The organism is Kribbella sp. NPDC051770, assembly GCF_040681455.1.
Lineage (GTDB): Bacteria > Actinomycetota > Actinomycetes > Propionibacteriales > Kribbellaceae > Kribbella.
The window spans coordinates 1-57,299 of record NZ_JBFAYT010000021.1 but is presented as its reverse complement, the minus strand read 5'-3'; the positions used below and the strand labels follow the sequence as shown (position 1 = coordinate 57,299).

Annotated in this window: 48 protein-coding genes and 1 pseudogene (1 of these 49 running past the window's edge); 25 read left to right on the top strand and 24 right to left on the bottom strand. The window is 69.9% G+C overall.

Going from position 1 to position 57,299, the window contains the following annotated elements; translation table 11 throughout:
• Positions 1-334, top strand: the 3' end of a protein-coding gene (locus AB0M01_RS38265) for a tyrosine-type recombinase/integrase (RefSeq protein WP_363677600.1). 623 nt of this gene lie to the left of the window's left edge; only the last 334 of its 957 coding nucleotides appear in the window; its start codon lies beyond the left edge, outside the window; the stop codon is at positions 332-334.
• Between the two features lie 41 nt (positions 335-375).
• Here the strand turns inward: AB0M01_RS38265 and AB0M01_RS38260 are convergent, their stop codons facing one another.
• Both AB0M01_RS38260 and AB0M01_RS38255 read right to left on the bottom strand, forming a co-directional pair.
• Positions 376-1,182, bottom strand: a complete 807-nt coding sequence (locus AB0M01_RS38260) for an aminoglycoside phosphotransferase family protein (protein WP_363677598.1) — start codon at positions 1,180-1,182, stop codon at positions 376-378.
• Positions 1,175-1,822: a class I SAM-dependent methyltransferase gene (locus AB0M01_RS38255; RefSeq protein ID WP_363677597.1), complete on the bottom strand. Its 648-nt coding sequence runs from the start codon at positions 1,820-1,822 to the stop codon at positions 1,175-1,177. Before AB0M01_RS38255 ends, AB0M01_RS38260 begins: the two co-directional genes overlap by 8 nt.
• 170 nt (positions 1,823-1,992) lie before the next feature.
• Between AB0M01_RS38255 and AB0M01_RS38250 the strand changes: the two genes are divergently transcribed.
• Positions 1,993-3,990 carry a translation factor GTPase family protein gene (locus AB0M01_RS38250; RefSeq protein ID WP_363677595.1) on the top strand — a complete coding sequence of 666 codons (1,998 nt, stop codon included), beginning with the start codon at positions 1,993-1,995 and terminating at the stop codon, positions 3,988-3,990.
• On the opposite strand, the gene AB0M01_RS38245 is transcribed toward AB0M01_RS38250, so the two are convergent.
• Both AB0M01_RS38245 and AB0M01_RS38240 read right to left on the bottom strand, forming a co-directional pair.
• Entirely contained in the window at positions 3,987-4,391 is a 405-nt protein-coding gene (locus tag AB0M01_RS38245) for a VOC family protein (RefSeq protein WP_363677594.1), read from the bottom strand. The genes AB0M01_RS38250 and AB0M01_RS38245 overlap by 4 nt on opposite strands.
• An 87-nt stretch (positions 4,392-4,478) precedes the next feature.
• Positions 4,479-5,135: a TetR/AcrR family transcriptional regulator gene (locus AB0M01_RS38240; RefSeq protein ID WP_363677592.1), complete on the bottom strand. Its 657-nt coding sequence runs from the start codon at positions 5,133-5,135 to the stop codon at positions 4,479-4,481.
• A 304-nt stretch (positions 5,136-5,439) separates the two neighbouring features.
• Between AB0M01_RS38240 and AB0M01_RS38235 the strand changes: the two genes are divergently transcribed.
• The 6 genes from AB0M01_RS38235 (at position 5,440) to AB0M01_RS38210 (ending at position 16,568) form a co-directional block, all read left to right on the top strand.
• Entirely contained in the window at positions 5,440-7,914 is a 2,475-nt protein-coding gene (locus AB0M01_RS38235; RefSeq protein WP_363677591.1) for a glycoside hydrolase family 3 C-terminal domain-containing protein, read from the top strand.
• Between the two features lie 33 nt (positions 7,915-7,947).
• Positions 7,948-9,189: a sugar ABC transporter substrate-binding protein gene (locus tag AB0M01_RS38230; protein ID WP_363677590.1), complete on the top strand. Its 1,242-nt coding sequence runs from the start codon at positions 7,948-7,950 to the stop codon at positions 9,187-9,189.
• On the top strand, positions 9,186-10,118 hold the full coding sequence (locus AB0M01_RS38225; RefSeq protein WP_363677589.1) for a sugar ABC transporter permease: 933 nt from the start codon (positions 9,186-9,188) through the stop codon (positions 10,116-10,118). The genes AB0M01_RS38230 and AB0M01_RS38225 overlap by 4 nt, the downstream gene beginning before the upstream one ends.
• Positions 10,115-10,936, top strand: coding sequence for a carbohydrate ABC transporter permease (locus AB0M01_RS38220; protein ID WP_363677587.1), 822 nt, complete (start codon positions 10,115-10,117; stop codon positions 10,934-10,936). Before AB0M01_RS38225 ends, AB0M01_RS38220 begins: the two co-directional genes overlap by 4 nt.
• Positions 10,933-12,747, top strand: a complete 1,815-nt coding sequence (locus AB0M01_RS38215; RefSeq protein WP_363677585.1) for a beta-galactosidase — start codon at positions 10,933-10,935, stop codon at positions 12,745-12,747. Before AB0M01_RS38220 ends, AB0M01_RS38215 begins: the two co-directional genes overlap by 4 nt.
• Before the next feature lie 140 nt (positions 12,748-12,887).
• Positions 12,888-16,568, top strand: coding sequence for a carbohydrate-binding protein (locus AB0M01_RS38210; RefSeq protein ID WP_363677584.1), 3,681 nt, complete (start codon positions 12,888-12,890; stop codon positions 16,566-16,568).
• A gap of 279 nt (positions 16,569-16,847) precedes the next feature.
• On the opposite strand, the gene AB0M01_RS38205 is transcribed toward AB0M01_RS38210, so the two are convergent.
• The 3 genes from AB0M01_RS38205 to AB0M01_RS38195 are packed head-to-tail and all read right to left on the bottom strand — an operon-like array spanning position 16,848 to position 18,958.
• Complete coding sequence (locus AB0M01_RS38205; protein WP_363677583.1) at positions 16,848-17,309, bottom strand: GNAT family N-acetyltransferase; 462 nt, start codon at positions 17,307-17,309, stop codon at positions 16,848-16,850.
• Positions 17,306-18,052, bottom strand: a complete 747-nt coding sequence (locus AB0M01_RS38200; protein WP_363677628.1) for a putative protein N(5)-glutamine methyltransferase — start codon at positions 18,050-18,052, stop codon at positions 17,306-17,308. The genes AB0M01_RS38205 and AB0M01_RS38200 overlap by 4 nt, the downstream gene beginning before the upstream one ends.
• Positions 18,053-18,067: 15 nt before the next feature.
• Complete coding sequence (locus AB0M01_RS38195) at positions 18,068-18,958, bottom strand: LysR substrate-binding domain-containing protein (protein ID WP_363677582.1); 891 nt, start codon at positions 18,956-18,958, stop codon at positions 18,068-18,070.
• 92 nt (positions 18,959-19,050) lie between these two features.
• Between AB0M01_RS38195 and AB0M01_RS38190 the strand changes: the two genes are divergently transcribed.
• The 7 genes from AB0M01_RS38190 (at position 19,051) to AB0M01_RS38160 (ending at position 25,488) form a co-directional block, all read left to right on the top strand.
• Positions 19,051-20,034, top strand: a complete 984-nt coding sequence (locus AB0M01_RS38190) for a hydroxyacid dehydrogenase (protein WP_363677580.1) — start codon at positions 19,051-19,053, stop codon at positions 20,032-20,034.
• Positions 20,035-20,045: 11 nt separating this feature from the next.
• Complete coding sequence (locus AB0M01_RS38185; RefSeq protein ID WP_363677578.1) at positions 20,046-21,188, top strand: enolase C-terminal domain-like protein; 1,143 nt, start codon at positions 20,046-20,048, stop codon at positions 21,186-21,188.
• Positions 21,189-21,199: 11 nt separating this feature from the next.
• Positions 21,200-22,504 (top strand): sugar ABC transporter substrate-binding protein, encoded by a 1,305-nt coding sequence (locus tag AB0M01_RS38180; RefSeq protein ID WP_363677576.1) that lies wholly within the window; start codon positions 21,200-21,202, stop codon positions 22,502-22,504.
• A 5-nt stretch (positions 22,505-22,509) separates the two neighbouring features.
• Entirely contained in the window at positions 22,510-23,448 is a 939-nt protein-coding gene (locus tag AB0M01_RS38175) for a sugar ABC transporter permease (protein WP_363677574.1), read from the top strand.
• Positions 23,438-24,292: a carbohydrate ABC transporter permease gene (locus AB0M01_RS38170; protein WP_363677572.1), complete on the top strand. Its 855-nt coding sequence runs from the start codon at positions 23,438-23,440 to the stop codon at positions 24,290-24,292. Before AB0M01_RS38175 ends, AB0M01_RS38170 begins: the two co-directional genes overlap by 11 nt.
• Before the next feature lie 4 nt (positions 24,293-24,296).
• Entirely contained in the window at positions 24,297-25,079 is a 783-nt protein-coding gene (locus AB0M01_RS38165) for a TIM barrel protein (RefSeq protein ID WP_363677570.1), read from the top strand.
• A gap of 67 nt (positions 25,080-25,146) precedes the next feature.
• The gene (locus AB0M01_RS38160; RefSeq protein WP_363677626.1) at positions 25,147-25,488 is read left to right on the top strand and encodes a YciI family protein; all 342 of its coding nucleotides are present in this window, start codon (positions 25,147-25,149) and stop codon (positions 25,486-25,488) included.
• A 76-nt stretch (positions 25,489-25,564) separates the two neighbouring features.
• On the opposite strand, the gene AB0M01_RS38155 is transcribed toward AB0M01_RS38160, so the two are convergent.
• From AB0M01_RS38155 to AB0M01_RS38135, 5 genes are all read right to left on the bottom strand, one after another.
• The gene (locus AB0M01_RS38155; protein WP_363677568.1) at positions 25,565-25,867 is read right to left on the bottom strand and encodes a hypothetical protein; all 303 of its coding nucleotides are present in this window, start codon (positions 25,865-25,867) and stop codon (positions 25,565-25,567) included.
• Between the two features lie 140 nt (positions 25,868-26,007).
• Entirely contained in the window at positions 26,008-26,874 is an 867-nt protein-coding gene (locus tag AB0M01_RS38150; protein ID WP_363677567.1) for a carbohydrate ABC transporter permease, read from the bottom strand.
• The gene (locus tag AB0M01_RS38145; protein ID WP_363677565.1) at positions 26,871-27,812 is read right to left on the bottom strand and encodes a sugar ABC transporter permease; all 942 of its coding nucleotides are present in this window, start codon (positions 27,810-27,812) and stop codon (positions 26,871-26,873) included. The genes AB0M01_RS38150 and AB0M01_RS38145 overlap by 4 nt, the downstream gene beginning before the upstream one ends.
• 19 nt (positions 27,813-27,831) lie before the next feature.
• Positions 27,832-29,133, bottom strand: a complete 1,302-nt coding sequence (locus AB0M01_RS38140) for an extracellular solute-binding protein (RefSeq protein ID WP_363677563.1) — start codon at positions 29,131-29,133, stop codon at positions 27,832-27,834.
• Positions 29,134-29,227: 94 nt separating this feature from the next.
• The gene (locus tag AB0M01_RS38135; RefSeq protein WP_363677562.1) at positions 29,228-30,256 is read right to left on the bottom strand and encodes a LacI family DNA-binding transcriptional regulator; all 1,029 of its coding nucleotides are present in this window, start codon (positions 30,254-30,256) and stop codon (positions 29,228-29,230) included.
• A 56-nt stretch (positions 30,257-30,312) separates the two neighbouring features.
• On the opposite strand from AB0M01_RS38135, the gene AB0M01_RS38130 reads away from it, so the two are divergent.
• Entirely contained in the window at positions 30,313-32,613 is a 2,301-nt protein-coding gene (locus AB0M01_RS38130) for an excinuclease ABC subunit UvrA (RefSeq protein ID WP_363677561.1), read from the top strand.
• Here the strand turns inward: AB0M01_RS38130 and AB0M01_RS38125 are convergent.
• From AB0M01_RS38125 to AB0M01_RS38100, 6 genes are all read right to left on the bottom strand, one after another.
• Positions 32,556-33,284 (bottom strand): SRPBCC family protein, encoded by a 729-nt coding sequence (locus AB0M01_RS38125; protein WP_363677559.1) that lies wholly within the window; start codon positions 33,282-33,284, stop codon positions 32,556-32,558. The two genes, AB0M01_RS38130 and AB0M01_RS38125, sit on opposite strands and share 58 nt — an antisense overlap.
• 82 nt (positions 33,285-33,366) lie before the next feature.
• Positions 33,367-35,676 (bottom strand): M4 family metallopeptidase, encoded by a 2,310-nt coding sequence (locus AB0M01_RS38120; RefSeq protein ID WP_363677557.1) that lies wholly within the window; start codon positions 35,674-35,676, stop codon positions 33,367-33,369.
• Positions 35,677-36,054: 378 nt separating this feature from the next.
• Positions 36,055-36,840: an SGNH/GDSL hydrolase family protein gene (locus tag AB0M01_RS38115; protein ID WP_363677555.1), complete on the bottom strand. Its 786-nt coding sequence runs from the start codon at positions 36,838-36,840 to the stop codon at positions 36,055-36,057.
• A 46-nt stretch (positions 36,841-36,886) separates the two neighbouring features.
• The gene (gene thrS / locus AB0M01_RS38110; protein ID WP_363677554.1) at positions 36,887-38,176 is read right to left on the bottom strand and encodes a threonine--tRNA ligase; all 1,290 of its coding nucleotides are present in this window, start codon (positions 38,174-38,176) and stop codon (positions 36,887-36,889) included.
• Positions 38,177-38,287: 111 nt separating this feature from the next.
• Positions 38,288-41,911 (bottom strand): S8 family serine peptidase, encoded by a 3,624-nt coding sequence (locus tag AB0M01_RS38105; protein ID WP_363677552.1) that lies wholly within the window; start codon positions 41,909-41,911, stop codon positions 38,288-38,290.
• Between the two features lie 94 nt (positions 41,912-42,005).
• The gene (locus AB0M01_RS38100) at positions 42,006-42,848 is read right to left on the bottom strand and encodes an acyl-CoA thioesterase II (protein WP_363677551.1); all 843 of its coding nucleotides are present in this window, start codon (positions 42,846-42,848) and stop codon (positions 42,006-42,008) included.
• A 143-nt stretch (positions 42,849-42,991) separates the two neighbouring features.
• On the opposite strand from AB0M01_RS38100, the gene AB0M01_RS38095 reads away from it, so the two are divergent.
• Positions 42,992-43,444 (top strand): DoxX family protein, encoded by a 453-nt coding sequence (locus tag AB0M01_RS38095; protein ID WP_363677549.1) that lies wholly within the window; start codon positions 42,992-42,994, stop codon positions 43,442-43,444.
• A 51-nt stretch (positions 43,445-43,495) separates the two neighbouring features.
• On the opposite strand, the gene AB0M01_RS38090 is transcribed toward AB0M01_RS38095, so the two are convergent.
• The gene (locus AB0M01_RS38090; protein ID WP_363677547.1) at positions 43,496-44,410 is read right to left on the bottom strand and encodes a PAC2 family protein; all 915 of its coding nucleotides are present in this window, start codon (positions 44,408-44,410) and stop codon (positions 43,496-43,498) included.
• A gap of 171 nt (positions 44,411-44,581) precedes the next feature.
• On the opposite strand from AB0M01_RS38090, the gene AB0M01_RS38085 reads away from it, so the two are divergent.
• Genes AB0M01_RS38085 through AB0M01_RS38070 form a run of 4 tightly spaced genes read left to right on the top strand, consistent with a single transcriptional unit; the run spans position 44,582 to position 48,564 of the window.
• Entirely contained in the window at positions 44,582-45,652 is a 1,071-nt protein-coding gene (locus tag AB0M01_RS38085) for a hydroxyacid dehydrogenase (RefSeq protein WP_363677546.1), read from the top strand.
• Positions 45,649-47,550, top strand: coding sequence for a DUF2264 domain-containing protein (locus tag AB0M01_RS38080; RefSeq protein WP_363677544.1), 1,902 nt, complete (start codon positions 45,649-45,651; stop codon positions 47,548-47,550). The genes AB0M01_RS38085 and AB0M01_RS38080 overlap by 4 nt, the downstream gene beginning before the upstream one ends.
• Before the next feature lie 17 nt (positions 47,551-47,567).
• The gene (locus tag AB0M01_RS38075; RefSeq protein WP_363677543.1) at positions 47,568-47,984 is read left to right on the top strand and encodes a hypothetical protein; all 417 of its coding nucleotides are present in this window, start codon (positions 47,568-47,570) and stop codon (positions 47,982-47,984) included.
• A gap of 52 nt (positions 47,985-48,036) precedes the next feature.
• The gene (locus AB0M01_RS38070; RefSeq protein ID WP_363677542.1) at positions 48,037-48,564 is read left to right on the top strand and encodes a ferritin; all 528 of its coding nucleotides are present in this window, start codon (positions 48,037-48,039) and stop codon (positions 48,562-48,564) included.
• A 78-nt stretch (positions 48,565-48,642) separates the two neighbouring features.
• On the opposite strand, the gene AB0M01_RS38065 is transcribed toward AB0M01_RS38070, so the two are convergent.
• On the bottom strand, positions 48,643-50,541 hold the full coding sequence (locus tag AB0M01_RS38065; RefSeq protein WP_363677541.1) for a DUF2207 domain-containing protein: 1,899 nt from the start codon (positions 50,539-50,541) through the stop codon (positions 48,643-48,645).
• 58 nt (positions 50,542-50,599) lie between these two features.
• Positions 50,600-51,436 (bottom strand): helix-turn-helix transcriptional regulator, encoded by an 837-nt coding sequence (locus AB0M01_RS38060; RefSeq protein ID WP_363677540.1) that lies wholly within the window; start codon positions 51,434-51,436, stop codon positions 50,600-50,602.
• Positions 51,437-51,574: 138 nt separating this feature from the next.
• Here AB0M01_RS38060 and AB0M01_RS38055 point away from each other — a divergent pair, with 138 nt between their 5' ends.
• Positions 51,575-52,420, top strand: coding sequence for an SDR family NAD(P)-dependent oxidoreductase (locus AB0M01_RS38055; RefSeq protein ID WP_363677538.1), 846 nt, complete (start codon positions 51,575-51,577; stop codon positions 52,418-52,420).
• Here the strand turns inward: AB0M01_RS38055 and AB0M01_RS38050 are convergent, their stop codons facing one another.
• Positions 52,421-53,668, bottom strand: a complete 1,248-nt coding sequence (locus tag AB0M01_RS38050) for a tyrosine-type recombinase/integrase (RefSeq protein WP_363677536.1) — start codon at positions 53,666-53,668, stop codon at positions 52,421-52,423.
• 290 nt (positions 53,669-53,958) lie between these two features.
• Here AB0M01_RS38050 and AB0M01_RS38045 point away from each other — a divergent pair, with 290 nt between their 5' ends.
• Positions 53,959-54,912, top strand: a complete 954-nt coding sequence (locus AB0M01_RS38045) for a hypothetical protein (protein WP_363677534.1) — start codon at positions 53,959-53,961, stop codon at positions 54,910-54,912.
• A gap of 451 nt (positions 54,913-55,363) precedes the next feature.
• Positions 55,364-56,326 (top strand): alpha/beta hydrolase, encoded by a 963-nt coding sequence (locus AB0M01_RS38040; RefSeq protein WP_363677532.1) that lies wholly within the window; start codon positions 55,364-55,366, stop codon positions 56,324-56,326.
• Positions 56,327-56,444: 118 nt separating this feature from the next.
• On the opposite strand, the gene AB0M01_RS38035 is transcribed toward AB0M01_RS38040, so the two are convergent.
• On the bottom strand, positions 56,445-56,894 hold the full coding sequence (locus AB0M01_RS38035) for a hypothetical protein (protein WP_363677625.1): 450 nt from the start codon (positions 56,892-56,894) through the stop codon (positions 56,445-56,447).
• Positions 56,871-56,987: pseudogene (locus tag AB0M01_RS38030) on the bottom strand (TetR family transcriptional regulator); the annotation flags it as partial. The gene AB0M01_RS38035 and the pseudogene AB0M01_RS38030, both read right to left, overlap by 24 nt.
• Positions 56,988-57,067: 80 nt before the next feature.
• On the opposite strand from AB0M01_RS38030, the gene AB0M01_RS38025 reads away from it, so the two are divergent.
• A complete protein-coding gene (locus AB0M01_RS38025; RefSeq protein ID WP_363677530.1) occupies positions 57,068-57,292 on the top strand; it encodes a hypothetical protein in 225 nt (74 codons plus the stop codon).
• Positions 57,293-57,299: the final 7 nt, after the last annotated feature.

The following is a 57,299-nucleotide window of genomic DNA, read 5'->3' as shown; positions in this document are numbered from 1 at the left end:
GAGCCGGCGTACTACGCGCTCGACCAAGCTCTTGCTGGATCGCAACGGCGATCCGATCGGGCGGGGTGGGCTCGAGTACTTGGTGAAGTCCTGCTATCGCTGGGCTGGGCTCCATGATCGGGTCCCGGTCGGCGCGAATCTGCACGCGCTCCGGCATACGTTCGCGACCCGTCTTGCGGAGGATGGTGCCACGGCGTCGGAGATCATGGCGCTGCTTGGGCACGCGAGTCTTGCGACGAGTCAGAACTACATCGAAGCCACCGGACGAGAGCGCCGGGCTGCCACGGCCAGCAACCGCACGTACCAGACCCTCGACAAAGTGCTCGACTCGTAGGGCCTGATGGCTGGTCACCGCCTTCCCGCCGGGCACGTTGGTCAGCTGAGGTAGGTGAGGTCTTCGGCGATCCGTTGCAGGTGGGCGTCGAACCAGTCGCCGTTGGCTTCTAGTTCGGCTCGGCAGACGATGGCTGACCAGATGGCTCGGTAGAGGGCGAAGGTTCTCTGCAGGGTTGGGGTGAGGGTGAGGTTGTAGCCCGCGAGTACGGCGTGGGTGGCGGTCGGGCCGGCGATGGAGAAGCGGGCCAGGTCGTAGAGGGGGTCGCCGTAGAGGGCGTCGCCCCAGTCGATGAAGGCGGTGAGGGTGCCGTTGGTTGTGTAGATGTGGCGGGGGTGGAGGTCGCCGTGGAGGAGGGCTGGGTGGTGGGGGTCCAGGTCGGTGGCGTGGGTGTGGACCAGGTCGATGAGCTGGGTGCGGTGAGCTTCTGGGAGCAGGCCGGCGGTGACCAGGCCGCCGAGTGCGTTCACCTCGGCGAGAAGGAAGTTGGACCAGGTGGTGTGGAGGGGGCCGGCGAGCGGGCCGTAGCCGTCGCCGGGTGATTGGTGGAGGGTGGCCAGGAGCTGGCCGGCCGCGGTGAGGACCTGTACGTCGGACGGGTCGACGGCGGTGCCGGGGACCTCGCGCAGGAGGAGCTGGTCGGTGTCGACGGCAACGACCTCGGGGACCGGGACGCCGGCGTCGGTGGCCTGGCGGCAGGCTTGGGCCTCGGCGGCTACAGCGGGGCCGGACTTCAGGTAGTAGGTCTCCCCCGTGGTGCGGACGCGGAAGGTTTCGTTGCCTACGAAGCCCTGGATGGGGTCGAGGGCGGTGATGGTTTCGGGGATGTGCTGGGACAGGTCAAGCATTGGTTCTCCGGGCCAGCAGGTACGCGTGCTCCTGCGGGATTTCCTCGTCGGCGGGGCGGGTGGCCTGGAAGAGGATGGTGAAGCCGGCGGTGGTGAGGTGGTGCTGCATCTCGGCGGTGGAGAGCCAGTAGCCGTCGTACGTCGCGTTGAGGTCGGGGGCGCCGCCGCGGCGGCGTTGGCCGTCGCCGGGTTTGTAGGCGGTGACGAGGTGGCCGCCGGGGGCGATCACCCGGGCCAGGGAAGTGAAGGCCGGGGTGCGGTCCTCGGGGGCCAGGTAGATGAGGGAGAACCAGCAGACGGCGCCGGCCATCGACGCGTCCGCGAACGGGAGGTCGCGGAGGTCGGCGACCTCGAAAGAGAAAGCTGGATAGTCGCGGCGGGCGACCTCGATCATGCCGGGTGACAGGTCGACGCCGTACGGCGTGAGGCCGCGCTCCGCCAGGTACGGCGCGAGGCGGCCGGTGCCCGAGCCGATGTCGGCGACATCGGTCCCCAGGTCGGCGCTGAGGACGTAGTCGCTGAAGAGGTCGAGCATCGCGCGCTCGGTCGGCATCCGGTCGAGGGCGCCGCGGACGGCCTCGACGTACACCTCCGCGAGAATGTCGTGGGCGGCGCGTAGTTCGTCGGTCTTCGAGTTCACCGGGCGAACCCTAGCGGCGGGCGCCGACAGCCGAAAACCGTTTGCCGAGCTCGCCGAGCGGCTGGTGTACTCGACGGACTGTCCCGCAGCGAAGGAGTGCCGAGAGATGCGACCTCAGTTCATGTCCACCTCGTTCCGCACCCCCACCTGCACAAGGGACATGAAGCTGCGTGAAAGCACTGAACCTCGGGATTCTGGCGCATGTCGACGCCGGTAAGACCAGCCTGACCGAGCGGCTGCTGTACGCCGCCGGGGTCATCGACGCGGTCGGTAGCGTCGACGACGGCAGTACCCAGACCGACTCGCTCGCGCTCGAGCGGCAGCGTGGGATCACGATCAAGTCGGCCGTGGTCTCGTTCGCGCTCGGTGACCTGACCGTCAACCTGATCGACACCCCGGGCCACCCGGACTTCATCGCCGAGGTGGAGCGGGTGCTCGGTGTGCTCGACGGCGCCGTGCTGGTGGTGTCGGCGGTCGAGGGGGTGCAGGCGCAGACGCGGATCCTGATGCGGACGCTGCAGCGGTTGCGGATCCCGACGCTGATCTTCGTGAACAAGATCGACCGGGCGGGGGCTCGGTACGAGTCGCTCGTCCAGGAGCTCAGGGCGAAGCTTTCGCCGGAGGTCGTGGCGATGGGGGCGACCAGCAACCTCGGGACCGCAACGGCGAGCTTCACGCCGCATCAAGCACCTGAGGGACTCGTCGAGTTGCTCGCCGAGCACGACGAGCGGTTGCTGGCGGCGTACGTGGAGGACGAGAACGCGCTCTCCGACGACGCTCTGCGGGCCGGGCTCGCGGAGCAGACGCGGCGCGCGGTGGTGCATCCGGTGTACTTCGGGTCGGCGATCAGCGGCGCCGGGGTTGAGGCGTTGATCGGCGGGATCCGGGAGTTGCTGCCTGCGCCGGAAGGTGATCCGCGGGCGCCGGTGGCCGGGTCGGTGTTCAAGGTCGAGCGGGGCGCGGCGGGCGAGAAAGTCGCGTACGTGCGGATGTTCAGCGGCGAGGTGCGGACGCGGGACCGGTTGCGGTTCCGTGGTGATCAGGAGGCGAAGGTCACGGCGATCAGCGTCTTCGACGGCGGTACGACGAGGACGCGGGCGAGCGTCGCGGCCGGGCAGATCGGGAAGCTGTGGGGGCTGGCGGAGGTCCGGATCGGGGACCGGATCGCCGGTGGATGTGTCGACGAGTCGGGCCGGAAAGCTTCGGCCGGAGGTCGGGAGGCGTTCTTCGCTCCCCCGACGCTCGAGACCGTCGTCCTGCCGGCGAAAGCGTCCGATCGTGGGAACCTCCAGAGCGCGCTCTCCCAGCTCGCCGAGCAGGATCCGCTGATCAACCTGCGCCAGGACGACGTCCGGCAGGAGACCTCCGTCTCCCTCTACGGCGAGGTGCAGAAGGAGGTCATCCAGACCACCCTCGCCACCGAGTACGGGCTCGACGTCGACTTCCGCGAGACCACGACGATCCACATCGAACGGATCGACGGAGAAGGCGCCGCGGTCGAGTTCAACAAGGTAGACCCGAACCCGTTCCTGGCGACCGTAGGCCTCCGCGTCGAGCCGGCGTCACCAGGCCAGGGAGTCGACTTCGCCCTCGAGGTCGAGCTCGGATCGATGCCGTACGCGTTCATCAAGGCAGTCGAGGAGACCGTCAGAGAGACGCTGCAGCAGGGATTGCGCGGCTGGGAGATCCCCGACGCGCGCGTCGTGATGACCCACTCGGGCTACTCGGCCCGCCAGAGCCACGCGCACGCGGTCTTCGACAAGAGCATGTCGAGCACCGCCGGCGACTTCCGGCTGCTGACCCCGCTCGTCCTGACGACCGCGCTCCGCCAAGCCGGTACGACGGTGCACGAGCCGATGCACCGGTTCCAGCTGGAGCTCCCGACCGACACCGTACGCGGCGTGCTGAGCGCTTTGGCCAAGCTGCGCGCGATTCCGCGGGTGCCCGCGCTCGACACCAGCACCTCGGTGCTGGAGGGCGAGATCCCGGCCGCCGCGGTCTACCAACTGGAGCAACAGCTCCCTGCTCTGACAAGAGGCGAGGGAGTGCTGGAGTCGGCGTTCAAGAGGTACCAGCCGGTGACCGGTGCGGTCCCGCGCAGGGAGCGCACCGATCACGATCCGCTGAACCGCAGGGAGTATCTGCTGCACGTGCTCCGGAGGGTCTAGACGAACAGGCAGAACGGGTGCCCGGCCGGGTCGAGCAGGACCCGGACGGTCTCCTGCGGCTGGTACTCCGCGAGAACGGCGCCCTGGGCAACGGCGTGCTGCGTGGCCACGTCCAGGTCGTCGACCGCGATGTCCAGGTGCTGCGTCGCGTTCTGCGCGCCGGCGTCGGCCGGCCAGCGGGGCCGCTTCCACTGTTCCTCGTACTCGAAGTTCAGGGTGACCTCGCCGGATCCCTCGGCGGCGCGGATCTGGGCCCAGCCGTCGGCGGCCGGGTGTCCGTCGCGGGGTCCCTCGCTGGTCGTCACCGGCCGGCCGAGGAGCCGTGCGTAGAACACCGCGAGCGCCCGCGGGTCGGGGGCCATGATGGTCACCGAGGTGACCTGAAGACTCAGTCCGCTCATTGCCCAGACGCTACCAACGCCCACGGACAGTCCCCGCCGCCTCTCAACCGCTGGAACAGCCGTCCACCAAGCGGGCGACCGGTTGCGTCAGGCAATCACGTCGGCCGGCTTGGTCAGCTCCCGGACCAGCGCCCGGATGGTCAGGTCGACGACGGCCCGCATGTCCACCGCGTCCTTGTCGAGCAGCCACTGCGTCTGCAGCCCGTCCATCGTCGCGATCACCGCCGACGCCGCCCCGATCACCTCGGGATCGTCCATCGACCGATCCGTCGCGTCCGCGACCGCACTGGTGATCATGTCCCGCAGCCCGGCGAACCGCCCGGCGAAGAAGTTCCGCGCCGGGTGCTTGTCGGTCACCGACTCCCCCAGCAGAACCGTGTAGGTCTGCACGATCCCGGGCCGCTTGCTGTTCTCCTCCGCGGTGTCCACCAGGTGCTCGAGCAGCGGCGCGCCGCGCGGCGCGTGGTGTCCTTCGAGCTCGGCGACGTCGGCGTCGTCGCGGTACTCCAGCAGCGCGATCAGCAGCTGCTCCTTGGAGCCGAAGTGGTGCAGGACGCCGGCGTGCGTCATCCCGACCCGGTCCGCGATGTCCTGCAGCGAGCCGTTCGCGTAGCCGCGTTCGCCGAAGACCGTCATCGCCGCGTCGAGGATCTCCGCGCGGCGGCGGCCGGACCGTTTCTGCGGTCGTTGCGCCCGTCCGGCGCCCGACGCGGGCGGTGCCGGCCAGGTCTGCTCGTCGCTCATTCAAGACCTCCCGACCAGTCAGTAACCCTCGACCCGAGCTTACGGCTCCGGCCCGATCGTCGCGCGCTCCCCCAGCACAGCCCGTGTCGGACGACACTGTCCACGCCGCCTCCCAAATCACGCTCCGCGACCGAAATCCCGCCTCGGAAGCCGTTTTCCTGACCGCATGCAATCAGATCAACTTTCTGAGCGGTAAGTAACGTTACGAAACGGTGATCTTTCAAGAACTTGCAAACCAGTAAGTAAGTCCTGCTTACTGTGCAGGACACGGCCCGGAACCACGCGGGCCGCAGGAGGAGAACCGATGACCGTTCAGACCGATCTCCACGGCACCGCCGGGAGCCACGGTGGTCCGTACCGCAGCCGCGTCACCCTGCTGACCGGCGCCACGTCCTGGACCCTGCACGCGCTCCCCGAGCGGATGCTGCGCCCGATCGTCGTCTCGGACGGCCCGATCGGCGTCCGCGGTGTCGACGAGGACACCCGTCCGTCGGCGCAGCTGCCGAGCCCGACCGCGCTGGCCGCCACCTGGGACCCGGCGCTGATCGCGCGGCTCGGCACGCTGATCGCCGGCGAGGCCCGCCGCAAGCGCGTCGACGTGGTCCTCTCCCCCGTCGTGAACCTCCAGCGCACCCCGTACGGCGGCCGCCACTTCGAGGCGTTCTCCGAGGACCCCCTGCTGACCGGCACGATCGCCGCGGAGTTCATCCGCGCGGTGCAGGAGCGCGGCGTCGCGGTCTGCGTGAAGCACTTCCTCGGCAACGAGTCCGAGACCGAGCGCACGTCGTACCTCGCGAAGATCGGTGAGCGCGCGCTGCGCGAGGTGTACCTGGCGCCGTTCGAGAAGGCGGTCCGCGAGGCCGGCGTGTGGAGCGTGATGGCCGCCTACAACGGCATCGACGACGGCTACGAGGCGTCGCCGGCGACCGAGCACTCGCGGCTGCTCAACGACGTCCTCAAGGGCGAGTGGGGTTTCGACGGTGTCGTGATCAGCGACTGGCTGGCGACCTCGTCGACGGTCGAGTCGGCGCTCGGCGGCCTCGACCTGGTGATGCCCGGTCCGGGCGGACCGTGGGCCGAGGGGCTGGAGAAGGCGGTCGAGGAGGGACTCGTCCCGGAGTCCCTCCTCGACGACAAGGTCGACCGGATCGTCCGCCTCGGCGCCCGCGTCGGAGCCGTCCCCGGTACGCCGGTCACCGTCGACGCCGTCCAGCGGAACCTCCCGGTCATGCAGTCCACCCGCGAGCTGCTCCGCGAGACCGTCGCCCGCTCGATGGTTGTTCTGGGCAACAACGGGCTGCTCCCGCTGCCGGTCTCCACCGTCGGCACGGTCGCGCTGATCGGCCCGAACGCGCTCGACCCGTTCGTCCAGGGCGGCGGCAGCGCCTTCGTGACCGCGCCGTACCTGGCCTCGGCGCAGCAGGCGCTCCAGGACGTCCTCCCGTACGCCGTGGTCAAGGCGGACCGCGGCACCTCGGCGTACGCCCACGCCCGGCCGATCGACCCGAGCCTGGTGACCACGCCGGACGGCGAACCGGGCTACTCGCTCACCTTCGTCGACGAGCACGACGTGCCGGTCGGCGAGGAACGGATCGTCCCGGCCAGCGAGAGCTGGAATCGCGAGGCTCCGCTCGGCGCGATCCGGGCCCGGATCCGCGCTGTCGTCACGCTCGACCAGCCGGGCGACCACCGGATCGGGGTCGGCGTCTCCGGCGCGCACACGATCCGCTTCGACGGCGAGGTCGCCTCGACCTCGACCACCTGGGCCGACCACGACGTCATCCTCGACTCGTCGGCCAACCACCCGAACGGCCCGGCGGCCGTCCTGTCGTCCGACGGCGGCCGCCGGGTGACCATCGAGTCCAACCAGCAGGTCGTCGACGCCGGTGCGTACGGCCGGTTCGTCCGGTTCCTGCTCCGGCACGATCTGCCCGGGCTGCCGCCCGACGAGGAGATCGAGCGCGCCGTCGCGGTCGCGGCAGCTGCCGACACCGCGATCGTTGTCGTCGGCACCAACGAGGAGACCGAGTCCGAAGGCTGGGACCGCCGTGACCTCCAGCTGCCCGGCCGTCAGAACGAGCTGGTCGAGCGCGTGATCGCGGCCAACCCGCGCACAGTGGTCGTCGTCAACGCCGGTGCTCCCGTGATCCTGCCCTGGCTCGAGAGCGCCGCCGCGGTCCTGTGGTGGTGGCTGCCCGGTCAGGAGGCCGGCAACGGTCTGGCCGACGCGCTGCTCGGGGTGACTGAGCCGAGCGGCCGGCTGCCGTGGACGCTGCCTGCGGCCGAGGCCGACGTACCGGTGAAGGAGACGACGCCGGTCGACGGCGTGCTCGACTACACCGAGGGCATCGACATCGGCTACCGCGGCTGGGAACGCCTCGACCGTACGCCGGCGCGCGAGTTCGGCTTCGGCCTGGGCTACGGCACCTGGCAGTACGACGGTATCGAGCTCCACGGCGGACCGGACGACCTCGTCGTCCAGGTCGCCCTCACGAACACCGGCTCCCGTCAGGCGCGGGAAGTCGTGCAGGTCTACCTCGAGGCACCGGACTCGCCGGTCGAGCGCCCGGTGCGCTGGCTGGCCGGTTTCGCGGCCGCCGAGCTCGCCGCGGGCGAGTCGGCGACGCTGCGGGTCCCGGTCGGGCGCCGTGCTCTCGAGACCTGGAACGTCGCACAGCACCGCTGGGAGATCCCCGAGGGGCGCTACGTGTTCCGCGCGGGCAGGTCCAGCCGTGATCTGCGGCTGTCCGCGACCGCATCCCTCAAGGACGCAGGCTGAGCGGCCGGTCCCAACCCAAGGAGGTACCAGGAAATGAACCGAACCGGAAAGCGGCTGACGGCGCTGGCCGCCGTGCCGCTGCTGCTCGCGGCGTTCGCCGCCTGCGGGTCGTCGGACGACTCGTCCGGCGGCAAGGCCGGCGAGAAGGTGGAGATCACCTTCCAGGAGCAGTTCAGCGACGCCGAGACGGCCCAGTTCGAGAAGCAACTGGCGAGCTTCTCGCAGGCCAACCCGAACATCACGGTGAAGCTGGTCCGTGACAACGACAAGAGCTACTACGACAAGCTGACCACGCAGATCGCCGGTGGCAAGGGGCCGGACGTGGTCCGGGTCGAGCCGCCGCGCGCGACGCAGTTCATCGCGTCGGGCTGGGCGCTGCCGCTGGACGACACCGTGCAGGCCAAGGAGTACTTCCCGGCCAGCCTCGAGCCGATCACCAAGGACGGCAAGCTGTACGGCGTACCGGCGGACCTGTCGGCGCTGGCGCTGTTCTACCGCACCGATCTGCTCAGCGCGGCCGGCATCAGCACGCCGCCGGCGACCTGGGACGAGTTCACCACCGCGGCGAAGAAGCTCACCAACGGCAAGGTGAAGGGCGCCGGTCTGTTCGGCGGCTGGGGCGGCTTCGAGTTCTACCCCTGGCTGTGGCAGTCGGGCGCGGATGTCCTGGACAAGGACCAGAAGACGGCCGTGTTCAACTCCCCGGAGGCGGTGAAGGCGCTGCAGCTGTGGGTCGACCTGCAGAAGGACGCGATGCCGGCCGGGATGGCGAGCGCGACCGAGGACGACCTGAAGGGCCCGTTCGTGTCCGGCACGCTGGGCATGATGACGTCGGGGCCGTGGATGATCCCGTCGCTGAAGACGGCCGGGATCGACGGCAAGTGGGCGGTCGCGCCGCTGCCGAAGGACCAGCAGGAGGCGACGGTTCTCGGTGGGCTCGATCTGCTGGTGCTGAAGAACAGCAAGCACGCCGACGCGGCGAAGACGTTCGTGAAGTGGCTGATGGACGACGCGGTGCAGAAGGAGTGGGCGAGCGCGCTCGGCTACATCCCGGTCAAGACCGCCCTGTACGACGACCCGGTGTTCAAGGACGACAAGTACGTGAGCGCGTTCTCCGCGGTCCTGCAGCAGGCGCGGTCGCGCCCGTCGGTCCCGCAGGCCGGTGACATCGACACCGCCCTCGGGAACGCCGTGCAGGCGGCGCTGTCGGGCAAGAAGTCGCCGAAGGACGCGCTCGACGAGGCTGTCGAGGCGTCGAACAAGGCGCTGCAATGACCTCTGTGACACCAGCTCTCGCGGGTGGGGCCCACCGGTCCCACCCGCGGAGGCGGCGCCGCCGGGAGGCGCTCGCGCCGTACCTGTTCCTGGCCCCGGCCCTGCTCGCGGTCGCCGCGTTCGTCGTGTACCCGATCGGCACGGTCGCCGTGCAGAGCCTGTTCGACGTGAACCCGGTCAAGCACGAGGGCTGGGAGTTCGTCGGGGTCGACAACTACACCCAGGCCTTCGGTGACCACCAGGTCTGGTCGGTCTTCGGCAACAGCGTGATCTGGACGGTGGGGTCGGTGGCCCTGCAGCTCGTGGTCGCGATGGCCGGAGCGCTGCTCCTGCAGCAGCTGGCCGGGGCCCGGATCCTGCGCGCGATCTTCGTGCTGCCGTGGGCGACGCCCGTGGTCGTCGGTGCGCTGGCCTGGAAGTTGCTGTACCAACCGGACTACGGGCTGATCAACCAGCTGCTCGGCGTGTTCGGTCTGTCGGGTCTGCAGGAGGCCTGGCTGTCCAACCCGAACACCGCGCTGGCCGCGGTGGTCGTGGCGAACGTCTGGCGGGGTTTCCCGTTCATCATGGTCCTGCTGATCGCCGGGATGGCCTCCATCCCCGGTGAGGTCTACGAGGCCGCGGGGGTGGACGGGGCGTCCTGGACGCAGACCTTCCTCCGGATCACCGTGCCGCTGCTGAAGCCGATGCTGATGACCAGCACGCTGCTGGCGCTGATCTGGACCTTCAACAACTTCAGCTCGATCTACGTGATGACCGGCGGTGGGCCGGCCGGCTCGACCGACATCCTCACCACGTTCGTCTACAAGAGCGCGTTCTCCAGCTTCGACTTCGGCTACGCCTCGGCGCTGTCGATGATCCTGTTCGCGATCGTCGGCGCCGGCTCGGCCGTCTACATCCGTGCGTTCGGCAAGGAGGCGCTGTCGTGAGGCCGAAGCGCCTGCTGCTCTGGCTGGGGGCCGTGATCCTGGCGGTCTTCGCGCTGCTGCCGATGCTGGGGATCGTCGCGGACGCGTTCAAGACCCGTGAGGAGCTGTACCAGAGTCCGCACGCGCTGCTGCCGTCGCACCCGACGTTCGAGAACTTCACGTACGTCGTGAGCCGCGGCAACTTCGTCGCCTGGCTGGGCAACTCGCTGCTGGTCAGCGTGTGCACGGTCGCGATCGGGATCCTGATCGGCGTGATGGCGGGCTACGCGCTGTCGCGGTACCAGTTCCGGGGCCGGCTGGCGATCGTGGTCGGGCTGCTGTCCACCCAGATGTTCCCGTCGGTGCTGCTGATCATCCCGTTGTTCAGCATCGTGTCGAAGCTGAACCTGATCGACACGCCCTGGGCGCTGGTGCTGGCCCAGGTGAGCGCGTCCGCGCCGCTCGGGGCGTGGCTGATGAAGACCGCGTTCGACCAGGTCCCGAAGGAGATCGACGAGGCGGCCCGGATCGACGGCGCCGGCCAGTTCGGGGCGATGTGGTACGCCGCGCTGCCCGCGGCCCGGCCCGGTGTGGTCGCCGCCGGCATCTTCATCTTCATCGGGTCGTGGGAGGAGTTCACGTTCGCGCTGACGTTCACCAACAGCGACGAGCACCGGACCCTGCCGGTCGGGCTGTCGCAGCTGTCCAGCGCGTACGAGGTGTCGTGGAACCAGCTCGCGGCGATGTCGATCCTGGTCGCCATCCCGAGCATCGTCCTGTTCAGCATCATTCAGAAGTGGCTGGTCGCGGGCAACGCGGCGGGAGGGGTGAAGGGATGAGCGCGGTCACCGTGGCCGGCGGTCTGCTCCGGGTCGGCCGGGACGAGCTCCCGCTGATCGCTGGGGAGATCCAGTTCTGGCGGATGGAGCCGGAGACCTGGGAGCCCGCTGTGCGGGCCGCCCGGGCGGCCGGCGTGACGCTGATCAGCAGCTACCTGTCCTGGCGCCGGCACGAGCCGGAGCAGGGCCGGTTGGACTTCACCGGGCGCGACGACCCGCGGCTCGACGTACGACGGTTCCTGCGGATCTGCGCCGACGCCGGTGCGCTGGTGCAGCTCAAGCCCGGGCCGTGGATCTGTGCCGAGGAGCCCGGCGGCGGTTATCCCGACTGGTTGCTGGAGCGGACCGAGTTGCTGGTTCGCGACGACCAGGGCGAGATCGTGCTCGGGTACAACCCGCCGTTCCAGCACCCGATGCCGAGCTACGCCGATGAGCGGTACCTGTCGGTGGTCGAGGACTGGTTCGCCGCGGTCTGGGCGGCGATCGGCGACCAGGTGCACCCGCACGGTCCGGTCGTCGCGCTGCAGCTCGACAACGAGCCGAGCCTCTGCTTCCAGGACTCGCTCTACGGCTCCGACTACAGCGAGGCCTCGGTCACGGCGTACCGGGAGTGGATGCGGGATCGCTACGGCGACACCAGCACCGTCTGGCCACCGCGGCGGCCGAGTCTCGACGGACCACCGTCGGCGCAGAGCCTCGAGGACTGGATCGCGTTCAAGACCGCCTCGACCACGCGCTACCTGGCGACCTTGAAGCAGATGCACGAGAAGCTCGGCGGCCAGGACCTGCTCTACACGGTGAACCTGGTGACGCATCCCGTGCACGACGTCCCGGTCGCGCACTCCGCCGTACGCCGTGATGTCGGCGCCGCGACCGGCGAGGACCACTACTACATCCCGCCGCTGGACACCGCCGACATCCACCGCCTCGCGCGGTCGGCCGCGACGGCCCGGGCGGCCGGGGAACCGCTCCCCTGGATCCCCGAGCTGCAGGCCGGGATCTGGCGCTCCCCCGGCGAGCTCGTCGAGTACCCCGACCCGACGCCGCTGGAGCAGGAGGTCTGGTGGGGTGCCGCGGTCGCGCTCGGCTTCGCCGGGTTCAACCTGTACATGCTCGGCAACCGGGAGAACTGGGAGCTCGCGCCGCTGGAGAACGACGGCCGGCGGTCGGACTTCTTCGCGCCGATCGACCAGCTCGTGGGTCTCGCGCACCGGCGGCCCGACGCGCTGACCGCGCCGGTCGTTCCGAGCGTGGTGGTCGCGTGGCACAGGCCCGACGCGCACGCGGCGTACTCGGTGACCGGTACGTCGCGGCTGCCCGACGTCGACTGGTACGACGAGGAGACGGCGGCGCCGTACCGGCTCTGGGAGCGGACGCTGCTGGAGCTCACCGAGCGCGGGATGCCGTACGACCTGTGGGACACGGCGACGGAGCTGGTGTCGCCGGTCGAGGTCCCGGTCGTGATCCCGCCGCGCTGCGGTGTCGACCCCGACCAGGTGGCGTGGCTGCGGGCCGAAGGCCGCACCGTCATCGAGGTCACCGATCAGCTGCCGGCCCTCCCCTCGCCGGCGCTGATCGGTCCGGGCGGGCGGATCCCGAACACCCTGATCGGGATCCGCCCGCTGCCCGGGGAGCTGATCGTCCACGTCGTGCACTGGGGTGACGGCTTCGACGACTCCCTGCTCTACCTGCCCGGCGTACCGAACGGGACGCTGACCGACCTCACGTCTCCGCAGTCCACCCTGTTCCGTTTCGAGCACGCACCGCTGAAGCTCGTCCCCGGCCACCGCGTGTACGCCGTCACGGCCTGACCCCGCAGCACCCCGTCCGCCAGCGCGCCGAAGCGCTCCGGCTGCTCCGCTCTGCCCTGTTTCGCAGTCACCCACGTTGATAGTCAGCCTCACTGACTATAGTCACAGCCCGCTCCGGCGGGCCCGCCACTGGGAGGACCATGAAGTCACGATGGGTGGTCGCCGCCTCGGCAACCATCGCAGTCTCCGCAGCTCCACTGATCGCCCCCACGTCCCCAGCTCCGGCCTACGCCGCCCCGACCGGTACGCCGGTCGCGGTCACGGCGACCTCACTGGCCGGCGACCAGCTCACCCCGAAGCCCGGCCTGACCTTCAGCGCACTGGCGACCGTGCCCGACGTCCGGGTCGACGCGACCCGGCAGTTCCAGCCGATCGAGGGCTACGGCGCGACCTTCAACGAGGCCGGCTGGGACACGCTGAACAAGCCGAACGTCAGCTCGGCCCAGCGCACCCAGGTGATGTCGAAGCTGTTCAACCCGACGTCCGGCGCCGGGTTCACGATCGCCCGCACCCCGATCGGGTCCAGCGACTTCGCGCTGACCCACTACTCCTACGACGAGACCGCCGGGAACGTCGACGACTTCGCGCTGAGCAACTTCTCGGTCGCCCACGACGACGCCAACCTGGTGCCCTACATCCAGGCCGCCAAGGCCCAGGGCGCCTTCCGCCTGATGGCCTCGCCGTGGACGGCGCCCGGCTGGATGAAGGACAACAAGTCGCTGCTCGGCCAGAACCCGCTGATGCCCGGCGTGCTGCCGTACCTGGTCAAGCCCTCGGTCAACCCGCAGTACTACACGGCCTACGCCAACTACTTCCAGAAGTACGTCGCGGCCTACGCGGCCCGGGGCATCACCATCGACGACGTGTCGGTGCAGAACGAGCCGGAGAACCCGGCGGCGTTCGAGGCGACCAAGTGGGACTTCGACCAGATGTCCGACTTCGTCGGCAACTACCTCGGCCCGACGTTCGCCGCGACCTCGACCAACACCAAGATCCGGATCTACGAGCACAACCAGGACCACTGGTACTACCCGGCCAACATCCTCAACGACACGGCCGCGCGTGAGTACACCGGCGGGGTCGACTTCCACCCCTACGAGTGCGACTTCGGCCCGGCCGGGAACCGCCCGTACTGCGTCAACGGCAACGTGAACTTCCTCGAGCAGGTGAAACCCGGCTACTCGACCTGGATGAGCGAGCACACCGACCTTGGTCAGGCCGAGCCGGACAACTACATCCGCGACGAGAAGTGGGGCCGCGAACTGGTGGCCCAGACCAACGGCGGCCGGAACGCCTACATCTACTGGAACATGGTGCTGGACCAGAACGGTGGCCCGGTGACGCCGCTCAGCGCGCCGCAGGAACCGCTGGTCGAGGTCGACACCAGCACGAACCCGGCGACGATCTCGTACCTGCCGAAGTACTACCAGCTCGGCCAGTTCTCGAAGTTCGTCAAGCCCGGTGCGCACCGGATCGCCGCCGAGGGCGGCAAGACCGGCTCGACCGTCGTCCAGACCGCGTTCGAGAACCCCGACGGGCAGCGGGTGCTGGTCGCGGTGAACAGCGGGCCGCAGCAGAACCTCACGGTCGGCGAGGACGCGGCCGGTTTCACCGCGACGCTCGCGGAGCACTCGACCACGACCTTCACCTGGAGCGGCGCGCGGACGTCGTACGCGATCGACGCCGGTGCGACCATCGGGTCGACCGACCACTCCGGCACCAAGTTCGATGCTGACGGCAACTTCACCGGCGGCTCGATCGCCAGTACGTCGGCCGCGATCGCGAACACGCCGGACGACGCGCTCTACCAGAAGACCCGCGACGGGAACTTCAGCTACGCGCTGGCCGTGCCCACCGGGCGCTACCGCGTGACGCTGCAGCTGAGTGACAACACCTCGACCGCGAACGGCCAACGTGTCTTCAATGTCGTGGCCGAAGGCGCGACCCAGCTGAGCGTCGATGCGTTCCAGGCGGCAGGCGGCGGTAAGAAGGCGACCAGCAAGACGTTCGACCTGGCCGTCACCGACGGCACGCTCAACCTGTCGACCGTCGCGACCACCGGGACGGCGACCGTCGCGGGGATCATGGTGAATCCGCTGCCGGCCGTCGGCCAGCCGTACAAGTCGATCGCGGTCGGCACGGCCGGTTTCGCTCCGCTGAACACCGGGGTGCTCCCGGGCACGCTGTTCGGCGGTGACTACAACGTCGGCGGGCAGGGCGCGGGCTACCAGATCGCGACCCGGGTCGCCTCGACGAGTCCTCGCCAGGACGGCGTCAACCTGGTGACCTCGACCGGCGACGGTGAGTTCCCGACCGCTCCGGGCATCAACAACCTCGCGACCGGCGACCGGGTCAACTACACCGCCAACGTGCTCAGCGGCGGCAACTTCGACGTGCACGCGCGGGTCTCGTCGACCGTGAGCGCGCAGTACCGGGTCGAGCTCGACGGGGTGTCGCTCGGGTCGGTTCCGTTCTCCAGCACCGGCGGCGGGTGGAGCACCATGTCGCTGTACGGCAAGCAGATCCCGGCCGGCGTGCACACGCTGACCTTCGTGGTCGAGTCCGGGACCGTCGCGCTGCACTACCTGGAAGGTTCCCGGGTCAACGAGATCGCCGGGGGCGCGGTGATCGAGGCCGAGGACTACGGGCCGGGCGGTCAGGGCAACGGGTACAGCGACTCCAGCGGGAACAACGGCAACGCGACCTACCAGAGCAACCCGCTCTACGGGTACTACCGCGGCGGTGACGTCGACCTCGAGCCGAGCTCGTCCGACGGCACCAAGCTGGAGAACTACGACGTCGGCAGCACCGCCGACGGCGAGTGGCTGCGCTACGACTTCTACACGCCGAACGCCGCGTCGTACACGATCAGTGCGCGGGTGGCCAGCGAGTTCACCTCCGGACGGATCCGGTACGCCGTCGACAGCCCGACCAACGTCGCGAACGTGGTCAGCCCGGCGCAGCTGACGGTGCCGAACACCGGCGGCTGGCAGACCTGGATCGACATCGCCCAGCCGGTGAACCTGCCGGCCGGCGCGCACGCGCTCTACGTCCGGATCGAGACCGGCGGGTTCAACCTCGACCGGCTGACGATCACCCCGACCGGTCAGGGCTGGGCCAAGACGGTCAACCTCGGCGACAACTTCTCCGCGGGACCGGGCGTGACGCAGTCGTCGTCGCCGAACTCGCGCGGCTACGTGAAGTCGGGGACGACGGTCACGATCAAGTGCGAGCGGGCGCGCTGGAACCAGGTCCAGTACCTGGCCGACACGCTCGGCCGGCGGGACACGACGTACGACGCGTCCTGCCCGGGTGACAAGAGCGAGAGCATCGCCAACGCGACCAACCCGACCGGGACGACCAGCACCGACGGCGACGAGATCGCCGAGGCAGCCGACGGCTACTCCGGCGGCGCTCCCGGCACCGGCGCCCTTGGTTCCGGGACCGACACGGTCACGGTGACGATCGGTGCCAACGACACCTACACGTCGACCGACACGCTGTGGTCCGGCACGATCCTCGGCCAGATGACGGCCTGCATCGCGACCACGACCTGCGTGGACTCCGGTGGCAACCCGACCAACCACGGCCCGCGGGCCGTGGTTGGTCGGCGACCGACACCACGCGCAACCTGCGCGCGGTCGTCGACCGGATCCGCGCCTACGCGCCGTCGGCGAAGATCCGGTTCGTCAGCTACCCGTCGGTCTTCGGCACCGGTTCGAGCGTCTCCTGCTCGGGCGGTACGGCGGCCTCCGGCAGCAAGCCGGACACGCGGTACAACCTGCAGACCAACGAGACGCAGTACCTGCAGGGCCTGCTGACCGCGCTCACCACGGCGCAGCAGACCGCGCTCGGCAACATCCGTACGGCGCTCGGCCTGAGCACGACGCAGCTCAGCCTGGTCGACATCCGCACCGACTCCCAGAGCCACGGAGTCTGTGCACCGCTCAACCAGCGCTGGGTCGCGATCGGCGACGACACCTCGGCGGCCGTGCTGACGCCGAACCTGTCGATGTTCGCCCTGGAGGCGAGGAAGGTGAAGGCGACGCTGTGAGTTGACCGCGCTCGGCCGGGGTGGCGTTGCCCCGGCCGGGCGCTTCTCAGTCGGTGGTGAGCTGGATCGAGTGCGGGCGGAAGCCGTGCCGCTCGTACACCCGCAGTGCCCGCTCGTTGGAGGCGTAGGCGTCGACCTCCAGGCGGGCCGCGCCGCGTTGCCGGGCCCAGTCCGCGAACGCCTCGATCAGCTGGCCGGCGCCTCCGCCGCCGCGGACCTCCGGGCGGACGTACATGCTGATCAGCTCCGCGCGGGGCGCGATCCACATCTCGCTCGCGGGAAGGAACTTGCCGATCAGGTGGCCGACGACCGCGTCGTCGGTCGTTGCCACCAGCACCAAGGACTCGGGGTCGGCGAGCAGGCCGCTCGCCCAGCCGCCGGCGTACGTCGCGGGCCAGGACTGGTTGCGGAGCGGGTCACGCTGGGCGGCGTCCTCGGCGAAGAGCGCGGTGCAGGACGCGACGACGCCGTCCAGATCGGCGGCGGTGGCGGTGCGGACGGTGATCATGGTCTCCTGCCGATGACGGTGGTGGCGAAGTCGTCCTCGTCGGTGCTGATGGTGGGCTCCAGGCCGGCGTCCGCCAGGATCTGCGCGGCAACGGGTGCTTGGTCGGCGCTCGCCTCGGTGAAGAGGTGGCCGCCGGTCGACAGCCAGGTCGGGGCCTCGGCGGCGACCCGGCGCAGCAGGGAGAGGCCGTCGGGGCCGCCGTCGAGGGTGAGGCGCGGTTCGTGGAGTCGGGCTTCGGCGGGGAGGAACTGGACGTCACCGGTCGGGACGTACGGGACGTTCGCGAGCAGGATGTCGACGCGGCCGCGGAGGCCGGTGGGAAGGGCCTCGTAGAGGTCGCCTTCGAGGACCTGCGCGGTGGAGAGGTTGCGGCGGGCGTTCCGGACGGCGGCCGGGTGCAGGTCGGCGGCGTACAGGTCGACGCCCGGTACGGCGGTGGCGACGGCAAGCGCGAGGGCGCCGGAGCCGCAGCACAGGTCGACGACGACCGAGTCGGGGGTGCAGCGGGCGATGGCTTCGTCGACGAGGTGCTCGGTGCGGCGGCGGGGGACGAAGACGTCGGGGTCGACGAGGACGCGGACGCCGTGGAAGGAGGCCCAGCCGAGGACTTGTTCGAGTGGGAGGCCGGAGGTGCGTTGAGCGACCATTTGAGTGATCTGCTCAGGTGAGGTCGCGGTCGAGAGAATGAGGTCGGCTTCTTCTTCGGCGAAGACGCAGCCGGCGGCTCTCAACGCGGTGACCACGGATTGCAAAGTTTCTTACTCCTCGAGCTGTGGTTGTTGTCGTAGTGACTCTGCCAGACGTTGGAGGGCAGGGTTCGGGCTGTCGGGGCTCCAGCAGGCGTGCAGCGTGACCGAGTGCGCGTCGGCCGCGTCGAGCTCGCGGTAACGCACGCCGTCGACACCCATCGCCATGATCGAGCGCGGCACCAGCGCACACCCCAGCCCGGCGCGGACCAGCGCGAGCATCGTCGGCACCTGCGAGGCGAGCTGGCTGACGGCGTACCGGTTCATGCCGATCATCGCCGCGCAGATGTCGTGCAGGTAGCGCGAGCCCTCGGGGCTGTAGCCGATGTACTCGTCGGTGACGTCGGCGAGCGTGACCGGTGCCGACCCGGTGCCGAGCTTGTGGTCGGCCGGGACGGCGAGCACCAGGTCCTCGGTGTGCACGAGCAGCGACTCGAACCCGTCCGGGATCGGCGGCCGGACCAGGCCGAGGTCGATCTCCAGGTTCGCCAGCGCCGCGAACTGGTCGGGGCTGACCAGCTCGGTCAGCTCGACGCTGACCGCGGGGATCCGCCGGTTGACCATCGCCAGGAAGTCGGCCAGTACGGCGTACGCCCCGATCGCCGTGAACGCGAGCCGCAGCGTCCCGGTCTGCCCGTCCGCGGCCCGGCGGGTCGCCTCGGGCGCGACCTCCAGCAGCGCGAGCACCCGGTGGCTGTGCTCCAGGAACACTCCGCCGGCCGCGGTCAGCCGCACTCCCCTGCCGGTCCGGTCGAACAGGTTCACGCCCAGAGAGCGCTCCAGCGCCTGGATCTGCCGGGTCAGCGGCGGCTGGGTCATGTTGAGGCGCTGCGCGGCGCGCCCGAAGTGCTGTTCCTCGGCGACCGCGACGAAGCCTTTGAGCTGCTGCAGTGACAGGTCCATGCGCCCTCGGTATCGATCGATGCGGAATCGGGCTTGGACGAGCATAACGGAAAGCCTTTACCTTCGAGCCAACCGACAGGTGAGGAGCCCAAGTGAGCAAGCTGGCCGTGGTGATGACGCCGGAGCGCGCCGAGGACGTGATCGACCCGGCGACCCGGGCGCTGATCGAGCAGCGGTTCGAGGTGACCTGGGCGCCCGGGATCAGCCCGGAAACGGTGGCCGCGCTCTCCCGCGACGCCGACGTCGTGCTCACCAGCTGGGGTACGCCGCACCTGAGCAAGGACATCTGGGCCGACGGCGCCGGACCGAAGGCGGTCGCGCACGCGGCCGGGTCGGTGAAGAAGCTGGTCGACCCGGTGATCTTCGACCAGGGCGTCGCGGTCTTCACCGCCGGCGGCCGGATCGCCTGGTCGGTCGGCGAGTACTGCCTGGCCGCGATGCTGACGCTGGCCCGCCGGCTCCCCCGCTTCGACGGCGCGATCCGCGCGGGCGGCTGGAAGCAGACGGCGTACCGGGGTCACGAGCTGGCCGGCGCGAAGGTCGGCATCCTCGGCGCCAGCTCGACGGCCCGGGCGCTGATCACGCTGCTGAAGCCGTTCGGCTGCGACGTCGTCGTGTACGACCCGTACCTCAGCGACGAGCGCGCCACCGAGCTCGGCGTCCGCCGGGCGGAGCTGGAGGAGACGCTGCAGGCCCGGTTCGTCAGCCTGCACGTGCCCAACGTTCCCGAGACCCAGGGCATGGTGACCCGCAAGCTGATCGAGCAGCTGCCCGACGGCGCGGTGGTCGTGAACTCGTCCCGCGGACCGGCGATCGACCAGGCCGCGCTGCTGGAGCACGCGCTCGACGGCCGGATCCACGCCGCGCTCGACGTGTACGACCCGGAGCCGCCGACGTTCGACCAGAAGGTGCTCGAGGCACCCAATCTGCTGCTCACCCCGCACGTTGCCGGGGACACCGAAGAGGGTCACCTCGCGCTGGCCGGTCATGTGATCGCCGACGTCATCCAGTACCTCGACCACGGCACCCGCGGCCCGAGCTACGTCGACCCCGCGTCCTGGGCGATCCAGGCGTAAGGAGCCCGAAGATGTCACGGATCAGACAGGTCGAGGTGTTCGCCGTCGCGGTGCCGTTCGCGCGGCAGTTCGTGCTCGGCAGCGGCGCCGTCGGCAGCCCCGACCAGCGGCCCGACCAGGCCGGCGCGGTCGTGTTCGTGAAGCTGACCACCGAGGACGGCGTGGTCGGCTGGGGAGAGCAGAGAGCGCTCCCCAGCTGGAGCTACGAGACCGCCGAGACGATCGCGGTCGTGATCAGGCGGCACCTGACGCCGATCCTGCTCGAGCTCACGCCGTACGACGTGGAGCTGTTCCACCAGCAGGCGGCCAAGCGGCTCAGCCCGGCGGTGTCGAACGGCTTTCCGTTCGCCCGTGCGGCGGTCGACCTGGCGATGCACGACGCAGCCGGGAAGCTGGCCGGCGTACCGGTGCACGCGCTGCTCGGCGGGAAGGTGCACGACGAGATCCCGCTCTGCTCGGCGATCGGGGTCGGAGCACCGGAGACCGTGCGCGAGCACGCGCAGCAGTCGTCGGACTATGCGGCGTACAAGGTGAAGATCGGGGGCGATCCCGACCAGGACGCCGCGATCATCGAGGCGGTCGCCGAGGTCGCGGGCGCCAAGCCGCTGTGGCTCGACGCGAACCAGTCCTACCGGCCGAGCGCGCTCAAGCAGCTGCTCGACCGGACCCGGGACATCCGCACGATCCACTGCGTCGAGCAGCCCGTCCCGAGCACCGACCTGCTGGCGATGCGCCGGCTGCGCGGCCTGATCGACCTGCCGGTCGCGATCGACGAGGGCAGCTTCACCGCGCAGGACCTGGCCCGGGCGATCCAGCTCGACGCCGCCGACCTGGTCGTGGTGAAGGTCTGCAAGTCCGGTGGCCTGCGGGCCGCGCTGAAGACCGCGCAGGTCGCGCTCTCCGGCGGTCTGGAGATTCTCTCCAGCGGCCTGACCGACTGCGGGATCGGCTTCGCGGCCGCGCTGCACGTGTTCAGCCAGCTGGAGCTGGCACTGCCCGCCGAGCTGAACGGGCCGGAGCTGCTGTCCGACCTGTACGTCGAGGGCCTGACCATCACCAAGGCCGTCGCGACGGTCCCCACCGCCCCTGGCCTGGGCGTCGTGGTCGACGAGGAGCGGATCCGCGCCGAGTCGATCGACCTGCTCTTCACCTGAGGAGTCCCCTGATGCAAACCCAGCTGTCCCGCCGCAGCTTGCTCAAGCTGACCGGCCTGGCCGGACTGGGAGCAGCAGCCGCCGGCTGCTCCTCCGGTCCACCACAAGGCGCCGCCGCCTGGGCCATGTGGTCCAGCAGCCCCGCCGAACGCAAGGTGTGGGACGACTTCAGCGCGTACGTCGAACGCGAGCTGAAGGTCGAGTCCGTCCCCACCCTGACCCCGTCCGGCGGCTACCCGACCAAACTCGACCTCCAGCTGGTCAGCGGCACCGCGGGCCTGGTGACCGCGCTGAACGGCTGGCTGATCCCGACCTACGCCGCCCGCGGCGCGCACCGGCCGCTCGACGACCTGATCGAGGGCGACCCGGACTTCGACCTCGACGACTTCTACCAGCCGATCCGCGACATCAGCTCGTTCAACGACCAGACCTACGCGATCGGGTTCGACGTCGCGCCGACGGTGATCTACTACAACAAGACCCTGCTGGCGAAGAAGGGCATCCCGGCACCGTCGCCGACCGTGCCGATGTCGTGGGCGGCGTTCCGCGACCTGGCCAAGGAGCTGACCGGTCCCGACCAGTACGGCTTCACCTGTGCGCCGTCGATCGACGACCTGGTCTCGTGGATCTACTGCGCCGGTGGCAACGTGATGAACGAGGCCTGGGACAAGAGCGCGCTGAACGCTCCTGAGGCGATGGAGGCCGTGCAGTACGTCGTCGACCTGTTCGTGAAGGACAAGGTGACGCCGCCGATCGCGAACCTGGTCACCGAGAGCTCGCTGGCCAACTTCATGGAGGGCAACGTCGCCTTCATGCACAACGGGCCGTGGCAGGTGGTGAACGTGCGGAAGGCGAAGTTCGACTGGGACATCATGCCCTTCCCGGCCGGCGCCGCCGGCAGTACGCCGCGGGTCTCGGGGTCGAGTTTCGCGATCCCGGCCAAGGTCAAGGGCGCCGATCTCGACCTCGCCTGGAAGCTGCTGAAGACGCTCACCAGCAAGGGCGCCCTGGACATCTACGCCAAGGCCGGCCGCAACAACCCGGCCCGGTTGTCGGCGGGCAGTGCGTTCAAGCCGCCGCCGGACAATCTCGGCATCGTGCAGGACATCCTGGCCGGCAAGATCGCCGGCGGTCACCCGTTCGACGTGACCACGAACTGGAACCAGGTCAAGCAGCTGCTCGGCCAGGACCTGCCCCGGACGTTCCTCGGGCAGGTTCCGGTCCGGGAGGCGATCGACGGGCTGACGCCGCGGCTGGACGTCCTGATGCAGCAGCACCAGGACAACGTCCGTCAGGCCTCGGCCAGGAAGGGGTGACCGGCATGGCTGTCGACACACTCCCTGCCACAGCAACAACTCCTCGCCAACAGCACCGCGCCGCCAAGAAGCCGAAGAACAAGGAGGCGCTCACCGCCTGGCTGTTCATCCTGCCCAGCCTGATCGGCTTCTTGATCTTCACCGCCGGCCCGGTGCTCGCGGCCGGCGTGATCAGTCTGCTGAACTGGAACCTGTTCAGCTCCCCCACCTGGGCCGGGCTGAAGAACTTCGCCCGGCTCGGCCCCGACCCGACGTTCTGGTCGGCGCTCGGCAACACGGCGTACTTCACCTTCGTCAGCGTCCCGGTGACCATCGTGGTCAGCCTCGCGCTGGCGCTGCTGCTCAACGAGGGCGTCCGCCGGATCGCCGTCTTCCGCTCGCTGCTGCTGTTGCCGTACGCAACGATCACGGTGGCGGTCGCGTTCGTCTGGATCTGGCTCTACATCCCGCACGACGGCCTGGTGAACGCCGTGCTCGGGCTGGTCGGCATCGACGGCCCGAAGTGGCTGATCTCGGACAACTGGGCGATGCCCGCGCTGATCGCGATGAGCGTCTGGAAGAGCTTCGGCTTCGGCATGGTGGTCTTCCTGGCCGGCCTCCAGGCGATCCCGCAGCAGCTCTACGAAGCCGCGAAGGTCGACGGCAGCAACGCGTGGCAGACCTTCCGCAGCGTCACGCTGCCGATGCTGTCCCCGGCGCTGTTCTTCGTCGTCGTGACGTCGATCATCGGGTCCTTCCAGGTCTTCGACCAGGCCTTGATCATGACGAATGGCGGTCCGGGATCCCGCACCACCACGCTGGTCATGTACATCTACCGGACCGGCTTCGAGAACTACGACCAGGGGTACGCCGCGGCGCAGTCGCTGGTCCTGTTCGGCTTCATCGTGGTGATCACCGCGGCCCAGTTCCTGCTCCAGCGGAGGCTCGTCCACTATGACAACTAACGCGCTCGCTCCGTTGCGGAGCAACCCGGTCGCCACTCGCAAACTCATCGTCTTCGCGTGTTTCGTGGTGACGGCGGTGACGCTGGTCCCGGTCGTGATGATGGTGCTGGTCGCGTTCCAGTCCGACGCCGAGTCGATGGCCGCGCGGCCGTCGTTCTGGCCGAGCACCTGGCACCCGGAGAACCTGACCCGCGCGTTCGACCTGGTCCCGCTCGGGCGGTACCTGGTGAACACGGTGATCTTCGCCGCCGGGACGACGCTGCTGGAGACCGTCACCGCGGCACTCGCGGCGTACGCGTTCGCCCGGCTGCAGTTCCCCGGCCGGACCTGGCTGTTCGGCATCTACCTGGCCACGCTGATGATCCCGTCGCAGGTGACGCTGATCCCGCAGTTCGTGCTGGTCGCGAAGCTGCACGGGATCGACACCTGGCCGGGGATGATCCTGCCGCACGCCTTCACCGCGCTCGGTGTCTTCCTGCTCAGGCAGTTCTTTCTCGGCATCCCCCGGGACTACGAGGAGGCTGCGCGGCTCGACGGCGCGAACCGGTGGCAGGCGTTCGTCCGGGTGATCGTGCCGCTGGCCGTGCCGGCGATCGCGACGCTGGCGGTGTTCAAGTTCATCGGCCAGTGGAACAACCTGCTCTGGCCGCTCGTCATCTCCAACAGCGAGGCGACCCGTACGGCGGCCGTCGGGCTGCAGGTGTTCCAGGACACCAACGGCACCCAGTGGAACCTGTTGCTGATGGCAGCGACCATCACCACCGTGCCGCTGATCGTGCTCTTCTTCCTCACCCAACGCTGGTTCGTCAAGGGCATCACCATGAGTGGACTCGGAGGCCGCTGAACCCATGAACTACATCTGGTCCGTCTTCACCAAACCCTGGGCCGAGCTGCCCGGCACCGAGCTCGGCGAGCTCGTCGCCGGGCTCGGCTTCGGCGGCGCGGAGATCCCCGTCCGCGACACCGCGTACGTGACCCCGGCGAGCGCGGAGAAGGCGCTGCCGGAGTTCACCGAGCAGCTCCGGGCCGCTGGGGTCGAGCCGATCAGCATCGCCAGCGGGCTCGAGGAGTCGACCTTCGCGGCGGCCGCCGCGGCCGGCGTGCCGATGATCCGGATCATGGCGTCGCTCGGCGACGACGGGTACGCCGCCTCGGTGCGGCGCAACCGGGCCGAGCTGGAGGCGGCGGCCGGCTTCGCGCGGCAGTACGGCGTACAGGTCGGGGTGCAGCCGCACCACGGGAAGTTCGTCGCGTCGACGCTCGGGGTCGTGCAGTTGCTCGACGGGCTGCCCGAGGAGTTCAAGGTGGTCTGGGACGCGGCGCACGACGTACTGGCCGGTGACGATCCGAAGGTCACGCTGGAGCTGGCGAAGGACCGGCTCGGGATCGTGAATCTGAAGAACGTCACCTACATCCCGACCGAGCCGGGCAGCGACGTCGGTGGCGCCTGGAAGCCGTGGTTCGTCCAGGGTGCCGACGGCTTGGCGAACTGGTCGCGGGCGTTCGCGACCCTCGAAGCACTGGGCTGGGACGGACCGATCTGCCTGACGGGTCAGTACTCGGATACGTCGGTGAGTGTGGCCGACCGGCTGACGATCGATCTGAGAGCGGCCAAGGCTGCTGCTGGGTGATGTCGAGCGGCGTGCACCGGCTCCGACGTAGCCTCGAAACCCGATCGAGGAGGCCACGTTGAAGTACATGCTGCTGATCTACGGCAACGACCAGACCTGGAAGGCCCTGGAGGCCGAGGGGATGGAGACGGTGTACGACGTGCACCGGGCGGTGCTGGCCGAGACCAGGGCCAGCGGTGAGTTCGTCGCCGCGGACGGGCTGACGCTCGACAACGCCCGCGTCGTCCAGATCCGCAACGACGCCCCGGCGGTCACCGACGGGCCGTTCACCGAGGCCAAGGAGGTGCTGGCCGGCTACTACCTGCTCGACTGCACCCTGGAACGGGCCACCGAGCTGGCCGGACGGCTGGTCGAGGCGAAGTACTCGCCGATCGAGGTGCGAGCGCTGACCCAGCCGTTCGAGGAGTAGAGCTTTTTCCAGTGACTTGCCGGGCTCAGCTCGGCGTTGACCTGAGACCGGCGAGTCACTGCTGCAGCCGGGTGTTCTAGCTCGGATACGCCGGCGCGAGGATGACCCCACCTGTGGCGGGCTGATCACCCATCCCACGGCCACCCGTCACGAACACCGTTGCGCCCGGCTCCGGTGCCTGCGCACCGTCGTCGAGACGCAGTGTGGTGGTCAGACCGTTGCTCAAGGTCAGAACCGCCACGCGTCGCGGCTGCCCGGTGCGGATCGACGAGCTCACCTCGTGGATGCCGGTGCAGACCGCTGGTTGGATCGAAGCCCTGCCGAGCGTTGACGTGCCGTGACTCCTCACATCACGGCGCTGCTCGGCGAGCCGCCTCATGGCTGACACAGATCCCCCTCCTCATTGGGTCCCCCGAGGGACTAGTTGAATACTGCAACAGGTCCCATCACTCCTCACAGTGACAGAGCCATCGCAGCAGCCTTGCTGACTGTGAGGAGGTTTTCAAGGGGATGTGAGGATTACTGGCCGCCGAAGCCGGTGGTGGCGATGCCCTTGATGATCTGGCGCTGGAAGAAAAGGAACACCAGGACCAGTGGTAATGCGGCCAGCAGCGCGGAGGCCATGTTCTGCGCGTACTGCAGGCCGTACGCGCTCTTCACGGTCTGCAGACCGACCGGCAGCGTCATCAGGTCGGCGTCGGTGGTGACGATGAACGGCCACAGGAAGTTGTTCCACGCACCGATGAACACGAAGATCGCCACCGCGGCGAGAATTGGCCGCGACAACGGCAGCACGATCGACCAGAACACCCGCAGCCGGTTGGCGCCGTCGACCCGGGCGGCGTCCTCGAGCTCGACCGGAATCTGGTCGAAGAATCGCTTCAGGATCAGCACCATCGCCGGCGCAAACGCTTGCGGGAGAATGATTCCCCAATAGGTGTCGACCAGGTCGAAGGCGAGCATCTGCCGAAACAGCGGAACGATCAGCAACTGCGGCGGAATGATGATGGCGGCGATGATCGCGCCGTACAGCCAGCGGCGGCCGCGGAAATCGATCCGGGAGAACGCGTAACCGGCCAGTGCGGAGGTGGCGACGGTCACGAACGTGATCAGCACCGAGGTGAACAGACTGTTCCATGCCCAGAGCGGAATATCGCCCGCCGTGAGCACCTTGCGGTAGGCCTCGAAGCTGAAACCGTCCGGCGGCGACAGGCTCAGCGTCGACGCGCCGGCGTCGGCCTCGCTCTTCAGCGACGTCAGCACCGCCCAGAAGAACGGCACCAGCCAGGTCGCCGCCAGGAACGCGAGCACCAGCAGAGCGACCAGCCGCGAGACGCTCCAGGGGTTCTCCCCCGGCTTGTGACCTTGTCTGTACACCGTGCTCACTGGGCGCTCCTGCGGTTGATCAGCTTGTACTGCGCGATCGAGATCAGCACGATGATCGCGAAGAAGAGGTACGAGATCGCCGACGAGTAGCCGAACCGGTAGCCGGTGAAACCGGCCTCGTAGATGTACTGCACGATCGAGCGGGTCGACCCGGCCGGGCCGCCGTTGGTGAGCATGTAGATCTGGTCGAACACCTTCAGCGAGGCCAGCACCTGCAGCGTCACGATCAGCGCGGTGGTCGGTGCCAGCTGCGGGATCACGATCGAGAACAGCTGCCGCCACTTGCCGGCGCCGTCGATCGCGGCCGCCTCGAACTGCTGCTCGGGGATGTTCTGCAGCGCGGCCAGGTAGAGCAGGAAGTTGAACCCGATCGTCCACCACAACGTGGTCAGCACCACCGAGATCATCGCCACGTTCGGGTCCTGCAGCCAGGCCACCGGCGCGATCCCGAACTCGGCCAGCACCCCGTTGATCAGCCCGAGCTTCGGATTGTACATCCACGACCAGAACAGCACCACGACCGTCGAGGCGAGCAGGTACGGCAGGAAGAACGACAGCCGCCACAACCACCGGCCGGGCAGACCGAGGTTCACCAGCAGCGCGAACGCCAGCGACAGCACCACCAGCGGCACCGTGCTGAGCAGCGTGAACCACAACGTGTTGCCGAACGACTTCCACATGTCCGGGTCGCCGAGCGCCTCGGCGAAGTTCGCGAACCCGATCAGCTCGCCGTTCGCGCCGGTCAGCGTCTCGCCGGTGAAGCTCAGGTACAGACCGTAGACGGCCGGGACGACCAGGAACAGGCCGAAGAGCACCGCGAACGGCGCCGCGAAGGCCCACCCGGTCAGCGACTCGCCACGGCGGGCCCGGACCCGTCCCGTACTGTTGCCCTCCGCAACAACCAGGTCGGCGGCGGGGCTGTCGACTGCTGTCGGCATCGTGATCTCCGTTCCTCGCTCAGACCGGTTGCGGGCGGTCGAGCAGCTTGTTCAGCCGCTGCACGAACCCGTCGAAACCGGCCGCCGGGTCCCCGCTGCCGAGGTAGACGTTCTGCACGTTCTCCGCGAAGTAGCCGGTGAAGTCGCTGCCGGCGCCGCTGAACCAGACGTCCGGGTCGTAGTTCACGTACGCCGGGATGCCGACGTAGTTCGACTGCGGTTTGAGCTCCAGGTACTCCGCGCTCTTCACCACCGGCTGGTACGCCGGGATGTGGCCGGCCCCGGCCCACTTCACCGAGCGCTTCAGGATCTCCGCGACCAGCTGGTAGGTGTAGCGGCGCCGCCCGGGGTCGGTCTTGGACTGCCGCGGCAGCACGAACGTGTGCGAGTCGGCGTACGCCGCCTGCTGCCCGAACAGCGTCGGGATCGGCATCGCGTCGAACGGCATCTTGGAGTCCTTCAGCACCGGCAACTCCCAGACGCCGCCGAACAGCATCCCGCTCTCGCCGTGCAGGAACTCGCTGACCGCCGTCCCGCCGTCGCCGCTGCGGGTCGCGATCGTGTCGTTGAGCAACGACTGCACGAACTTCAGCGCGGTCACCGCGGCGTCCTGGTCGACCTCGGCCTTGGTGCCGGGGACGAGCTTCATCTCGGCGCCGGTCTGGCGGTAGAAGGTGTAGAACAGCCGCCACATCTGCGACGGGTCACCGAGGTAGCCGTACGACAGGCCGTGCTTGCCGGTGACCTTCTGCAGCTTGGTTGCTACCTCGGTGAACTCCTCGGCGCTGCCCAGCGTCGCCAGCGAGTCGGTGACACCGGCTTTTGCGGCGTGCTCGGTGTTGTAGTAGAGCACGAACGGGTGGGTGTCGAGCGCGATCGAGTAGAGCTTGCCGTCGTACAGGCCCTTCTGCCAGACCAGCGGCGGGAAGTCGCTCTCCTTGAGGCCGACCTCGGCGAGCAGGTCCAGGTCCCACGGCTCCAGCAGTCCGCCGGGCGCGTAGCCGGCGATCCGGGAGGCGTGCATGATCGCGAGATCAGGCGCCCGCCCGCCGGCCGAGGCCATCGCCAGCTTCGTGTAGTACGGCGGACCCCAGGCCAGGACGGTCTGTTTGGCGTGGTACCCGGCCTTCAGGCCGTTGGCCTCGTCGACCAGGCCGGCCATCACGATGCCGTCGCCACCGGTCATCAGGTGCCAGTAGTTCAGCTCGGTACCGGAGTCGCGGCTGCCCGGCGAGCAGCCGAGCAGCAGGCTTCCGCCGGCCAGCGCGGCCGCTCCCGAGAGCAGGCGGCGGCGCGAGAAATGTCGGTCGGACGAAGTCATGGGGGCTGTCTCCTTCGCAGGCGGCACCGATCATTACATCGTTGCAATGCGCTGACAAGAGTTGGCCGTCATGGTTTTTGTCGAAACGTGTTCGCTAGCGTGCGGTGCTGGCCCGCTCGACCAGCCGATGCGGTACGACGACCCGGCGCGGCCGGGCGGCCCGGTCGGCCATCCGCTCCCCCAGCAGGTCCAGCGCCGCCTCGACGAAGGCTCGCCGGTCGAAATCGACGGTTGAGAGTGGCGGCACGGTGAACTGACTCTCCAGGATGTTGTCGAACCCGGCGACCGCACAGTCGGCCGGTACGGCGACGCCGGCCGACCACAGCGCCGACAGCGTGCCGGTGGCGATCGTGTCGGTGAAGCAGAAGATCGCGTCGGGCGGCTCGTGGTCGGCCAGGTAGCGGCCGACGACGGCCGCGGCACCCTCGGGGCTCCACCGGTCGAGGGCGATCTCGAGCGCGGGGTCGTGGAGATCCGCGGCGGTCAGGACGTCGCGGTAGCCGATCAGCCGCAGCCGGGCGGCCGCCGTACCGGCGGAGTCGGTGCGGCCGCCGACGCGGCCCTTCAGCTCCGGCGTACCGACGGCGGCGATCCGGCGGTAGCCCTGGTCGACCAGGTGCTGGGTCATGTCGCGCGCGGCCGCGACGTTGTCGATGCAGACCTGGCTCACGACGTCCTGGTCCACGTCACCGATCAGTACGACGGGCGGCAGCGGCCCGGCCGACGTCACCGCGCTGTCGTCGAGGTTGACCGGGTTGAGGATCAGCCCGTCGATCTGGTGCGACCGCGCCTTGGAGAGCAGGTCGTACTCGCGGTCCGGCTCGGCGGCGGTCTGCTCGATCTGCACTCCCCAGCCGCGCTCGTGCGCGAGCTCGACGACCAGGTGGGTGATCTCGGCCGAGTACGGCCGGAGCAGGTCGGGCAGCGCGAGCCCGATCATCCCCGAGCGGCCGTTGCGCAGCCCACGGGCGCTCAGGTTCGGGACGTAGTCGAGCTCGCTGAGCGCCTGCTCGACCTTGGCCCGGGTCTCCGGCCGGACGAACACGACACCGTTGATCACGTTGGAGACCGTCTTCGGGGACACTCCGGCCAGCCGGGCGACGTCCTTGACCGTGGCACGCATGGGACCGATTCTCACACCAAAGTCTTCACGGGCGGTTCAATGTCAGAATTAAATGTATGTCTTCTGACGAGATCGCCGACAGCCACGACGTGATCCAGGTGCGCGGAGCGCGCGAGAACAACCTCAGCGGGGTGTCGCTGGACATCCCCAAGCGGCGGCTGACCGTCTTCACCGGCGTGTCCGGCTCCGGGAAGTCCTCGCTGGTGTTCGGGACGATCGCCGCGGAGTCGCAGCGGCTGATCAACGAGACCTACACCGCCTTCGTGCAGAACTTCATGCCGAGCCTGTCCCGGCCCGACGTCGACTCGCTGCGCAACCTGAGCGCCGCGATCATCGTCGACCAGGAACGGATCGGCGCCAACGCCCGCTCGACGGTGGGCACCGCCACCGACGCGCACACCATGCTGCGGATCCTGTTCAGCCGGATCGGTACGCCGTCGGCCGGCCCGCCCTCGGCCTTCAGCTTCAACCGGGCCGAAGGCATGTGCCTGACCTGCGAGGGGCTCGGCAAGGCCACCGAGATCGACCTCGACGAGCTGGTCGACCGGGACCGGTCGCTCAACCAGGACCCGATCAAGGCGCCCGGGTACGGCGCCGACACCTGGTACTGGCAGCTGTTCGCGGCGGTCTTCGACCCGGACCTGCCGCTGCGCGACTACCCGGCCGAGCAGTGGGAGCGGTTCCTGTACTCGCCGCCGACCAAGGTGAAGGTCGGCAAGAGCAACCTCACCTTCGAGGGGCTGGCCAGCAAGGTGAAGAAGCAGTACCTGGGCAAGGACCGCGACACGATGCAGAACGCCGCACGGGCCTTCGCCGACCGGGCGCTGAAGCTGGGGCCGTGCCCGGACTGCGGCGGCGCCCGGCTGAACGAGGCGGCGCGCGCCGTACGGATCGACGGTGTCGGGATCACCGAGTGCTCGGCGATGCAGATCAGCGACCTGGCCCAGTTCGTCCGCGGGATCGACGACCCGTCGGTCGGGCCGATGCTGCAGGGGCTGCGCGAGACGCTCGACTCGATGGTCGACATCGGCCTGGGCTACCTGAGCCTGAACCGCGAGTCCGGGACGCTGTCCGGCGGCGAGGCCCAGCGGGTGAAGCTGGTCCGGCACCTCGGCTCGGCGCTGACCGACGTCACCTACGTGTTCGACGAGCCGACCGTCGGGCTGCACCCGCACGACATCCAGCGGATGAACGAGCTGCTGGTCCAGCTCAAGACCAAGGGCAACACCGTGCTGGTCGTCGAGCACAAGCCGGAGACGATCCGGATCGCCGACCACGTCGTCGACCTCGGTCCCGGTGCCGGCCTGGCCGGCGGCCGACTCTGCTACGCCGGCGACGTGAAGGGCCTGCTCAAGTCCGGCACGCTCACCGGTCGGTACCTCGACCACAAGGTCGGCCTGCGCGAAGACGTCCGTACGCCGACCGCCAGCCTGCGGATCGAGGGCGCGAACCTGCACAACCTGCAGAACGTGAGCGTCGACGTACCGCTCGGCGTACTGACCGTCGTGACCGGCGTCGCAGGGTCGGGCAAGAGCTCGCTGATCCACGGCTCGCTGGCCGACCGCGACGGCGTGATCGTCGCCGGGCAGGACCCCATCCGGGGATCACGGCGCAGCAACCCGGCGACGTACACGGGACTGCTGGACCCGATCCGCGCCGAGTTCGCCAAGGCGAACAAGGTGAAACCGGGGCTGTTCAGCGCGAACTCGGTCGGCGCCTGCCAGACCTGCAAGGGCATCGGGCTGGTCTACACCGATCTCGGGATGATGGCCGAGGTGTCGTCGGTGTGCGAGCAGTGCAACGGCGCCCGGTTCACGCCCCAGGTGCTGGCGCTGCAGCTGCGCGGGAAGAACATCAGCGAGGTGCTGAAGATGACGGTCACCGAGGCGCGCGACTTCTTCGCCAAGGGCCCGTCGCGGACGATCCTGGACCGGCTCAGCTCGGTCGGGCTCGGCTACATCAGCCTCGGGCAGCCGCTGACCACGCTGTCCGGCGGTGAGCGGCAGCGGATGAAGCTCGCGATCAACATGAGCAAGCGCGGCTCGATCTACATCCTCGACGAGCCGACCACCGGGCTGCACCTGGCCGACGTCGACCAGCTGCTGACGATGCTCGACGAGCTGGTCGACGACGGCAACACGGTGATCGTGATCGAGCACCACCAGGCGGTGATGGCGCACGCGGACTGGCTGATCGACCTCGGCCCGGGCGCCGGTCACGACGGCGGCCAGATCGTCTTCGAGGGCACGCCGGCCGACCTGGTCGAGTCGAGCGCGTCCCTGACCGCCGAGCACCTGCGTCAGTACGTCGCGGACTCCGCGGCGACCGACTCGATCAACGCTCTCCAGCTCTCGTAGTCGCCGGGGGCGGGGTCCGTCTGGGTCAGCACCAGGCGGGCTCCGCCGTTGCCGTCGCGCAGCGTCAGCTCGGCGCCGTTCACCCGCAGCTCGTCGCCCTCGGGCGGGTCGACGTCGAGTTGCTTGGCGAGCCGGGGCCAGACTTCCTCCTTCGGCGCGGTCAGCTGACGCTCGAAGTACAGCGACCCGTCCGGGCGCCGCTCCCCCGCGTCCAGGCCGTAGACCTTCACGTAGTGCTCGTGCAGGACCTTGTAGTTGTCCCGGGCAACAGTTTGGCCGCCGAGGGACGCGTTCAGCGCGTCCAGACAGAGGATCCAGCCGCTGGTGAAGCTCGCCGAGCCCGGGCGGTCGTCGTACGTCGTGGTGAGCGTGAGCACGCAGCCTTCGCCGGTCGGCTCGACCTCCCAGCGCTGGATCTCCTCGCCCCAGGTGAACTCCAGCAGCCGCGGCGGCTCGTAGGCGCGCACCACTCCGGCGCCGCCGTCCTCGCCGTCGAAGGTGAAGCTGATCTTCCCGTCCAGCCGCAGGTCGAGCTCGACCAGCGCTGGGTACCAGTGCGCCAGCTCGCCGGGCTCGGTCAGCGCCCGCCAGACCTTCTCCGGCGGGTGCGCCAGCCGGCGCTCCATCCGCAGCACGGTCCGGCCGTCGGCGCTGGTCAGTGATTCACTCATGACTCCATATATACCGTTCCAGGCATATAAAGGGCAAGAACAGGGCCCGGCGACGTGGTTTCCGCCGGGCCCCGCGCTCAGCTCACTTGGAGCAGTTGTAGATGGTGGCGTTGTCGAGCCACCAGTTGCCCGGGATCAGGTCGGCGAAGTCCTTGCCGTGCCCGGTCCAGCGGAACTTCAGCTGCTTGCCGGTGAACTCCGACAGGTCCAGGCGGCTGGTCTCCCAGCCACCGGAGTTGCCGTGCCAGGCGGCCGGCTCGTCGTCGAAGTTCGGGTCCACCGTCGGGCCGTTCTTCCAGGTCAGCGCGGCGGTGTCCTTCCAGGTCGCGCCCCCGTTGTCGGAGTACTCCAGGGTCGCCGCCCCGGTCCGGACACCGAAGATGATGAACACGTTGTAGAAGTTGTACGCGTGCGTGAAGCGCAGGTACGTCTTGGTGTTCTTGATCTTGGTGCCGTTCGCGGTCTGCAGGCTGATCGAGCCCTCCGGATCCGTCACGACGCCGAGCATCGAGTCGTCACCGTCCTGCGAGTACGACGTGTCGACGAGCGAGCCCTCGAGGCCCTCGCCCTTGCCGAGCACCCAGCCCTCACCGCGGACGACCTTGCCGTCCGGGTACTCCGCGAAGCTGGTCTTGAACAGGTTCTTGGCCTTCGCACCGGTGGTGTCGCAGACCGGCGCCTGGGCCGGCTTGCCGACGGCCGGCTCGAAGTCCATCTCGACGGCCTTGATGGCCAGCTCGACCTGGGCGCAGTCGGCCTTGGTCATCCCGGACTTCTTCTTCTTGGCCAGCTTGGTGCAGGTCGCGCGCAGGCCCTCGGCCAGGTCGCCGTAGTCGGCGCCCGAGGTGAGCACCTTCTGGGTCTCGTGCCACAGCACCTCGGAGCGGGCCAGGCCGATGCCGAGCATCTTCTGGCCGTTGAAGGCGCCGCCGTCGGCGATCAGGTACGCCGCCTTGTTGCCGACACCGGAGTTGAAGTGCACGCCGCCGTTGTCCTGGAAGAACTCGTCGTCGAACCAGTTCGCGCTGCGCATCCGGTCCGGGTCGTTGAACTTGGTCGGGTCCGACATCGAGCGGATCACGCCGAGGCTGGAACCCTCACCGATCTGCCAGCGGTTGGCCGCGGTGTCGTCCGCGGAGCCGTTGGTCAGGTCGACGAACTCACCGAGGATGTCGGAGAACGACTCGTTGATCGCGCCGGCCTCCCACAGGTAGGCCAGGCCGGAGGTGTGCTGGGTGACGCCGTGGGTCAGCTCGTGGCCGGTCACGTCGTCGGTGCTGACGCCTTCACCGAAGGCCATCTGCTCGCCGTTCCAGAACGCGTTGGCGTACGGGCAACCGCCGTCGACGCAGATCCGGACGGTGCCGCGCAGCGCCTTGCCCTTGCCGTCGCCGTAGTCGACGCCGATCAGCTCGGTCAGGTCGGTGCCCAGCGAGGCGTAGGTGTCGGAGGTGTCACCGAAGTACTCGTAGACCTGGTTGACGTCCTGGACCGCCGACGGCGCTTCGCCCTCCGCGCGGCTGGACTGGAAGACGGTGCCGCAGCGGACGTCCTCGGCCCCGGTCTGGATGACGGTGCGGTTGGCGTCGCAGACGACGCGGTTCAGGTGCTCGGACATGTCCCAGGCCAGCAGCGTCTGGCCGGAGGCGTGCACGATGGCCTGCCAGCGGACGTCGTTCGGGCCGGTCACGTCGTACAGGTAGGTCGGGATGGCGGTCGAGCCGGGCTGGCGGGTGACCAGGCCGAGGTCGAACCAGCGCGGTCCCTGCAGCTTGGCGGTCAGCTTGCCGGCGTCGAGCTTGCCGCGGGTCGCGACCGCCTGCACGGCGGCGTTCTGCGCGGCCGCCTTCGCGGCGTCGGCCTTGTCGGCGGCCGGGAACGTCCCGTACGTCGCGAGCGCGACCTCACCGTTGGCGGCCTCCAGGGCACCGGACTTGTCCAGGCTGGTGACGATCTCGCCGCCGTAGACCTGGACGCCGTCGATGACCTGCTGGAAGCGGGTCTGCGAGCCGTACTCGGACAGGGTGCTCGACTCGGCCACCAGGTCGGCCGGGCGCGCGCCGAAGTACGGCGCGACCGAGGTCACCTGGGCCTTGGCGACGGCCGCCGCGTCGGGCTTGCTGGTCGCGGACTTGCCGGCCTTCGCGCTGACCGAGGCCGGGGCCTTGAGCGGGGTGGCCGGACGGACCGAGTGCGCGCGGCCGGTCGCGTCGCGCTTGGTCACCAGACCGGCGCCGCCGGCCTTCGGGGTCTCGATCGTGCGAACCTCGGGACCCTTGGCGGTCGCCGTGTCCTGGACCGGGGCGCTGCTGGCGACTCCCGGTGCCGCGAGGCTGAGTGCTACTGCGCCGGCGGCTAGGCCGGACAGCCAGGTGCGAGCTTTCACAGGCATTTCCTCCCAGTAATGCGTGTCGCCGAGAACCCACAAGCCCCCAAGCTCGCTCTCGGCAGGCGGGTGACCGCTGCACCCTGTCATTCGGCGAATCCGGAAAGCGACCGCACGTGACCCATCTCACACCAACGTGATCACGACATCACGCATCGTGAGTTCGCCGGGCCGGTTTCACGCTGGAGAGGCGCTACCGAGAGTGCTGGCACAGCTGCGTCCGCGACACTGAAAGGCCAGCGGGACAGGGAAGATCCGCGATCGCGGAGCGTGGTCGTCGCCGGCCGGCGACGACACCGGCCACCCCTCCGGGGCCGGCCTCGCACACCGGTGCGGCACCCCTCATCACACCACGACGAGGGATGCCGCGCAGCCCGGTGGGTGTCAGCTCAGGTGCGGCTGGACCAGGTTGGCGTAGCTCGCCTGGCCGGTGACGTTCGGGTGGTACGACTCGCTGATCGGGTTCGACAGCCCGTTGATCCACTCCGGGTTGCCGCAGACCGAGTGCCCGATGAAGGCGCTGGTCGGGTTCACGAACGTGTACCCGGCCGCACCGGCGGCGGCGGAGATCTTGCTGTTCAGCAGGTCGGCGGTCTGGTTCAGCCGGGTCATCTCCGCGGCGCTGAAGAACGTCCCGGCGTTGCAGTCGGTGCCGTTGAACAGCCGCGGGTAGCCGACGACGATCACCTTGGCGGTCGTCGCGCGGCTGCGCACGGTCGCGTACAGGCTGCTCAGCCGGCCCGGGATGGTGTTGTTGATGGTCGCCTGGGCGGTGTTGATCGCGCCGTCGCAGTTGCCCAGCCAGGCCGGCTTCGCGCACTCGGTGATCACCGACGAGAAGCCCGCGTCGTTGCCACCGACCTGCAACGTGACGAAGTTGACCGCTGCATTGAGCGGGCCGAGCTGCTTGGCGGTCACGTCCGCGACCCGGGCGCCCGAGCAAGCGACCGAGGTCAGGCTCGCGCCGATCCGCGCCGCGTCGACGTACGGGTAGGACTTGGTCGAGCGCTGGCAGGCGCCGCTGTCGGGGAGGTAGGAGCGGGTGCCGACGCCGGCCGCGTAGGAGTCGCCGAGCGCGACGTAGGAGGGCGCCGCGTGGGCGATGGTCGGGCTGACCAGCAGCGCGGTACCGAGCACCGCGCTGCCGAGGATTCCGGTGAGGCGTTTCATGGGGGCGGACCGCCTTTGCACTGGGTAGGGAGTGCATGACTGACCGTCACCATCTCTCACCGGGCAGTGACTGGCAAGACTTTGCACGGCAATGGAAAGATAAAAACTCGAGAACATCCGCGGCCGGAGCCGGATCGTCGGAGTGCCCGTCGCGGTGCCGCAGCGCCAGGTGGCCCGCGGCAACTTCCCGCGGCCCGACCACCAGCTGGTACGGCGCGTGCCGGTTCTCCCGGATCCGCGCGCCCAGGGTGCCCTCGTCGGCGTGCGCCACCTCGGCGCGCAGCCCGCGGTCGCCCGCCCGCCGCGCGATCTCGGCCGCGTAGCGCTCCTCGGCGTCCGACAGCGGCAGGACGACGACCTGGACCGGCGCGAGCCAGGCCGGGAATGCGGCGCCGTGCTGCTCGATCAGTTGCGCGATCACCCGTTCCAGGCTGCCGATGATCGCCCGGTGCACCATCACCGGCCGATGCTTGTTGCCGTCGGCACCGACGTACTCGAGCTCGAACCGGGCCGGCTGGTGGAAGTCGACCTGGATGGTGGACAGGGTGTACTCGCGCCCGGCGGCGTCCGCGAGCTGGATGTCGATCTTCGGTCCGTAGAACGCGGCCTCCCCCGGCGCCTCCTCGTACTGCACACCGGCTTCGTCGAGGACCTGCCGGAGCAGCGCGGCCGAACGGTCCCAGCTGTCCTGGTCGCCGACGTACTTGCTGCCCGGGTCGCCGATCCGCACCTCGTCCGCGGGCAGCGAGAGCAGGAAGCGCGACGGGCTCAGCCCGAGGTCGTCGTACGCGCGCAGGATCAGCTCCAGTGACGCGCGGGCCTCGTCGGCGACCTGATCGAGGGTGCAGAAGATGTGGCCGTCGTTGAGCTGGATCGCCCGGACCCTGGTCAGCCCACCCAGTACGCCGGACAGCTCCGAGCGGTACATGCCGCCCAGTTCGGCGTACCGGATCGGGAGCTCGCGATAGCTGTGCGAGCGCGACCGGTAGATCAGCGCGTGGTGCGGGCAGAGGCTCGGTCTGAGGACGACCTCCTCCTCCCCCATCTTCATCGGCGGGTACATGTCGTCGCTGTAGTGCGACCAGTGCCCGGAGATCTCGTACAGCTCGCGCTTGCCGAGCACGGGCGAGTAGACGTGCTGGTAGCCGGCTCTGCGTTCCAGCTCGGAGACGTAGCTCTCCAAGGCGTGCCGGATCGCGGCGCCCGCGGGCAGGAGGTACGGCAGACCGGCGCCGATCAGCGGGTCGGAGTCGAACAGGCCGAGCTCGCGGCCGAGTTTGCGGTGGTCGAACATGACGGTTTCCTCGCTCTGGAAGGGAGCGAGTGCCCGAGACAACGCGAAAGCCCCGGGGCACTCGCCCCGGGGCTTTCGAAGACTGCGTGAGTCAGCGCGCCGGGACTTGGTCCGGCGTCGTCGTCTGTACGGCGTACTGCTGCTTCACGCTGTTCACGATACCAGCCCGGCCGCCCGGATCACCGTCTGATGCACGGTGTTGCCCTCGGAGTCGCGGGCTGACGCGCGCAGCGACACGAACTTCGCGTGCCGCGGCGCGTCCAGCTGGAACCGGCCGTCGTGGCGATCGCGGGTGCGCTGCCAGGTCTTGCCGTCGTCGTACGACAGCTCGAGCTCGACCTGACCAGTGCGTGCCCCGGTCAGCGACTGCGCGACCGCCGTGAACGAAGCGTTCCGCTTCGCGCGACCGGCGGAGTCGGTGCTGAGCTTGTAGTCGAGCTGCACCAGCGGGAGCACCGCCTGCACGTCGTCGGCCGGAGCCTTCGAGGTGAACGTCCAGGTCGTGCTGGTCCGCGACGAGTACGGGCTGAACGACTCCTCGCGGGTGTTGTCGACCACGAGCCGGTACGGCAGCTTGCCGGTGGCCGGAGCCGTCCCGCCGACCACTGTCCCGGTGCCGGTCCCGAGCAGCGTCGAGCCCTGGTAGAGCGCGAGCGTCTGCTTGCTGCGGTCGTAGTCCATCGACATGCCGACGTGGTCGCTGCCACCGCCGTACGCCGGGATGTCGAAGCTCAGCCAGCTGCCGCTGCGGCTCGGCGCCTTGTAGTTGTTGTTCAGGAACGGGCGCGCGACCGGCTTGAACCACTCCTGCGTCCGTCGGCCGCCGGCCTTCTCCTTGCCGCGCGGCTCGATCTCGTAGATCAGGCCGTCGACGTACGCCTCCTGGCCCCACTCGTTCGAGCCGGTCGTGGAGACCCAGTCGACGCGCTGGCCATTGACGGGCTCGCGCTGGGTGAGACCGATTGCCCAGTTCGAGTACGACGGCCAGTCGTACCGGTACTCACCGCCGCCGCGCGCCGGGTCCGGGCTGTGGAAGGAGACGTCCACGCGGGCCAGGTTCTTCGAGCTCCCCTTGACCACCGGGTCGGACGGGATCTGCTGGTGCCAGGTCTGCATCAGGTCGTACACGTACGCCGCCGCCGGCTGCGACTCGACCTCTAGCGTTGTGCCGCGACGGGCTTGCTGGATCAGCTTCTCGCCCTCGTCGGTGCTGAGCAGCGCGACGTCGATCGCCGCCGGGGTGAACGGGTCGTCGCTGTAGCGGCGCAGCTGACGGCCGAGCTGGTTGTTCTGGACGAGCAGGAGCTTGGCGCCGGCCTTCGCGGCGTTGGCCGCCTGGTCGGCGTCGCTGACCGCGTCGTTGCGGCGTACGACGACGGCCTTGTTGCGGACGTTGAGCTTCGCGTAGTCCGCCGGACCGCCGTCACCGGCGAACACCAGTGGCAGGTGGTAGCGGCCCTTCGGCAGCGAGGTGACCGAGTCCTGACGCAGCACGTCGGTGAAGTCGCTCCAGTGCGTGGAGACGCTCAGCGCGGGCTGCTCCTTGCGCCAGCGCGCGCCGAGGAAGAAGTCGCCGTTGGTGACTTTGTGCGTGGTCGGCTGGGCCCACAGGCTGTCGTAGCTGGTCTGGGTCTCCATGAAGTCACGCCACGACCGGCCGCCCATCGACCGGTTGTACTCCAGCCGCTGGTACGTCGTCTCGGCCGGCTGTGGGGTGGTCATCTCGACGCGGCGGATCTTGCGGACGTCGAGGTTCACGGTCCGGTCGCGGTCGAGCGTCACGTCGGGGTCGCCGAGCAGCGACATGCCGAGCGAGTGCGGGCCGTGGACGCCGGTGACGTCCTTGAACGACAGCACCGAGTAGACAGCGTTGGCGAGGTAGATCGAGCCGGTGCCGGAGGTGTCGACGATGAAGAACATCGGGCTGTCGTCACCGGACTTCAGCACCTCGACGACACCGGACATCGGCTCGCCCTTGGCGTCGGTGAAGTTCATCGTCAGCTTGTGGGCCGCGTCGCCGATGGAGATCGCGGTGTGCGCGACGACGGTTCCGGCCGGGTCGGTGGCGACGATCTGGCCGGTGAAGCGGCCGCTGGTCGCTGTGATCGTCACGTTCACGCTGGCCGTACCGTGCGCGGGGACGACGGCCTGGGTCGCCGACAGCCGGAACACCCCCGCCGGAGCGTCCGGCGCGTCGACCGACAGCTTCAGCGTCACTGCGGCGTCGGTGGTGTTCGTGTAGGTGACCGGACGAGAGACCGCGGTGCTCGTCAGCCCGGCGTACGCCGTCGCGGACGCGAAGACGCCCGACCGCACCGCCGCTGCGACGTCGAGCCGGCCGCTGCCAGCCTGGAACGCGTTGTACGCCGGAGTCCGCTTCGAGCTGCTCGCCAGCAGGTCCTTCAGCTGCGCGCCGGTGAGGTCGGGGCGCTTGGCGGCCAGTAGTGCCGCGGCGCCGGCCACGTGCGGCGTGGCCATCGAGGTGCCGCTCATCGTCTGGTAGGCGCCTTCGCCGTCGACGTACTGCGAACGGGCGGCGAGCACGTCGACGCCGGGCGCGGTGATCTCCGGCTTCAGCGCGCCGTCACCGACCCGCGGGCCCTGGCTCGAGAAGTAGGCCAGGTCGTCGGCGCCGTCGACCGCGCCGACGGTCAGCGCCGCGTCGGCCGCACCCGGGGCGCTGATGCTGTCCGGCTGCCCGGTGTTGCCTGCGGCAACGACGAAGAGCGCGCCGGTCTGGGCGCTGAGCCGGTTGACCGCCTCGCTGACCGGGTCGGTTCCGTCGGACGCCGTCTCCGAGCCGAGGCTCATGTTGACGACCTTGGCGTGCTGCTCGACGGCGGCCCACTCCATCCCGGCCAGCAGCCAGGAGTCCTGACCGGAGCCGCTGTTGGCGAGCACCTTGCCGATGTGCAGCTCGGCGCCGGGCGCGACGCCCTGCTCCTTGCCGTCGGAGGCGGCGCCGGTGCCGGCGATGGTCGAGGCGACGTGCGTGCCGTGACCGGCGCGGTCCAGGACGTCCTCGTCGGGGACGAAGCTGCGGGTCGCGGCGATCCGGCCGGCGAGGTCGGGGTGACCGGTGTCGACGCCGGTGTCGAGCACGGCGACGTCGACGCCCTGGCCGGTGTCACCGCCGGCCCAGACCTCGGGGGCGCCGATCTGCGCGGTGGTGTCGGACAGGTCGGCCTTCACGACGCCGTCCAGCCAGATCTTGGCGATGCCGCCACCGAAGCCGGAAGCGGTCGCGCGCAGGCCTGCGGCCGGTTGGGCGACTGCGGTCCAGAAGTCGTCGGAGCGGCTCGTGGTGAGGGCGGCGCCCTGGATGCTGGTGAGGCTCCGCACCTGGGTGGCGCCCGGAACCGCCTGACGGGCCTGGAAGCTCGACGTGTACGAGACGATCAGCGGGAGGTTGTCGCGGTGGGCGTCGTCGTACCCGTCCTCGACCAGGTCGCTGACGTTGAAGAGCCGGCGGTCGAGCACGCCCTGGGCGACGTACGGAATGGCGACCTCGGGGTAGACGTAGAGGTCGCCGCCGGCTTCGGCGACGCGGGCGTTGGTGCGGCCGCCGTCCGGGCCGGTGACGGTGACGGTGCCGCCGTTGGCGCCGGACTCGCGGGTGGTGACGACGTCGCCGGTGATCAGGGTGACGGTGTGGGTCCCCGACGGGACATTGACGGGGTGGGCGGGGTCAGCCTGCGCGGTGAGCGGGCTGGACAGCGCGAGGACGCAGACGCCGGTGACGGCGTACAGACCCCAGCGCTTGGGCGGATTGTTCAACGCGGTTCCTCTGCAGTTGGTGGGCAGAGGACCAATCTGTATCCAATACGATGCGACCGTCCATGGCGCATCTGCGCCGTGGCACGTTCAGGACCTAGAGGTCGTCCGGGTCCAGCCCGACCGGGCGGATCAGCCCCTCCTGCGCGACCGACGCCGCCAGCCGTCCGTCCTGCGTGAACAACCGGCCGGTCGCGAACCCGCGCGCACCCGACGCCGACGGCGAGGCCTGGTCGTAGAGCAGCCACTCGTCGGCGCGGAACGGCCGGTGGAACCACAGCGCGTGGTCGATCGAGGCGGGCTGGATCCGCCGGTCCCCGATCACCAGCCCGTGCGGCAACAAGCTTGCCCCGAGCAACGTCAGGTCGCTGGCGTAGGCCAGTACGCAGGCGTGCAGCGCCGGGTCGTCGGGCAGCTTCCCCGCGGCCCGGATCCAGAACTGCCGGCCGCTCACCCCGGCCAGCCGCATGTCGAGCGCCGACCACTCCTTGTTCCAGTCCTCGGCCTTGCGCCCGGTCGCCGCCTCCAGCACCGACGCCAGCGTCGGCGCCTCCTCGGGCGGGACCACGTCGCCGGGCATCGGGTCGCCGTGGTCGAGCCCGGGCTCGGGGCGCTGGAACGACGCCGACATGTAGAAGATCGGCTTGCCGTTCTGCGAGGCCACCACGCGCCGGCTGCTGAAGGTCTTGCCGTCCCGGGTCGGCTCGGCCCGGTACACGATCGGTACGGCGGTGTCGCCCGGGCGCAGGAAGTACCCGTGCAGTGAGTGCACGATCCGCTCCGGCTCGACCGTCCGGCCCGCCGCGGCCAGCGCCTGGCCGAGCACCTGCCCGCCGAACACCCGCTGCGCGGAGGTCTGCGGCTGGCGGCCGCGGTACAGGTCGTCGTCGATCTTCTCCAGGTCGAGCAGCTCGACCAGATCGTCCAGGGACTCGGGCATGCCCCATCCTGACAGGTCCGCGGGCCCGCACCGGGCATCTGTGGCTGCCCTCACGCGGTCGTTTTCGGTGAGCTTTCGGTCGCCGTCCGTAGGCTGCGGTTGAACGCGCAACCAAACACTCGTTTCGACCGAAGGAGTTCCCCGTGAGCCGCCTCCCCTCCGGCCTGGCCACCCACACCCGTGACCTCGCGCTGCTGATCGCCCGGGTCGGCGCCGGCGTGGTGTTCGTCGCGCACGGCTGGCAGAAGTTCCGCACCAACGGCCTGGACGCGACCGCCCGCGGCTTCGAGCAGATGGGCGTCCCGGCGCCGTCGCTGTCGGCGTACTACGCGGCCGGTGCCGAACTGCTCGCCGGTACGGCGCTGATCCTCGGCCTGCTCACCTCGGTGGCCGGGCTCCTGCTGGTGCTGGACATGGCCGGGGCGTTCCTGTTCGTGCACATGTCGAACGGCGTCTTCGTCGCCGAAGGCGGCTGGGAGCTGGTCGTCGTACTCGGGCTGCTGGCGCTGACGCTCGCGGCGGTCGGGCCCGGCCGGTACAGCCTCGACCGGGTGCTCACGCGGGCGCCGGGTGAACGGGCCACGCTGTCGGTCTGAGCAATGACGAAGGGGCCCCGGGATGATCCCGGGGCCCCTTCGTCGTGCCTGTTACTTGTCGTCGTCGCGGTTCAGCTCGGCCAGGAACTGCTCGACCTCGGCGCCCAGCTCGTCGGCCGACGGCGTCGAACCAGCCAGCAGGCTGCCGCGGCTGATCGAGCCGGCGGCCGCGTCGTACTGAGTCTCCAGCGCGTTCACCACCGCGGAGGCGTCGTCGGACTGCTCGACCTGCTCGTCGACCATCCGGCCGGTGATCGCGGCCTCGTCCAGCAGCGCCTTGCTCGGGAGCAGCAGACCGGTCGCGGCGGAGATCGCGTGCACCAGCGCCAGCGCGGCACCGGGGAAGCGGTTCTCGGCCAGGTAGTGCGGGACGTGGACCGCGAAGCCCATCGCGTCCTTGCCGGCCTCGCCGAGGCGGACCTGCAGCATCGTGCCGGCGCTCGCGGGCAACCGCATCTCGCCGTCCCAGATGTTCGTCCGGGTGACCAGCTCGGGCCGCGTCGCGTGCGCCGTCAGGCCCAGCGGGCGCGTGTGCGGCACGCCCATCGGGATGCCGTGCACGCCGACAGTGAGCGTGACGTTGTACAGCTCGATCAGCTGGCGGACCGCGCCTGCGAACCGGTTCCAGTGGTTGTCGGGCTCGACGCCCTCCAGCAGCAGGAACTCGACCCCGGCGTCGTCGGTGAGCAGGTGCAGGTTCAGCTGCGGGGGCGTGTAGTCGATGAAGCGGTCCTCGGCGAACGTCACCTCGGGACGGCGGGCCCGGTAGTCGTGCAGCAGGTCGACGTCGAAGCGCGCGAGCAGCCGGTGGTCCAGTACGTCGAGGAGGTGGTCGGCGGTCACCCGGCCGGCCTGGCCCGCGTCCATGTACCCGTCGAGCGAATGCACCAGCACCTTGGGCGTCGCCGCCGGGCCGGTCGCCACCGACTCGTCGACGATCTCGTAGAGGTCGTCCGGTCGCAGCATGTCTCTCGTCTCCTTCGTCGCGGCCAACAGGGCGGGTAGGCCCCTCTATCCTGCCTTCCCTTCCCACAACACCCACCCACCGGGCAGGAATTCCAGCAGCTGAGAAGTTTTTCACCGCTTGCGACGCGGATCGGACCTGCGGATTCGGAAAGCGCTTGCTAGCGTGCTCCTGTGCGCACCGACTCTGAGCCGTCCTCGCCTGCCCCGACTGCCGCTCCTTCGCGGGCTGCCTCACCGGCTGCTGGCCGGCCGACCGTGCTGCTCGCGATGAACGAGTCCAGCCGCGACCGCGTGCTGGTCCCGGCGGTGCGCAAGCGGCTCGACCTGGTCGCCGACGTGCTGCCGATCCGCGCCGACGGCACGTTCCTCGACGAGCCCGCGATCAGCGGCGTACTGGCCGACGTCGACATCCTGCTGACCGGCTGGGGCTGCCCGCAGATCACGCCCGAGGTGCTCGACGCGGCACCTCGGCTGCGCGCGATCGTGCACGCGGCCGGGTCGGTGAAGGGCTTCGTCACGCCGGTCGCCTTCGACCGCGGCATCCAGGTCACCTCGGCCGTCGTCGCCAACGCGCTGCCGGTCGCGGAGTACACCGTCGCCACGATCGTGCTCAGCGGCAAGCGCGCCTTCCGCCTCGGCGCGGAGTACAAGCTGAGCCGGCACCGCCCGGACCCGAGCCACCTGCCCGGCAACTACGGCACCACGGTCGGCCTGCTCGGCGCGTCCCGGATCGGACGGATGGTCGCCGAACGGCTGCGCGGATTCGATGTGGATGTTCTGATCAGCGATCCGTACCTGACCGCTGCCGAGGCGAGCGAGCTCGGCGCCGAGCTGGTGTCGCTGGACGACCTGTTCCGCCGCAGCGACGTGCTGAGCGTGCACGCTCCCCTGCTGCCAGAGACCGTCGGGCTGGTCGACGCGCGGCTGCTCGGCCTGCTGCGCGACGGCTCGGTGCTGATCAACACCGCCCGCGGCAAGATCGTCGACGCCGCCGCGCTGGAAGCCGAGTGCGTCGCCGGCCGGCTGGACGCCGTACTGGATGTCACCGACCCCGAGCCGCTGCTGCCGGACTCACGGCTGCTCGACCTGCCGAACGTCTTCCTCACCCCGCACCTGGCCGGCGCCGTCGGCAACGAGGTCGCCCGTCTCGGCGAGCTCGCCGTCGGCGAGGTCGAACGCCTGGCCGCGGGTCTCCCCCTGCAGCACGCCATCAGCCCCGCCGAACTCGGAAGGATCGCATGAGCCGCCGCCTCGTCCTGCCCGCCACCGATCGTGTCCTGTCTCGCCAGACCGGGTGGGTGCGTGGTCACTGGGAGGCGCTGGCCGACCACCTGCTCGACTCGCTCGACCCGTACTTCTCCCCCGGCTCCGCGCTGATCGAGCTGCCCGGGCGCCCGAGTCGATCCGGTACGGCGTCCGACGCGCTCGAGGGTTTCGCCCGGTCGTTCATGCTCGCCGCGTTCCGGATCGCCGGGGTCCGCGGTGAAGGCTGCGAGGCGCTGATCGAGCGCTACGCGCGCGGCGTCGCGAACGGCGCGAACCCGGACCACCCCGAGTCGTGGTTGCGGCTGACGCCGCGCTCGCAGCAGATGGTCGAGGCCGCGGCGATCGCCGTCGCGCTGCACGAGTCGCGGGAGTGGATCTGGGACCGGCTCGACACCCGCGCGCAGGAGCACGTCGCGGAGTGGCTCGGCGGGTTCATCGGCTCGACGACGCACGACAACAACTGGCGGCTGTTCCAGGTCGTCAGCGAGCAGTTCCTCGCCTCGGTCGGCGCGCCGTACTCGCAGGACGACATCGACGGCGGCCTGGACCGGATCGAGGACTGGTACGTCGGCGACGGCTGGTACTCCGACGGCGACGGCCAGAACTTCGACAACTACATCGGCTGGGCGATGCACCTCTACCCGGCGCTGTGGACGCGGATGGCCGCGGCGACGCCGGGTGCGGCGTACGACGACCGGCTGAAGGTCTACCGGGAGCGGCTCGCGCTGTTCCTGGAGGACGCGGTGCACCTGGTCGGCAACGACGGGGCGCCGGTCTACCAGGGGCGGTCGCTGACGTACCGGATGGCGGCGGCCGCGCCGTACTGGATGGGCGCGATCATGGACTCGACGCCGCTGTCGCCCGGTCAGACGCGGCGGCTGTGCTCGGGGATCGCGCGGCACTTCGTGCAGCACGGCGTACCGGACGAGCGGGGGCTGCTGACGCTCGGGTGGTACGACACGTTCCTGCCGACGACGCAGCAGTACTCCGGGCCTGGTTCGCCGTACTGGGCTTCGAAGGGGTTCGTCGGGTTGCTGCTGCCGCCGGAGCACCCGGTGTGGTCCGCGCCGGAGGAGTCGATCCCGCTGGACGACGAGGACCAGATCCGCGCGATGCCCGCGCCCGGCTGGATCGTCCACAACAGCCGGCACGACCAGCTCGTCCGCCTGATCAACCACGGCGCCGACCACGCGCCGCTCGCTGAGCCGGAAGGTGTCGAGCCGGCGGTCGACTCGCACTACGACCGGCTCGCGTACTCCAACCACGCCGGGCCGGAGCTGGCCGACAACGCGCCGCGGATCGACAACCTCACCGCGCTGGTCGACGGCGCGGGGCACACGAGCACCCGCGGCCGGATCCGGCGCTTGGGGATGGGTAGCCGTACGGCGTCGTCGTGGCACAAGGCGTGGCTCGGCTCGGAGGGGCCGTGGGCCATCGAAACCACGTCTCTGGTCGACGGCAACTGGGAGATCAGGTGCTCGTTGGTCGAGGGACCCGTTGGTTCGTTGGTGCGGAGCGGCGGGTACGCGGTGGCTGCGAATTCTTTGCCTGAGGCAACTGCTGGTGAGGGTTGGGCCTCGGCGCGGACTGCTGAAGGACTGCAGTCTTCGGTCGTCGGTCTGTACGGCTACACCTCCGCGGGGGTGCACCGCGGGCTGGGGGTGAACGCTTTCGGCCCGCACTCGGCCACGCCGTACCTGACGGCCGCACACGACGGCGAACCGTTGGTACTTGTTCACGCCGTGTTGCTGACCCGTGACGAACTGGCGCCGCAAGCGCTTGCCGAGGGCATCGACGTGCGGGTCGACGGGCGCGAGATCACGATCACACTGCCCGGCGGGCGCACCGAAACGCTGTCGCTGGGGAACCGCTGACGACGTACGGTCGGGGAATGGCTGAACCCTCTCCGACCGACGTTCTCGCCGAAGCCGTCGGCGCCGACCCGAGCACCGCCAACCAGGAAAGGTTGTGGTCAGCAACCTTCGCCCTCGACCGCTGGTGGTTCGTCCAGCGTGGCGAGCCCGGTAACCCGCAGCCGTTCGTCGGCGTCAACAACGACCAGCCGTTCCTGATGGCGTTCACCACCGCCCAGCGGGCCAGAGGTTTCGCGGTCGAGAACGGCCTGGCCGCCGCCGACGCACAAGTCGAGGTGCTCGCGCTGACCCCGGCCGACGCTGTCGCGCAGTCCGCGGTCTGGCTGCAGCAGGGCATCGCCGCGATCACCTTCGACCACGGCATCAGCGGCTACTTCGCACCCCTGGGCAACCTGCCCGCGATCCGTTCCCACGTCACCGGACACGCCGTTTAGGACAGCCTCGCCAACGATGAGAAATCTCCTGTTCACCACTACCTTATTGGACATGAGCACGTACGCGAAACTCCTCCAGGAACAGATCCGCAACGAATTCACGGCCGCGCAGCAGTACACGGCGGTGGCTGTCTGGTACGACGACCAGGACCTCCCGCAGCTCGCCGCGCACTTCTACAAGCAGTCCCTGGAAGAGCGCAACCACGCGATGATGATGGTCAAGTACCTGCTGGACATGGACGTCCGGCCGCAGATCCCCGGCGTCGGCGAGGTCGTCAACGACTTCAAGACCGCGCTGGACCCGCTGGAGCTGGCGCTGCAGCAGGAGATCACGGTCACCAAGCAGATCGAGACGCTGGCCCGCGCGGCCCGCGACGACGGTGACTACATCGGCGAGCAGTTCATGCAGTGGTTCCTCAAGGAGCAGGTCGAGGAGGTCGCCGCGATGACGACCCTGGTCAACGTCGCCAAGCGCGCCGGCGACAACCTGTTCCACCTCGAGGACTACCTGGCCCGTGAGTCGGTCGGCGACGCCGGCACCGACCCGACCGCCCCGGCCGTGGCCGGCGGCAAGGTCTGAGCGCACCACCTGGGAGTTTCGGGGCCGCCGCGCATCGCGCGGCGGCCCGCTCTCTTGCCGGCGGCAGGGACCTGCTGGTTACCAGGAACCGCCGCCCCCACCGCCTCCGCCGCCTCCGGAGGACCCTCCGCTGAAGCCGGAGGAACTGCCGCCTCCCCCACCGCTGCCCGCGGGCGCCGGCGGCGGGTCGAAGGTGTGCGCCACGGTCTGGCTGATGCTGCCGGCCGCCCAGCCCGAGGTGTAGTACGACGGACCGGTGTACCAGTACGGGTCGGCCGGGATCCGGCCCGCCGCGACCAGCTGCGCACAGACCTTCTGCCACCGGTCGGCCAGCCCGAACGCGATCGCCCAGGGCAGGTACTTGCTGAAGATGTCCTCGCCCTCCTCGAACCGGAGCTGGTCCGCCTCGGCCGTGGACAGGTAGAGCCGGAACCCGACCAGCTGGTCGGTCACCGCACGGCCCGCGGGATTCCGCCGGCCCTTCGCGCGCTGCGACACAACGGTGCCCAGGGCAACGACCACGGCGAGCACCGGGAGCCCGATCACGATCGCGCGGCCGAGGCCGCCGGTGGCCGCGCCGACCGCCGTACCGATGATGCCGGCGCCGAAGACCCAGATCCCGACCATCGCCAGGCAGGCGCACGGGAAGACGCCGGACAGCTGCTTGCCGCGGGCGGCCCAGGGCATCCGGGTGTACCAGTCGCGCGCCTTCACCTGCTGGCGCAGCGCGTCGATCATGCCGTCGTGAGCGAGCCGCATCGAGTTGTCGCCGGTCGGGCGGCGCTCCAGCCTGATCTCGGCGCCGGGCGCGAGGCCGGGGTACAGGTTGCTGAGCAGGACCTGCTCGTGCGGCGCGGTCGCGAGCGCGGGGTTGAGCAGCACGGCCTTCTGCTCGTTGCCGGTGTTGTCGATCCGGACCGCGCCGCGGACGGCCAGGTCGATCAGGGTCGCGGCGGTCTCGGTGGTGTTCGCCTTCGCGTCGATCAGCAGCCCGCCCTCGCCGACCGGGATCGGCGGCGGCGCGAACGCGACCGGGATCTGGTCGGTGGTCAGCGTGTCCTTGACCGCGGCAACGGTCGAACCGTTCGGCGGGAACGCGCCGGGCGGCATCCCGGCGTACCGGAGATCGCGGTTGCCACGCTTGCCGTACAGGACCGCGGCAGCCAGTCCGGCGAGCGTGACCAGACCGGCCGTGACGAGACCGGGGACGTTGATGCCGTTGCGCTGCAGCCAGTCCGGCGGGTCGACGACGATCGGAGCGTCGTTGGCGACGACCCCGGGCTTGATCCCGGCCACGATCGTCAGCTGCTCGCCGCGGTCCAGACCGGAAGCGGTGAAGACGCCCTTGCCGGCCACGACCGACTTGCTGTCGCAGGTCTGGTTGCTGCCCTGGGCGCCGACGAAGCAGTCGGCCTGCTGCACGCTGTTGTCGGGAGCCGTGACGTTCACCGCGATCTGCCTGAACGCGGCGTCCCAGCCGCTGCCGGTCGCGTCCCAGTACAGCTCGCTGTGGTCGTCGAAGTGCCGCAGCGCGCCGCGGACGTCGTACTGGATGACGTACGTCGCCTGCCGGCCCGCGATCGTCTCGTCGGGCGAACCGATCTTGATCTGGATCGACTGGTCGCGCTGCGAGTTGCTCTTGGTGGTGCTGGTCTCGAACTCGTCGGGCGCGCCGCTCGGGCTGTCGACGGCGATGTTCGAGATCCGGTACTCCTGGTCCTTCGCGTCGTCGTCGGCCCACGGCTCACGAGTGACCAGGTTGCGGTAGATCCCGTGCCGGCCGGAGCTGCCGAAGTTGTAGTCGATCGTCTCCTTCACGTGCAGCACGCCGTCGGCGCCGACCGTGTAGTCGATCTGCATGCTGTTGACGACATCGCCGATGTCCGCGTGCTGAGCGTTGGCCGGAAGCTGCGCCGACCCGGCGAGCAGCAGCCCGACGATCGGCGCGACCACGGCGGCCCAAAGTCCCCTTCGCATGCCGCGACAGTACCGAGATCTCAGTCCATCGCCTGCTCCCCCGCCGGTACGACGCCGCTCACCGCCGCGCGGCGACCGGGCCCAGTGCTCCGAGCAGGGCGAGCCGCTCCGCGGCCGGTGTCCCCGGGGCCGGGGTGAACAGGGCGAGGATCTGGATGCGCTCCTCGTCGACGAGGACCTGGCAGTCGAGCTCCAGCAGACCGACCTCAGGGTGCTGGATGCGCTTGCGGCGGCTGCGCATCACACCGACCGCGTGCAGGCTCCAGAGGGCCGCGAACTCCGGGCTGGCCTCGAGCAACCGCGCAACGAGGTCTTTGGCGGGCGCATCGTCCCGGCGTACGACGGCCGCCCGCAGGTCGGCGACGAGAGCCTGGGACTCCGTCGCGTGATCCTGCACCGGGTAGCCGGCGCGGGTGGCCGGGTCGGTGAACCAGCGGTAGATGACGCTGCCCGTGGTCCCGGTGTGCCGGGTGAGGTCGCCGAAGACTGCGCGGGCCAGGTCGTTCTGGGCGAGCGTCACGCCGAGGTCGGTCATCACCTGCGCCGGTACGTCGTACAGGCGGTCGAGGACGCCGAGCAGGCTCGGGGCGACGTGCTCGTCGGAGCGGGTACGGTCGGGCGGCTGGTGCCCGGCCAGGCGGAAGAGATGGTCGCGCTCGTCGAGCGTCAGGCGGAGCGCTCTCGTGATCGAGCGGAGGACCGCGACTGACGGCTGCGGTGCGCGGTCCTGCTCGAGGCGGGTGTAGTAGTCGGCCGAGATGTCGGCCAGCCGCGCGACCTCCTCGCGGCGCAGACCGGGGGTCCGCCGGCGCGCGGTGTGCGGGAGGCCGACCTCCTTCGGGTCGAGCGCCTCCCGACGTACCCGGAGGAAATCGGCGAGCTGCCTGGTGTCCACGCTCCCAGTCTGCGGCATTGGCGAACCGGCAGGCAGAGACCGGCGATCCCTGGGTAAGCCGACTCTGCCGCGACGCTCGGGACCGAGGAACTGTGGTGATCGGACCGGGAAGCGCCCGGCCGGATGGAGACGATTCTGATGAGCAAGGCAACGACTTCGCGGACGTGGTTCCTGACCGGGGCGTCGCGCGGGCTGGGGGCGATCTGGGCGGAGGCGATCCTCGCGCGCGGCGATCAGCTCGCCGCGACGGCACGGGACCGGGCGGCGCTGGCACCGCTGGCCGAGCGGTACGGCGCGCGCTTCCTGCCGCTGGAGCTCGACGTGCGCGACGCCGCGGCAGTTCGGGACGCCGTACGGAGTGCCGAGGCGGCGTTCGGGGGGATCGACGTGCTGGTGAACAACGCCGGGCACATGCTGGTCGGCGCGGTCGAGGAGGCCACCGAGGACCAGGCCAGAGCCCAGATGGACGTCAACTACTTCGGCGCCCTCTGGACCACCCGGGCAGTCCTCCCCGGCATGCGCGAACGCCGCTCCGGCCACATCCTCCAGGTCACGTCGCTCGGCGGCCTCGTCGCCTACCCCGCCCTCGGCCTCTACCACGCCACCAAGTGGGCGTTGGAAGCCATGAGCCAGTCCCTCGCCGCCGAGGTCGCCGCCCACGGCATCCACGTGACGTTGATCGAGCCCGTCATGTTCCCCACCGGTCTGGCCAGCTCCTCGCCTCAGACCGAGGCGGACCCGGCGTACACCCACGCCCGGCAGTCCCTCTACTCCGGCGCCCAAGCCACCGGCCTGACCCCCGGCGACCCCACCGCGACGGCCGAGGCCCTGTTCGCCATCACCGACACCCCCGAGCCTCCGCTCCGGGCCCTCTTCGGCACCGGCGGGCTGGAGGCTGTGCGTACGGAGTACGCCGGGAGGCTGGCGTCACTGGAGCAGTGGGACCACGTGGCGCGCTTGGCCCAGGGGAACCCGGCCAGCTGACTAGGGCGTTCCCGGGGTGTCGTCTGTCGCGTCGGTCGCGTCCGTGCTCGCGGCGCGGATCGCGGCCTCGACCAGGTCGGCGGCGGTGGTGTCTCGCGTTCGCCGGCCGCGGTCGTAGTACTGCGTCGTCGCGATGCTCGCATGCCCGACGTCGGCCTGGACGTGCTGGATCCGCGCGTCCTGCTCCAGCGCGATCGTCACGTACGCGTGCCGCAGCGCGTGCGGATGCACCTTGTCCGCGACCTCCTCCAGCGCCGGCCCCGCCTGGACGGCGACCCGCCGCAGCAACGCGTTGACGTCGAACCGCGAACACCTCGCGCCGTCCCGCGTGGCGATCAGCGGTGTCGTCGCCTTTCCGTTCGTCCGTCCGCGCAGCGCCGGGACGCTCGACTCGTTCACCAGATCGCGCTCTCTCAGGTACCCGTCGAGCGCCTCGGCGGCGAGCGTCGTCAGATACACCTCGCGATGCACACCGCCCTTGCCAAGCACCCGCAGCATCGGCTCCCCGCCGGAGACCACCAGATGCTGACGATCGAGCCCGACCAGCTCCGAGACCCGCAGCCCCAGGGTCAGCAACGCGACCACGGCGACCGCGCGGGCGGCGTACAGGTCTTTGAAGCGGGTCCTGTTCGGCAGCTCCCCCGCCGCCTTCAGCAACGCGGCCAGCTGCGTCGCCGTCAACCGGATCGTCGGAGAGGCATCCCGCGAGCTCCGGTTGAGCCCCAGCCGCGCCCGGTTCAGCGCCGCGGGGTTCGCCGGCACCACACCGGTCTCCGTCAGGTGCCCGTAGAACGCCGACAACGTGCTGAGCATCCGCTGCCGCGTCCGCTTCTCCGCCCCCGCCGCATCGAGCAGGTGCAACCAGGCCTTCACGTCCTGCCCGGTCGCCGCGCGGGGGTCCATCCCGCGTCCCGCACACCACCGGAACCACGCCAGGTCGTGCAGCGGTCCCTCGCGACGACCACTGCCGCCGGTTCGGCTCCCAGCACCCTCGGCCCGACCATCTTCAGCCGGGGACTCCCCCACGACCAGGTCCACCCAGGCGATCGGCAGCCCCAGCGCGTAACCGTACGTCCTCCTCGTCCCCGCGTTCGCGTACTGGCTCAGCCAGTCCGCGACCTGCTCCCTCAGCGTCTCCGGATCGTCCACCCCCGGCCAGCTACCTGCTGACGCAACCAATTCGGCGGTTTCGCCGGCTTCTTCGCGGGCTCTCCGGGCGGCCTCGAGCACGGCCAGCATTCCGTCCATCCGGCCATCTTCGGGCCCAGCACAGTCTCCGGCGGCTTCCCACTCCGGCCGTCTCAACACCAACTCACAAAACACCGGTTTCGTTGTGGTTAGGTTTGGTTTTAGAAACGCCGAACCGATTTCGAGGTTTCATAACCCCGAACATCTAGGGTCTGACCATGATCGTTGAGGCGGGAAGATGCGCGTACAGCAAGTGCCGGGCCGAGCTGCCGGCGCCGGGACTTCAAGGCGGACGCCCGCGAACGTTCTGCCGCGAGACGCGCTGGGACGGCGGCCGAACCTGCGCGCAGATGGCGCGAGCAGAGAAGGAAGCCCTGGGATCACTCGGCCTGGATGCCGGCAGTATGACGTTCCGGCTGGACGCCGAGCGCCTGCGCGAGCACCTGGACGCCGTACGGGCCCCTGTCGAGGCGCTGACTGCCGCGCTGGAGGCGGTCTCCGCGCGGCTGGAGGAGGTCGAAGCCGCCGCCGTGGCAGCCGTGGAGACGGCCAACGAGCAGGTCGCCGGGGCAGAACAAGCCCGCCTAACCGCCGAGCAGGCCCGCGAGCACGCCGAGCAGAAGACCCGCCAAGCCCAAGCCGCCGCCGACCGAGCCACCAAGGAACGCACCGAAGCCGTCGAGCGCGCCGGCGCCGCCGCTCGCCAAGCCCTCGACGCCACCGAAGCCCTGGGCGCGGCTCGCCAGCAAGCCGAAGAGGCCGTCGCCGCTCGTCGTACTGCCGAAACCTCAGCCGCCCAGGCCGCGGAACGCGCCGCCGGTACCGACCGCCAGCTCCGCGAGATCGCGATCGCCGCCGAACGCCTCCTCGCCGAACGCGACGCCGCCATGCGCGAGCGCGACGCCCTCCGCACCGATGTGGAGACCGCCCGCGCCGATGCGGAGACTGCCCGTGCTGACACCGAGACCTTCCGCGCCGAACGCGACGCGGCTCGCACAGCCGAGGTCACCCACCGCAACGCGCTCGAAGCCGCGCGGGCTGATCTGAACACCCTTCGCGCCGACCTCGCTGACGAGCAGCAGAAGATCCACCAGGCCGAAGCCGCGCACGCAGCCCAGACCGAGGCCCACGAACAGACGCTGGCAGAGGTGCTCGCTCTCCGAACTCAAACGGAGCAGCTACAGCAAGAGGCAATCCGAACCACCGCTGAGCTGGATCTCCTGCGCGCCCGGGCGACAGCTCGCCTGCACCCGGAGGACTTGCAGACGCTGGTCAGCGCACTCTCGGCCCGCGCGGTCGAGTAGTCCCCCGCGAGCACGCGCTGCTCCCCGAGGGCGCGCGCTGGTCTTCGCCGGCATCCGCGCGGGTCCCCGTGGATGCTCGCCCTGGACCCATTCGGTGCTCGCCCCGCTCCCCGCCGGCATTCGCGCTGGTCCCCGCGGGTGCTCGCCCTGGACCCAGCGGGTACTCGCCACGCTCCCCGCCGGCATTCGCGCGGGTCCCCGCGGGTGCTCGCCCTGGACCCCCGCGAGTACTGGACCCAGCGGGTCCTCGCGCTGGTCCCCGCGGTTACTTGCGCTGGTCCCCCGCGGGCACTCGCGCGGCTCGTTCCACAGGTCGGAACGTCTTGCGATGCAAGCTATCCGGCCGGTTGCCCCGGGTTCGTCCGCGGCCGGTTCGATGCCTGTGGCATCTTCTTGTCGCGATCGCTCCGGGGCCCGAAACGGCCGGGCCGGGCGACCTTATCGTGCTGGCGTGAATCCGCCTGAACTGATTGATCCAGAGCTCCGTCGTCCCCTACAAGAGTTCCTCGAAGCGCTGCCCGGGGGCTTCGAGGGCATCGAGTCCCTGGAGGAGCGCCGGCGCGCAGTAGTCGAGGCGTTGGCCTCCTCGCCGACCACGTTCGACGACGTCGAGAAGCGGGAGATCCCCGATGTGCCGGGCCCGGAAGGCGCCCCCGCGATCGCGCTGCGCTCGTACCGGCACCGCGACGCCGGACAGGACTCCGCCGTCGTCTACTACATCCACGGCGGCGGCATGAATTACGGCCGTATCGCCACCGAGGACGCCTCCGCGACCCTGCTGTGCCGGCGGCTCAAGGCGGTCGTCGTCTCGGTCGAGTACCGCCTCGCACCCGAGGACCCGTACCCCGCGCAGATCGAGGACGCCTACGCGGGCCTGCTCTGGACCGTCGCGCACGCCGCGGAGCTCGGCATCGACCCGAACAAGCTCGTCGTGTACGGCGGAAGCGCGGGCGGCGGTCTCGCGATCGCGGTCGGGATGACGGCCCGCGACCGCTCCGGCCCGCGGCCCGCGCTGGTGCTCGCGCCGTACCCGATGCTCGACGACCGCAACGAGACCCCGTCGAGCCACGAGATCACCGACCTCGGGATCTGGGACCGCTTCGCGAACCTGGAGGCCTGGGGCTGGTACCTGAACGGCGCCCCCGCCGACGGCCTCGCGGCTCCCGCGCGGGCGACCGACCTCAGCGGTCTGCCGCCGACGTTCATCGACGTCGGGACGCTCGACCTGTTCCGCGACGAGGACATCGCCTTCGCGCAGCGGCTGATGGCGGCGGGGGTGCCGACGGAGCTGCATGTGCATCCCGGGGGTTACCACGTGTACGACATGTTCGTGCCGGACGCGGCGATCACCCGGCGGACATGGGACCTGCGGGTCGACGCGATCCAGCGCGCGCTGGAGGCGGTGGCGGGCTAGCTGGGAGTTCGGCGGAGCGGTAGCCCGGAGCGGCGCGGCTGGTAGCCGGGCGCGGCGGAGCGGGTAGCCGGGAGCGGCGCGGTCGGTAGCCGGGCGCGCCGCGGCGGGGTGGCTGGGGCTAGGACGGGCGGCGGTAGGCGCCGTACCACCAGATCCTCGCCAGCTCGGCGCAGAAGGCCGGGTCGGTGGACTCGGGGCGGGTGTTGACGTGTTCGACGATGGCTCGTTCGCCGCCGATGACGATGATCTCGGTGGCGCTGACCGGCTCGAGGTCGCCGGGGGTGCGGTCCTCGGCCTGCTCGATGCGGAGCAGGCGGATGGTCTGCTCGGTGAACTGGTTGATCTCCTGCTCCCAGAACTCGCGGACGGTCTCGTCGTACGTCGCCGCTTCCGCGACCGCCCGGCGTACGGCGGCGTGCTCGCGGTGGGCCGCGACGATGAGTCCGAAGCCGGCGGTGAGGGCGTCGAGTCCGTCCTCAGGGCTCCAGGCCGAGGCGGTGCCGAAGTTCGGGACGGTGAGCTGGGCGGCCAGGCGGACGAGCAGGTCGACCTTGTCGCGGAAGTGCACGTAGAAGCTGGAGCGGGCAACGCCGGCCTCGGTCGCGATCTGCTGGGCGCTGAGGTCGGTGAAGCGGGCGCCTTGGTTGAGCAGGCGCTGGGCCGCCGCGAGGAGATCGGCCTCGGCGGAGGCGGGGCGACCGGGCGGTGCGGGCCGCCCGGGCTGTGCCGATCGAGCGGGCGGTGCCGACCGAGCAGTCGGCGCCGGCGGAGCACTCGGTGCCGGCGTGCGCGGCCACCGACCTGTGGGACGACGCCAACTGGGACACGCTGACCCGGCGGCATCTCGACGCGATCCGGTCGATCGGCGCGCTGAGCGTGCTCCCGGTCGCGCTGAACAGCCGCATCATCTATGGAGGTCGCACAGACCGCCGACGATCTCGGCTACCGGCGCTTCTGGGTCGCTGAGCACCAC

Excerpts from the sequence above, each read along its gene's own strand:
- AB0M01_RS38225 (WP_363677589.1), top strand. The coding sequence starts at position 9,186 with ATGACCTCTGTGACACCAGCTCTCGCGGGTGGGGCCCACCGGTCCCAC.
- AB0M01_RS38045 (WP_363677534.1), top strand. The coding sequence starts at position 53,959 with ATGGCGCGAGCAGAGAAGGAAGCCCTGGGATCACTCGGCCTGGATGCC.
- AB0M01_RS38120 (WP_363677557.1), bottom strand. The coding sequence starts at position 35,676 with ATGCCTGTGAAAGCTCGCACCTGGCTGTCCGGCCTAGCCGCCGGCGCA.
- AB0M01_RS38135 (WP_363677562.1), bottom strand. The coding sequence starts at position 30,256 with ATGCGTGCCACGGTCAAGGACGTCGCCCGGCTGGCCGGAGTGTCCCCG.
- AB0M01_RS38070 (WP_363677542.1), top strand. The coding sequence starts at position 48,037 with ATGAGCACGTACGCGAAACTCCTCCAGGAACAGATCCGCAACGAATTC.
- AB0M01_RS38180 (WP_363677576.1), top strand. The coding sequence starts at position 21,200 with ATGCAAACCCAGCTGTCCCGCCGCAGCTTGCTCAAGCTGACCGGCCTG.
- AB0M01_RS38235 (WP_363677591.1), top strand. The coding sequence starts at position 5,440 with ATGACCGTTCAGACCGATCTCCACGGCACCGCCGGGAGCCACGGTGGT.
- AB0M01_RS38155 (WP_363677568.1), bottom strand. The coding sequence starts at position 25,867 with ATGAGGCGGCTCGCCGAGCAGCGCCGTGATGTGAGGAGTCACGGCACG.
- AB0M01_RS38080 (WP_363677544.1), top strand. The coding sequence starts at position 45,649 with ATGAGCCGCCGCCTCGTCCTGCCCGCCACCGATCGTGTCCTGTCTCGC.
- AB0M01_RS38260 (WP_363677598.1), bottom strand. The coding sequence starts at position 1,182 with ATGCTTGACCTGTCCCAGCACATCCCCGAAACCATCACCGCCCTCGAC.
- AB0M01_RS38100 (WP_363677551.1), bottom strand. The coding sequence starts at position 42,848 with ATGCCCGAGTCCCTGGACGATCTGGTCGAGCTGCTCGACCTGGAGAAG.
- AB0M01_RS38140 (WP_363677563.1), bottom strand. The coding sequence starts at position 29,133 with ATGACTTCGTCCGACCGACATTTCTCGCGCCGCCGCCTGCTCTCGGGA.
- AB0M01_RS38115 (WP_363677555.1), bottom strand. The coding sequence starts at position 36,840 with ATGAAACGCCTCACCGGAATCCTCGGCAGCGCGGTGCTCGGTACCGCG.
- AB0M01_RS38125 (WP_363677559.1), bottom strand. The coding sequence starts at position 33,284 with ATGAGTGAATCACTGACCAGCGCCGACGGCCGGACCGTGCTGCGGATG.
- AB0M01_RS38170 (WP_363677572.1), top strand. The coding sequence starts at position 23,438 with ATGACAACTAACGCGCTCGCTCCGTTGCGGAGCAACCCGGTCGCCACT.
- AB0M01_RS38245 (WP_363677594.1), bottom strand. The coding sequence starts at position 4,391 with ATGAGCGGACTGAGTCTTCAGGTCACCTCGGTGACCATCATGGCCCCC.
- AB0M01_RS38240 (WP_363677592.1), bottom strand. The coding sequence starts at position 5,135 with ATGAGCGACGAGCAGACCTGGCCGGCACCGCCCGCGTCGGGCGCCGGA.
- AB0M01_RS38050 (WP_363677536.1), bottom strand. The coding sequence starts at position 53,668 with ATGGACGGAATGCTGGCCGTGCTCGAGGCCGCCCGGAGAGCCCGCGAA.
- AB0M01_RS38185 (WP_363677578.1), top strand. The coding sequence starts at position 20,046 with ATGTCACGGATCAGACAGGTCGAGGTGTTCGCCGTCGCGGTGCCGTTC.
- AB0M01_RS38205 (WP_363677583.1), bottom strand. The coding sequence starts at position 17,309 with ATGATCACCGTCCGCACCGCCACCGCCGCCGATCTGGACGGCGTCGTC.
- AB0M01_RS38195 (WP_363677582.1), bottom strand. The coding sequence starts at position 18,958 with ATGGACCTGTCACTGCAGCAGCTCAAAGGCTTCGTCGCGGTCGCCGAG.
- AB0M01_RS38230 (WP_363677590.1), top strand. The coding sequence starts at position 7,948 with ATGAACCGAACCGGAAAGCGGCTGACGGCGCTGGCCGCCGTGCCGCTG.
- AB0M01_RS38055 (WP_363677538.1), top strand. The coding sequence starts at position 51,575 with ATGAGCAAGGCAACGACTTCGCGGACGTGGTTCCTGACCGGGGCGTCG.
- AB0M01_RS38175 (WP_363677574.1), top strand. The coding sequence starts at position 22,510 with ATGGCTGTCGACACACTCCCTGCCACAGCAACAACTCCTCGCCAACAG.
- AB0M01_RS38215 (WP_363677585.1), top strand. The coding sequence starts at position 10,933 with ATGAGCGCGGTCACCGTGGCCGGCGGTCTGCTCCGGGTCGGCCGGGAC.
- AB0M01_RS38130 (WP_363677561.1), top strand. The coding sequence starts at position 30,313 with ATGTCTTCTGACGAGATCGCCGACAGCCACGACGTGATCCAGGTGCGC.
- AB0M01_RS38160 (WP_363677626.1), top strand. The coding sequence starts at position 25,147 with ATGCTGCTGATCTACGGCAACGACCAGACCTGGAAGGCCCTGGAGGCC.
- AB0M01_RS38065 (WP_363677541.1), bottom strand. The coding sequence starts at position 50,541 with ATGCGAAGGGGACTTTGGGCCGCCGTGGTCGCGCCGATCGTCGGGCTG.
- AB0M01_RS38075 (WP_363677543.1), top strand. The coding sequence starts at position 47,568 with ATGGCTGAACCCTCTCCGACCGACGTTCTCGCCGAAGCCGTCGGCGCC.
- AB0M01_RS38165 (WP_363677570.1), top strand. The coding sequence starts at position 24,297 with ATGAACTACATCTGGTCCGTCTTCACCAAACCCTGGGCCGAGCTGCCC.
- AB0M01_RS38090 (WP_363677547.1), bottom strand. The coding sequence starts at position 44,410 with ATGCTGCGACCGGACGACCTCTACGAGATCGTCGACGAGTCGGTGGCG.
- AB0M01_RS38145 (WP_363677565.1), bottom strand. The coding sequence starts at position 27,812 with ATGCCGACAGCAGTCGACAGCCCCGCCGCCGACCTGGTTGTTGCGGAG.
- AB0M01_RS38210 (WP_363677584.1), top strand. The coding sequence starts at position 12,888 with ATGAAGTCACGATGGGTGGTCGCCGCCTCGGCAACCATCGCAGTCTCC.